The following is a 57671-nucleotide window of genomic DNA, read 5'->3' on the forward strand; positions in this document are numbered from 1 at the left end:
CCCCCACCCGCACCCGCACCCGCCCGACCCCTTAACACCTTCGGCACCAAAGCAGGACGCCTCCACAGACTGCCACCTGGCCGACCACCCACACAGCCGATCCCGACCCCACCACGGACACCATGACGACCGACGGGGGGACACGCCAGGGAATGGATCACTGTGATGACCTGTGACCTCGGCCTGGCTGAAACGTAGTGCCAGACTGCCCCCTGACTCAGCGCCACAGACCGAACCTTCACCACCCCGGCACCGGCATCATTGCCCGACGTTCCCCTCTCTCCAGAGGCCGCAGACCAGGTCGGCACGACGGTCGGTGAACAGCCCGAGCGCAATTCGGTACTCGATGAAAGTAGATCTCGCAGCAAAGACAAGCAGCAGAGGGCCAGGGGCTTCCAGAGCCCATCGCGGGTCTACCTGCTGGAGGCTATCGCCGCAGCCCCTCCCCTCCCCCTGGAAGCGCGGCGTCTTTTCACCGAATCGACAGGGCTCGATAGTGCGCGGGTCGACAGCTTCGCCGGGGGCGCCCTGCTGGCAGAAGCCATCAGGTTCGCTGTCGCGGTCGGGCAGCAGGAGGAAGAAGACCCGGCGTAGCTGGAGGCCGCTGTCGGGGTCGGCTTCGGCCTCGGGGGCCTGACCGCCTCTTACTCCCGCTGGTTCGGCCCGCAGGCCAGATCAGCCAGATCGACACGGCAGCGTCCGGCGCCCAGGACGTGTTGTTGGGGCTGTCAACAGCACGTCCTGCCCCGGAGGGGATGCTTCCTCGTCATCACTCACTGGCAACGGACGGACCGTGCCAGATCGTGTCCCTTGTCGTGGTGTAAGCGATCTACGAGTGGGAGTGCGCGGGCGTGTGCCCGGGGCGCACACCTGATGTGGGTTGCTGCTCCCTGACGACAAGGCGGGCCACCGTGTAACTCTCCCCTCTTTGTACTTGAGCTGTCGGAACCCGGGATGGCCACAGGGTTTGTTCTCGTGGCCGTGGCGCTGCCGCGAGCGGCGCTCCTGCTTCCTGCGGGAGTGCTGGTCGACCGCCTCGGTCCCTCCCGTGTCGCGTGTGGGGTCTTGAACATGGCGAAGACCTCCGGTGTGGTGGGAGCTGTCTAGGAACACACCGCACGGAGGTCTCCGTGTCCCACCGTAACGCCCGGCTGACCCTTCACGGCAGACGCCTGCTGGTTCAACGTGTCGATTCGGGCCGTCCCGTCGCGCACTTGGCCGCCGAAATGGGCATCTCGCGGGCCACCGGCCACAAGTGGGTGAACCAACGGCGGGCGGAGGGCGAGGAAGGGCTGCACGACCAGTCCGGCCGGCCCTGGACCACCCCCCGCGCCCTCGTGGATGCCCCTGGACATGCCACTGCCCGCCCCTGTCGAACGGGTTTCCATCGGCCGCGCAGGATCCCCACGGCGTACTCGACACGGCTGATGGAGCAGGCCGAGACCGGCGAATCGGCGGGGCGGGAGTCAGGGGTCGTGGCGCCGGGAACCGTTCTCTGCGGAGGATTCCTGTGAGGAGTGGTGAGTCGTCAGGGCGGCTACCAGGCGTCGGTTGGCCTCGTGGGGTGTCATGCCCCAGTCCCACTCGGTCTTGTGCAGGCGCAGGGAGACCACGCCGTGCCAGGCCGACCACAGCAAGAGCGCCGCGGCGAAGGGGGCCTGCGGGTCGACGCGACGGGCGAGTTCCACGATGCGCTGCTGCAGGCGGGGCCCGTGTTCGGCGCGGGTGGGGGGAAGCTCGTCGTCGCTCTCGAAGAGCAGCTGGTAGGCACCGGGGTGCTCCAGCGCCCAGGTGATGTAGGCGTCGCCTGCGACGACCAGCCGGTCGGTGTCGTCGGGTGCGCTGTCCAGCGCCGCTTCGACCGTGCTGATCAAGGAGGTGTACTCGGCGTCGAGTACGGCCGAGCGCAGGTCTGCTTCCGAAGGGAAGTGCCAGTAGACCGCGGACGGGGCGACCTGGCAGGCCCGCGCGATCGAGCGCAGGGACGGGACGGCGACGGGCTGCGGCTGCGCCAGCATCTTCACCGCGGCGGCGACGAGATCGCCGCGCAGGTCGCGGCGATATTTGGCGTTGGTTCCTTCTCGGGATCTGCTCACTCATCCATTGAACACCTGTTCATTGTAGGCTTCAATGAACAGGTGTTCAGGAAGGGATGCGGCGATGCTCACGCTCATGACAGTGATCCGCAAGCGGCCCGAGGTCTCCACGGAGGACTTCCGCCGCTTCATGGAGCACGAATACGGACCGACCTACGCGGCCCTGCCCCAGGTGAGGGAGTACGTGCAGTACTACCTCACCGACACGGTGAGCGACGGCGCGGAAGAACCCATCGACGCGATCGTGCGGATCAGCTTCGACTCGCAGTCGGCGATGCGCGAGGCGCTCGCGACGCCGGAGTACCAGCGGGCCCGCGAGCTGCGCGGGGCCTTCATGCGGGAGGCGTCCACCGGTATCCATTCGGCGGTCCTGGACCGGCAGGTGCAGCTGGTCTAACGGGAGATACCTCGATCACGCTGCGCTGGCGATCAGGTCCTGCGACAGGTCCCACAGGCGCCGCGCGCCCGCCGGGTCGAGCGCGTAGCGGGCGACGCCGTGCAGGGTGCCGGAGCGTCGGTCTACGATCTCGGTCTCGTTGCAGTCGACGAAGTAACGGCCGCCGATGCCTTCGAGCAGCGGCGAGGTGGCCAGGAGCGCTGACGTGGCGGCGCCCTGTTCCACGGTCTTGATCAGCTCGGCGGGGACGCGGCCACTGCCCCGGCCGCCGGTGTGCCGCTGCAGGTTCGTGTAGATGGCGCCCGGCATCAGGGCGTTGGCGGTGATGTTGTCGTCGGCCCAGCGTCGGGTCGCCTCCACCGCGAACAGGACGTTGGCCGTCTTGGACTGTCCGTACGCGAGCCACGGGTCGTAGGGGCGGAAGGCGAAGTTGACGTCGTCCCACACGACCGGTGACTGCTGGTGGCCGGTGGAACTCACCACGACGATACGGGCGTTGCCGTCGGCTGCCAGCGCGCTGTGCAGTCCGCTGGCGAGGGCGAAATGGCCCAGGTGGTTGGTGGCGAACTGCCATTCCCAGCCCTGCTCGGTGTACTGCTCGGGGCAGGCCATGACGCCCGCGTTGTTCACCAGAACGTGCAGCGGGCCATGCCAGGCGGCGGTGAAGGCCGTGATGGAAGCGGGGTCGGTCAAGTCGAGATGCACAGCCCGCACGTCCTGGTTGCCGGTCGATCCGGTGATGCCCTTGGCGACGCGTTCGCCCGCCGCCACGTCCCGCACGGCGAGGGTGACGGCCGCGCCGGTGGCCGCCAGGACGCGGGCCGTCTCCGCCCCGATGCCGGAGGAGGCGCCGGTGACGACGGCGCGGCGGCCGGAGAGATCGACACCTGACACGACCTCGCCGGCGGTGCTGACGAAACCGAACGGGGTGGTGAGGGCACTCATGAGGGGCTCCTTGCTGAAAAGGCTGGACGGTAAAGCGGCCAGGGGCGCTGCGGGCGGGCAAGAGCCGGTGCGGTCAGGGCACGAGCATCGCGTCCTGCTCGACCGGAGGCGTGCCGTCGTACCAGGGCAGGACCTTGCCGAAGCGCACCAACTCGCCGTAGAGCTCCGGGGCGACGTGCTCCGCGAAGACCAGATCGAGGACGGCCTCAGCGGCCCGGGCGGGCGACTGGGCCTGGCTGAAGTCGCTGAACCATGGGCGCGAGGTCGCCGTGTCGACCATGCCGGGGCAGACAGCGGCGACGAGCGTGCCGTCTGCCAGGTCCCGGGCGCGGCGTTCGGCGGCGACGGCGCGCACGGCGGCGACCTGGGCCACCTTCGAGGGCACGTTCAGCCACAGCGGCCAGCCGGCCTCCTGCGCGGTCTTGTGGTGGATGGCGCTGCGCCACGACTCCATGGCGTACTCGACCTGGTCCAGGCTCGCGCCGTCGAACAAGTGGTGCAGACGGCCGTCGAGGTGACCCAGCGTCCCCAGGCTGCTGGCCACGACGAGCAGGCGCCCACCGGGACGCAGCACCGGGCCGAAGGAGCGCAGCATCGCGTGCGTGGCGGTGTTGGAGACATCGATGAACTCATCGGCCAGCTCGGACTGCGACTCCTCGGGGAGCAATCGGGCGACCGCGTTGGAGATGACGATGTCCACCCCTCCGTGGCGGCCCCGCAGGTCCTCGGCGAGACGGGCGATGGCGTCGGTGTCCGTAACATCCAGGACCCGGCCCTCGACCCGGGCACGGGTGGCGGGCAGCTGCGCGACGTCCCGGGCGGCGTGCGCCACGCGCTGCTGACTGCGACCGGTGAGCAGGACCAGGTCCTGCGGATCCATGCGGGCCGCCAGCCCCTCTGCGAAGGCCCGACCGAGCCCCTGGTTGGCGCCCGTGACGAGGGCGATGCGTGAAGTGGTCATGCATCCACGCTAGGAACCCGTCATCCATGAGTCCAACGAGAGTTTGGAACAGCTAGCATGCGTAACCATCATGGACTTCACGGATGTGTCACTGACTGCGTTGCGCGTGCTGCGGGCCGTGGCCGAACAGGGAACCTTCACCGCAGCCGCGGCATCGCTCGGCTACACCCAGTCCGCGGTCTCCCGACAGATCGCCGCGATCGAGCGCGCGGCAGGCGCGGAACTGCTGGAGCGGCGGCGCGACGGGGCCCGGCTCACGCCCGCCGGTCGCGTCGTCATGCGCCGCGCAACGGTCGTGCTCGACGAGATCGCCGCGACCGCCAGGGAACTGTCGGGCCTGCCGGAGCAGACCGGAACGGTCCGGCTGGGGTGGGTGCCCAGCGCCGGTGCCGTGCTGGTACCCCGAGCCCTTGCCACACTGCGTGAAAGCGATCCCGCACTAGAGGTCGTCGGCCGCGAGGGCGGCACTCCGGCCCTGGTCCGCGCGCTACGGGCGGGCAGCCTGGACCTGGCCCTGCTCGCCTCGGCGCCACCGTTCCGCGCGCCGGACACCGAGTCGCCCCCACTGGCACTGCAGACACTCACCGAACGCCCGCTGCGTCTCGCGGTGCCCGCCACACACCCCCTCGCCCGCGGCACCTACGTAGACGTGACCGAACTGCGGGGACAGCGCTGGATCGCCGGCCCCTCATCAGGAGAGGACCGCCTGATGGGCGTGTGGCCGGGCCTGGACGAGCGCCCCGAGATCGCCCACACCGCCCGCGACTGGCTGGCCAAACTTCATCTCGTCGCCGCAGGGTGCGGACTGACCACCCTCCCCGCCTCGCTCGTCTCCGCAGTACCCCCCGGCGTGCGGGTCCTCCCCGTCCGCGGCGGCCCGCAAGAACAGCGGCGCCTACTCCTGGCCCGCCTGCCTCACCCGTCAACGCCGGCCGTGACACGGACGGTCGCCGTCCTTCGCGCGACGGCACTCGAGGTTCACACGCCCCATCCCACTGCTTGAGTACTGCCGTGCTGCGCCGGCCCGACGCGCACCACTCAGGACGTCTCGATCAGCTCCAGCAGATTCCCCTCCGGGTCGGCGACGTACGCGTAGCGCATGCCTTTACTGGCGCCGGGCGCAGGTTGGGAGACCGCAGCGGCCCCGCAGTCCTGCGTCAGGCGGGCGAACGCGTCGTCGAGATGCGGGACTTGAAGTGCCAGGTGAGTGAAGGTCTGCACGGCGGTGGCGGCAAAAGCATCGGTGTGCGAGACGGGGCGCGAACCGAACCGTTCGACGAACTCCACCCGCAGGCCCGCCGCATCACTCAGAACGACGGTACGGACTCCCGCTTCAGGTAGCTCCAGGCGCTCCTCCACCTGCGTGAGCCCGAACGCGTCGGCATACCAGGCTTCCTGCGCGGCAAGGTCCGCGACCGAGAGGCTGATGTGGTGAATGCGAGCAACGGACATAACGACCCGACCCCCATGGTTAATGGCATTTACCTGGTAAGCGATGTTAACCTATCGGGCATGGCCCCTCCAGTTACCCGACGTCCCGTCGGCCACCATCACGGCAACCTGCGTAACTCCCTTCTGCAGGCGTCCTTGGAGCTGGTCGGCGAGCGAGGTCCGCACGGCTTCACCCTGGCCGAGGCGAGCCGCCGGGCCGGAGTGAGTGTCGCGGCGCCGTACAAGCACTTCGCCGACCGGGACGCGCTGCTGGCTGAACTCGCCACACAGGGCTACCGCGAACAACGCCGTCGCTTCGCCGCGGCCGTGACGGGCATCGAAGACCCCGTCGAACAACTGGCGTCCTTCGCGGCGGCATATGTCAGATTCGCCGCCGAGGAACCCGCTCTGTTCGATGCGACCTTCAATGCCGGCCTCGACAAGTCCAGGTTCGCCGAACTGGCCGCGGCAGGCGACGAGGTAGCCCGCCTCCTACTGCCTGTGGCCCGACAGCTCATCTCAGACCCGGACGCCGCGTTCGACCTGCTGCTCAGGGTCGCCGCTGCCGCCCACGGCCTGGCCGTCTTCCTGCGGCAGGGCCTGTTCGGTGTGGGAAACGCCGCCCTCTTTGAGACCGAGGAGAAAGCCGCTCGCACGGCGCGGGCAATCGCGAGACAGGACGACCGCTCGTGATCGCCTGAAAGGTGAACCCTGGCGCGCAGCCTCAGGGCAAGGAGGGCAACGTTCGTGAGACCGACCCACCGGGACACGGAGCGCGACACAAGCTGAAGTCACAGGTCGCAGCATCGTCTTGGTACACGGCCCGTGAGATCCCACAACCGCCAGACTAAAACGGCGCGCTTGCCCCGGCACGCGCTGCGCCACTGCGTGAAGGCCCGAACCGTTGTGACTGAGCACTCGAAATGGCGGATGGCACTTGGTCTGGCGGATTGAGCATGCGGCGAGCGGGCCCTGCCGGCGGAGGGGCCGCGTACGAGCAAGGCGGGACGGGAGGGATCACCGTCCAGCTGGTCTCGCTCAGGCCCTGGTCGGGGCCCCGGCCTGGTGCATCGTCGCCTGTCTTGCCCTGAGTCTGAGCCTGGGAGCACTCCAGCTGCTCTTCCCGCAGGACTCGACCGACCGGCTGGCCTGGTGGCAAGACCGCCGCGCATACCTGCAGCAGCGCCGGATGCTGCGGGCCATCCCCCGCCGCGAGCCCGGTGAATGATCGCTGAGAGCGCCAGAGGCCGGTGGGTGCGGCTGCACGACATGAAGCCCCGGATCGGCTCCAGGCCTTCATATCGGCCCGGGCTCCCCGGGCCGACGGGGCTACCGGGCCGGGTGCTTGCACATCCGCCAGTAGCGGATGCCTGCCTCCGGGGACACGTGTATGCGGATCTGTGTGCGCCCCAGGTCGCTCAACGCGGTGTCCGCCGGGTTCGTGCTATCCGTCGCGGGCGGCTCGGCGGGCGAGCTCGGCGAGGTCAGGGGCCGTCCACTGCTGGCGGGCGCCCGCCCGGCGGGGAGGACGGGCCGGGAGCGCGGAGACGTCGGGCTGACTGGCGAGCCCTCATGGCGGGCCCTCAAAAGACCTACTGCCGCCGAGCTGAGCCGCGCAGACCCCCTGCTCAGATCCCTGTGTCGTCGGCGCTGGTCGGCAAGCGCCAAGTGGGGTCGGTGTGGATCTCCCATGACCGGTCCGTGACAGCACGGGTCAGCTCGGCGTCGTACTGATCGGCGTCGAAGTGGAAATCCAGCGGCAGCCGGTCTCGGTAGGGCCCCTCCCAGCCGCACCACACCACCACCCCTCCGCGGCGTTGCACCACTGCGGACAAATACCCGCAGCAGCCGCCGGTGCACTCGGGTTCGCCCAGCCTCAAGCGGCGGCCTGTGCGGGAAGTCGCGAGCGGACTGGGGCGGTCCGTCCGCAGCACGTCCCTCGCGAACGGCCCGCGCCCACCCTCGCCGACGGCCGCTTCCACTATGTCGCAGCCATCCACCCACAACCGCACCTGACAAGGCCACCGAGGCCCCGGCGACAACACGGTGATCCCGAACCGACTGAACACTCACTCACCCCCCAACCGATCAGCCTGACCTCGCGCGCCGCAGGCCCGCCACAGCGGGGCCCGCGAAGCAGCCCACGACCACACTTGCGACGATCACGCCGCCTACGCCGTAATGCGCGGCGGGCATATCAGGGCGGACTGCCTCCCTCAACGCCGCCGGTGTCGTTCGCATCGCGCTGTTCGACGCCCACCGCGACGACCCGGAGTTCGGCTACCGGTTCCTCGCCGATGAAGCCCGTGGTGCCGGGGCCGGGATGGCGGACCGGACCGCGTGGCGGATCTGCTGGGACGACCGCTGGTGGAGCGTGTTCGGGAAGAAGCGCGGCAGGAGCAAGAAGGCCGGCCCGCCGGTGCACGACGATCTCGTGAGCCGTGAATTCACCGCACCCGGCTCGAACCGGCTATGGCTCGCGGACATCATCGAACACGCCACCGGTGAAGGGGAGTTGTACCTCTGCGCGGTCAAGGACGTCTACAGCAACAGGATCGTGGGCTACTCCATCGACGCGCGGATGAAGTTCCGCTGGCCGTGACCGCTCTGGACAACGCCGTAGCCCGACGCGACCACGTCGACGGGTGCATTCTGCACAGCGATCGCGGATCGCGGTTCCGGTCCCGGAAGTTCGTCCAGGCCCTCGACCGTCACCGGATGACCGGCTCGATAGGGCGGGTCGGGGCGGCAGGCGACAACGCGGCCATGGAGTCTTTCTTCAGCCTGCTGCAGAAGAACGTCCTCGACCGCCGGGTGTGGGCCACCCGCGAGGAACTAGCGCCGACAGCCTGGTACTCCAGCCGTAGATCGCGATCTCGATGGTGAGGAGTGCCGAGGAGACAGGTGGCCGGCGTCGATCACCTGGAGGAGACCGACCACGCCATCGGGGGCGTCCCTTCCGCCTCGGCCTCCTATCGGACCTGCCGTGCAAGAACTGCTGGACCATCGCGTCGCGGTCGTTCGTTCCGCCCCCGGCCCCCGGCCCCCCTCAGGCGTGCTCGTCCGCATCCAGCTTCGCGAGGCCTTCCTCCCAGCGGTGCCGGCGTTCGTCACCCGTCTGCTCCCACCACCGAACGCCGCGTTCGCCCAGTGCAACCTTCGCCTGCTGCACATGAGCGCGTGCTGCCCGCTCCGCCCGCGCATCGCCGGAAGTCGTCGCGGATCGCACCGCGCGACGAGCCGCCATGAGGTGACGCCGAAGACGAGCAGCGACATCCGGAGGGATCAAGGGATCGGTCGCCCGCCATTTCCTGCCTCCGATCACGACGAAATGACTATCGGCAGTCGTCTCGGGCGGCTGATGCGCTTCCACCCCCACGATTCTGCTCCCACCACCGCCGAACTTCACGGCGCGGACGCGACACCCTTCGGCCGGTTCCCCTTCTCACGAGCCGCGAGCGTGTGCCCCCGCGGTGTCGGTTACGGTAGACGTATGTCTACGCCCCGAGTTTCCTAGCTGAGGACCCGCTTCCACGCCAGAAGTGTGTCCTTTTGCTTTCTCGGAGCGTTACCCCATGATCACTGTTCGCGATGTCGAGCTGCGCGCAGGCGCCCGCCTGCTGCTCTCGGACATTTCCTTCACCGTCTCCCCTGGTGACCGTATCGGCCTGGTCGGCCGCAACGGGGCGGGGAAGACCACCTTGATGACCGCCCTGGCCAGGCGTACCAGGCCCGCCACGGGGACGATCACGCACACCGGCCCGGTCGGGTTCCTCGCGCAGGACTCGCGCGCCGCCGCCCCCGCGACGACGGTCACCGACCGGATCCTGTCCGCTCGTGGCTTGGATACTGCGCTGTGCCGTCTGCGTACGGCCGGGGCCGCGATGGCCGAGGCCGTTGGCGACAACCAGCTGGAGCGGGCGATGCATGCCTACGCCGCGGCGGAGGCAGCCTTCCAGGCCGGCGGCGGGTACGCGGCCGAGGCCGAGGCTGCCCGCGTGGCGGCCGGGCTGGGGCTGCCCGAGCGGGTACTGGCCGAGCCGGTCGGCAACCTCTCGGGCGGGCAGCGGCGCCGGGTGGAGCTCGCGCGGATCCTGTTCGCCGGGCACGGCGGCGTACTGCTGCTGGACGAGCCGACCAACCACCTCGATGCCGATTCCCTCGCCTGGCTGCACACCTTCCTGCGGGAGTACCGGGGTGGTCTGGTGGTGATCAGCCATGACACCGCCCTGCTCGCCGCTGTGGTCAACCGCGTCTTCCACCTGGATGCCACCCGCGCGACGATCGACATCCACAACACCGGCTGGGAGGCCCACCTCGCCCAGCGTGAGGCGGACCGGCGCCGACGGGAGCGGGAGCGGTCCGCCGCCGAGCGCAAGGCCGCCGCCCTGCACGCGCAGGCGGACAAGATGAAGGCCCGCTCGGCCACCGCAGTCATGGCCCGCAGCATGGCCCGGCGCGCGGACCGCATGCTGGCGGGAGTGGAGCCGAGCCGCCGCACGGAGAGGACGGCCAGGATCCGGCTGCCCGAACCGCTGCCGTGCGGGCGGATGCCGCTGGGCGCGGTCAGCCTGGCCAAGTCCTACGGCAGCCACCGGGTGCTCGACCGTGTGGACCTGGCGGTGGACCGGGGCAGCCGGCTGGTCGTCCTCGGCCTGAACGGCGCGGGCAAGACCACCCTGCTGCGGCTGCTCGCCGGCGTGGAGCAGCCCGACGCCGGGCGGGTGGTTCACGGGCACGGGCTGCGGCTGGGCTACTTCGCCCAGGAGCACGACACCCTCGACCGCGGCCGCACGGTCCGCCAGCATCTGTCGGATGCCGCTCCGCATCTGACGGACGGCGAGGCCCGACGGGTCCTGGGCGCGTTCCTGTTCGGCGCGGACGACGTGGACAAGAACGCCGGCGTCCTGTCCGGCGGGGAGAAAACCCGGCTGGCCCTGGCCGGCCTGGTCCACTCCGGTGCGAACGTTCTGCTGCTGGACGAGCCGACCAACAACCTCGACCCGGCCTCACGCACCGAGGTCCTGGCGGCCGTCGGCGCCTACCCCGGCGCGATCGTGATGGTCACCCACGACGAGGGCGCCATCGACGCCCTCCGCCCCGACCGGGTCCTGCTCCTGCCGGACGCGGACGAGGACTTGTGGAGCGAGGACTACCGCGACCTGGTCGCCCTCGCCTGACCCGTTCCGTATCCACCGGTCGTTGGCCCGGTCCGGCGGACAGGCAGTGGAGCAGCTCCCGGCGAGAGGCTGCTCCACCTCCCCGCCCCCAGGCGGCCGTCGATCACCTTCGCCACCCGCACCGAGGCCCGGCTGAAGGTCGCCACGTGGATCTCCGGGTTCTACAGCACCCGTCGACTACACAGCGTGTGCGGGTACCGCAGCGCGATCGACTACGAACACGACCACCTGGCCGCCTCCGCTCTGGGGCTGGCCGCTTGGAAAATCTCCACAGCGCGGGCGGATTGACACCTGCGCGGCCACCTGCTGGCACGGCCGAACCTGATACCACTCCTGCACGGCCCGCAGGGGTTCGGACCCAGCGCCCGCCGCGGACGGGACCAGGCCCTCGGCGGCGAGAGGCCGCGAGTCGGTGGTACTCGGCACGTCTTGGACGCCCCGATGGGCCATGAGCACCAGGATCAGACCGTCGACGACAAAGCCGGGACGCGGCCGGCCGGCCTCCTGGGCACGGCGAGACAGCTCGGCCACCGCACGCAGGGCTGTCTCTCGGCCGGCGGCCGGGTCCATGGCTTCGGAGGGTGGAAGGAGAAGATCAACGCAGGGACCGGATCGCTGGGCTCGCGGCGACCAGGGCGGCGCACGCCAGGACGGCGCTCCCGCAGACCAGGAACAGCGCCGTCGTGCCGTACGGCAGCAGGACGCCGGCCAGCACGTAGGAGAACGGGTCGAACGCCACCGTGGCCAGCACGACGAGGCTCAGCACTCGGCCCAGCAGTTGCTTGGGCACCCGCTCCTGCAGCGTCGCCACGATGACCACCCCGAGGAAACCGGACCCCAGGCCGATGAGCGAGACGACCGCCGTCGCGGCAATCACATGGGCGACGGCGGCGAGTCCAGCCATGCCCGCCCCGATCGCGGCGACCCCGCCGACCACGGTCCAGCCGCGCCGGGCGGGCGGCCGCCACCCGGCGATCAGGGACCCGGCCAATGATCCGGCACCGAAACCGGAGAGCACGATGCCCAACGCCCCGGCCCCACCGAGGCGTTGATCGGCGAGCACCGCGCCGCCCACCAGCACCGGGCCCACGACCGTGATGTTGATCAGGGCGATCGCCGCCAGCATTCCCCGCACCAGCGGTTCATGCCAGGCGTATCGCAAACCCGCGCCGAGGGCACGTGCACTGCTGTGCTGCTCGCCGTCGATGACGTCAGGACCGGCATCGTCCCCGGCACCTTCGTCACGTCGCACCACGCGGATGAGCCTGCTGAGCGCGGCGGCAGCCAACGCGGCCAACGCGACGATCACACCGAGGGTCGCGTTGAAGCCCACTGCGGCGATGGCTCCGGCGGCCACCGCCGGGCCGACCAGATCGCCCCCCGACTCCGCTCCCTGCACCAGCGCGTTGACCCGGGAGAGCCGCTCGGTCGGCACGACGGCAGGCACCAACGCCAGGGCCGCCGGGAAGTACGCCGCGTCGGCGGCACCGAGCAGCCCGCCGAGCAGCGCGACCGCCATCACCGATGGCGAGTTCGAGGTGACCAGGACGCCGAGGACGAGCAGGACCGCGACCCGGAGCCAGGCGGCACTGGCCACGACACGTGCGGGACCGATCCGGTCGACCAGCACTCCCGCAGGAAGCAGCAGCGCTGCTCGCGGCAGCGCCACGGCCACGAGAACCAGCCCCGTGGCGATCCCGGGTTGTGACAGTTCGAGCACGAAGAGCGTGAGCCATATGAGGAACAGCGCATCGACCACGGCCGCCAGCCCTTCACCCACGACCAGGTGGCGTAGACGCGGATCGCCCAGCGGTTCACGCGGAAAAGCAGGGGCGGTCGGCTCCGTCGTCATCGCCGACCCCCCGGACTGCCGAGTGGACTGGCCCCGAGTGCAGGACTCCCCGGCTTCAACGCCGGACCGTGTAACGGGCCTGGCCTTCCCCACTGGGTCGGTGGCAGGCAAGTGCCGAAAACCAGACACGTACAAGTACCCACCGGTCGACACGAAAGGTCCAAGGCCGACACCCCGCCCGGCCCTGTGCCAAAGACCCACGCTTTGTCGCTGCCTGGGGCCGGAACGCCACCATGGTGGGCGACGTGCGCACCGCACCGATGTCCAGCCCCACCCGGTGGCTGCCCCCGCCACATCGCCTTCCGCAGCCCAACAAGTCTCCGTGTCCGCGCCCCGGCACAGGCACGGACGACCCCGTTGGGCAGCCGCGATGCTTGCCAACCCGAGCCCGGTGATGCGACGCGCGTCCGCAGCGCCCGTGAAATACCCTCGTCCTCGCTGCCGTTGAGGCGCGGCGCACACCGGCACGGCCCCTCGTCACCCATACCTCCATGCCCCGCGCTGTGTTCCTCCCGCAGACGGACGAGAACGACTTCACCACCGGGGACACCAGCCTGACGGCGGCATTGCGCGTGGCGAGGCACGCGTCCACGTCCATCTCGCGCGCCAGGCAAGGCCGACTGGCCTTCGTCTCGCCGGGAACAGCACCGGGCAGGCAACACCCTCAGGCCGGGCATGCGGTATCCAGGGCCGGACGTGGCCGACTCACCCGCACACTCACCCGCACACGCGGCACCTGCGGCGTCACCGCCGACGTGTTCGCGCCCGGTGGTGCCGAGACGGCCATCACCCTGCCGCTCACTGATCAACAATATGAACACATCCAGTCGCAGATTCCGGTGGTACGCGCTGCTCCGCCAGAGAGGATCGCGGCCGCGGAACGCTTCCTCTTCAGTGATCTCGCCGCACACGTCAGTCACAGGAGCTGTTGTGGCGCTGGTCGACGGGAGGCGGTTGATGGGACGTCAGCCGCCACCCGGTGGCGGCCCCTCAGCATGACCGGCGCGGTCCGCGCTGCGTGGCCCTATGCGATGTGCGTGCCCCCGTCGACCACCAGGGTGGTGCCGGTGACGTAGGACGCCGCGTCGGAGACGAGGAAGACCAAGGCCGCGGCAAGTTCCTCGGGTTGCCCAATGCGGCCCGAGAGCACCCGCGGCATCATCGCTTCAAGGTAGCCGTCGGCATAGCCGTCGGTCATCGGCGAGGTGAACAGGCCCGGCGCGAGGGCGTTCACACGGATGCCCTTGCTGGCGGTCCACTGCTGGGCGAGATCGCGGGTGAGCCCGAGGAGCCCGGCCTTCGACGCCGAGTAGGCAGCCTGCGGCAGACCGCCCGTGACCAGCGCCAGCACGCTCGACACATTGACGATGGCGCTACCGGGCGCCATCACCGCGCCCGCGGCCTGGGCCATCCAGTAGGAGCCGTTGAGATTGATGTCGATGACCTCGCGGAACTGCTCCGGTCTCTCCTCCTGCGCGGGTTGTTCGCTGCTGATCCCGGCGTTGTTGACCAGGATGTCCACCCGCCCGAGTGCCTGCACAGCTGCCTCGATCAGCGCACGGCAGTCCTCCGGCTTGGCAATGTCGGTACGCACGGCGACGGCCCGGCGGCCCAGCTTCTCGACGGCCCTGCCCACGGCCTCCAGCCTTTCGGTGCGCCGTGCCGCCAGCACGACATCAGCGCCGGCCTCGGCCAACGCAGCAGCGAAGGCGATACCCAGCCCGGAGGAGGCCCCGGTGACCACGGCGACGCGACCGTCGAGCCGGAAGCGATCGAGGACGCTCATGGCCGCCCGCCCCTATGCGGAACCATTCTGCGCACGGCGCATCCTCCCGAAGCGGTCTTGTTCGTATGGGAAACGGTCCGTGGGCTGATCGAGCACTCGTCGATCACATACGTACGGCAGGCACCGTGCTGCGCAGACGACCAGGACAGGTGACCGGCCAACGACAACCGGAGCGCGCCGAGCCGTGCGGCGGCTGGGTCGTCCGGCAGCGGTCACCGGTGGTTGGCGATGTAGCGCACCACGTCGCCGACCGTCCTCAACTCCGCGACCTGGCCGTCCGGGATCTTCACCTCGAACGCGTCCTCGACCACCACGGTGATCTCCACCATCGACAGGGAGTCGATGTCGAGGTCGTCGGTGAAGGACTTCTCGGCGGTCACTTCGGCGGAGTCGACGCCGGCGACCTCTTCGACAATCTTGGCAAGAGCGTTGAGCAGGTCGGTGTCGTTCACCAGTGGTTCCTCCTTCGTGGGATGGGGTCGGCGTGAGTCGGCCACCGCACGCCCTGGAGCGCCGGTGGGCCGACGCGACCGGTCGCGCCCGTCGATCATCGGTTCGCGCGGCGGGCCTCGGTGGGGACGTCAGAGTCCGAGGCGCCGTCGGTAGGTGAGGAGGGTGCGCAGGAAGCCGTCCATCTGCTCCTCGGTGTGGCCCGCGTGCGGGAACAGGCGCAGCAGCGCCTGGTTGCGTGCGACGGCCGGGTAGGAGAAGACGGGGACGAGGTAGCCGTCCTCGACGAACCACTCCCGCATCTGCAACGCGGCGGCGTCGTTCCCGATCGGCACCGAGAGCATGTACGACTTGGTCGGCGTCGTCGGCGTGCCGGCCTCGTGCATCTGTCGGCGAAGACGGGCGGCATGGGCCAAGTAGTCGTCGACGATCTTCGGATTGGCGGCGAGGGCGTCGATCGTGCGCGTGGCGGCGTAGGCGGTGGGGGGCTGGATAGCGGCCGTGAACATCGAGGTGCCGGAGAGCAGTTCGAAGGCGTCGATGGCCGCCGCCGGCCCGGCGATCGCGCCGCCTTCCAGACCGATGGCCTTCGACAGCGCCACCATGACGAAGTCGGCCCGCTCCCGGATCGCGGCCGCCTCCCGGGCGTACGGACGGTTCTCGGGTCCGTACACCATGAAGCCGTTCGCGTCGTCGATCATGCTGATGGCGCCGTGCCGATCGCACTCGTCGAAGATCTCCACGATCGGTCCCATGGTGCCGTCGGCCGAGTAGATGCTCTCGGCGATCACCACGGTCTTGCCGGGCCGGATCCGGCCCAGGATGCGTGCCAGGTCGGCGGCGTCGTTGTGCCGGAACGCGTGGACGTTGCGGCCGTAGCCGAGTCCTTCGACGCCCTTCCAGATGCTCCAGTGGACGTCACGGTCGACGACGAAGACGGTGTCATGGTTGCGGACCTCGATCCCCGTGTCGAAGTGCGCGGAACTGCTCATGGCGTGGACGAACCCGATGTTGGCCAGCAGTCCCGTGGCGAAGCTGATGGCTCGCTCTTTGCCGGTGTGGCGGGCGATCGTCTCCTCAAGGACTTGGTGCGGGCGGCAAATCCCTTGGGTCATCCTGGATCCGCTGGTGCTCAGGCCGTGCGCGAGCGCCCCCTCGGCGAAGTGACGTTGTACCGGGACGTGGCGTTCCAGGTCGAGGAAGCTGATGCTGGCGAAGTTCACCAACTGGCGGCCGTTGCGGATGATGGTCGGCCCGACGGGGCCGTCCACCACCGGTGGGCGGTAGGCGGTTTCGTGGGTGTTCGCCTCGACGAAGGCGGCGAAGGCCCACGGGGCCAGGCGGTCCACCGAGGTCGCGGGAGTGTGGTGCGCGGTCATGGTGAGGTTTCTCCTCCACGGTGGGCGCAGGGCAGTATGGGCTCCAGGGCTGCGGCGAGGTGGCCGAGCGAGGCCGTTCCGATCATTTCGTCCGACGCGATCCCGGTGAAGCCGGACTGGTGGAGTAGTGCCAGGAGACTGGGGATGGCGACCAGGGTGACGCCGTGGTCGGCGAGACTACGGTTCATGTCCACCGCGTTGGGGCCGTCGAACGAGCGGATCGCCGGACTGCGGGGTCCGACTGCGGCCACAGCGGTGGCGAGGGCCCATTCGGGCCCCGTCGTGGGCGGGCGCGACGGGACCCGCGGGGTTCCCCTGCTGGCATTGGCGGTGCGGGACCGATCAGACGGCCGACCGGCTTCGAGGCTGCTGGCCGGGATCAGGACATAGCGGCCGGGAGCCAGGACACCGGGCACTTCCCCGAGGTGGTCCAGGACGTAGCGGTGCAGGTCGGCGGCGGTGACGTAGGGGGCGGTGCGCGTGTGCGCGACGAGATGCGGTGGCTCGTCGCCTTCCCCCGGGGTGTCCCCGCTGGTGGCCACCGTCACGTCGAGCACTCCGGGGTGGCCGCGCAACACATCTTCGACCTTGGCCAGGCACACCCATCCCTGCGGGGCGCGCCACCATCCCGAGGCCGCAGGTGCGAGCGCGCGTGCCGGGACCGGGCACGCGCTACCGTCGGCGAGCGCGCGCAGGAGACCACACAGTCGGGCGGGCAGAGCTGCGGCCTGCCCGGCGTCGAGGAGGTGGTCCCCAACGGTGACATCGAGGGTGACCACTCCCCCATCGCGGCTGAAGTCGACGTACAGCGTCTCGCAGGGCTCGTCGGGCGCGCTGTTGATCCAGGTGGCGGACCCGTCCGGCGGAGTGTGCGGCACGGGAACAAGGTAATCGCGTGGCCACGCATAACAGTTGTACTCGATGGTCGGTACGCTCACGACGCCGCGGCGGCGGTCCATGCGGGCCTGGGCGGCGACCAGCTCTGCGGGCCGCCACTGACCGTGCCGGTAGGCGGCGACGCAGGCGTCGACGACGGAGGCGACCACCTCGCCGAACTCCGCGCCCGGCCGGAGATCGATCTGTACCGGAACTGTCAGGGCCCGCACCCCGATGCTGCTGCGCAGCGCGGCTCGGGTCCGGTTGGAGACCACGACGGAGGCGAGGAAGCGGTGTTCGCCGGTGCGGGTGGCGACGTCGTGGGCCAAGGCCGCGAGCACCACGGCCTCCGGGCTGGCCCGGTAGTGCCGGGCGACGCGGTCGAGGTCGTCGTACGCGGCCACCGAGCGGTGCTGGAGGCGGTGGCGCCCGTTGCCGTCGGCGGTCCCGCCGAATGGGGCCAGCACGCCGGTCGGGTTGGTCTCGAAACGCATGAGCCACTCGCGCTCCGCCGCACGGGCGCGTTCCAGGTTCTGGCCGGCGAGGGTGTCGAGCGGGTGCGTGGACGTCTCCGCCGGTGCGTGGTCGCCGCGCAGTTGAGCGTGCAGTTGGTTGATCAGTTCTGCCAGCCCCCAGCCGTCGATGAGCACGTGGTGGGCGGCCAACAGGACCGCACGGGGCCTTCCTGCCTCCAGCAGCACTCTGGCGCGCCAGGGCGAAGTTCGCTCGGGATCTATCGGGCAGGCGGCGAGCGCTGCCGTGGCGACCTCCAGGGTGGCGGCATCGACGGCGGGGATGTCGACGATGTCGACCGGCAGCGGGGCCCAGTCCGCGCGGTGGACGTGTTGGACCGGCCAGAGCGAGTCGATGGTCGTGCGCAGTGCCTCGTGGCGGACGGTGAGGGAGGCGAGCGCCGCGTGGACGTCGGCCAGGGTCGCGGTGGGCGGGACGTGGCAGTGGTCGGCGAGCGGTGTCGGGTTCACGCGCCGTGGTGCGGGAATGGTGCGCTCGAACCAGTGCCACTGCTGGATCCATGTCAGCGGCCCGCTGCGGGTGACGGAGGCGGGGGGCGGGGTCGGTTCCGGCAGATGGTGCACGGCCCGGGGCCTCATACGGCTCGGACCACGAGAGCGGCGTTGTGGCCGCCGAAACCGAACGAGTTACTGAGGGCTGTCCGTAGGCCCTCGTGGTGCTGCGTGTGGTGCGGTACGAAGTTGATGTCCGGGTCGATCGGCTCGTCGCAGTTGATGGTTGGCGGGACGTCACCCGTGCGCAGGGCCTGGATCGACGCCACGAGCTCGACTGCTCCGGCAGCCCCGATCATGTGCCCGGTCATGGACTTGGTGGAGCTGACCGGGATCCGGGTGACCCGGTCGCCAAGGGCCTTGTGCAGGACGGCTGTTTCGGTGGCATCGTTCAGGAGCGTTCCGGTGCCGTGCGCGTTGACGTAGTCCACGTCCTCCCCCGTGATCCCCGCGTCGCGCAGCGCTGCCTCGACGGCGAGGCACGCGCCCCGTCCCTGCGGATGCGGGGCGGTCCAGTGATGAGCGTCGGAACTCGCTCCGTAGCCCGTGAGTTCGGCCAGAGCCGTCGCCCCTCGCCTGTCGGCCACCTCTGCGGCCTCCAGCACCAGCACGGCGGCTCCCTCACTCATCACGAACCCGTCGCGGTGCGCGTCGAACGGCCGGCACGCCGCGGTCGGGTCGTCGTTGCGTCGGGACAGCGCGCGGGCGTTGCCGCTGCCCGCGAGGTCGACGGCGGTGACACACGCGTCTGCGCCGCCGACCAGGACGACGTCCGCCTCCCCATGGCTGATCATGCGCATCCCCGCGCCCACCGCGTCGGCGCCGCTGGCGCACGCCGTGCTCTGGGCACGGCTGGGCCCCTGAGTACCCAGTCGCATGCTGATCTCGCAGGCAGCGCTGTCCATAGCGGTCGTGACCTGCGCAAAGGGGCTGATGGCCCGTGGTCCTTTGTCACGCAGGGTGTTCGCGGCACGGTAGATCGACCCCACCGGGCCGTAGCCACTGCCGATGACTACCGCGACCCGCGGCGCCAGGCGGTCATCGACGACGAGCCCGGCGTGCTCGCACGCCTCCAGCGCCGCGGCCAGGGCATACTGCGCGTACGGGTCGGCGCGCCGACTGACCGTCGGGGGCATGTAGCGGCCGGGGGTGAAGCCGCGGACCTGGCCGCCGATGCGCACGTCGAGGTCGGTCACATCCACCGTCTCGACAGTGGCGATGGCGCTGCGCCCGGCCAGCATCGCCGTCCACGTCTCGTCGACGCTGTGGCCCAGCGGCGTCACCGCCCCGTACCCGGTGACCATCACCCTGCGCCGACCCCGGCTGCCCCTGGTGTCACCTGGCTCCCTTGCGTCTGTCACTGCGGAACCGCCTCGGCATCGCGCAGGGGCGGGCAGATGTCGTCGGGGGCGACCGGCACCATGAGCACGGCCGTGCCTCCCTGCGCGCAGAACCGTCGCGCGGCAAGAATCTCCTCGGTCAGCACGGACTTGTCGCGCAGCACTCGATAGTGATGGTCCGGCCCGTCCAGCGCAGGCGGCGGCGCGCCCGGGCGGATGAAGGGATGGCGTTCGCCATCGAGGCCGAGGCGGGCGCGTTGGGCGTCCAGCCAGCCGTAGCCGCCGTTGCACAGCACCACATACAGAACGCCGCCGTGGGCCGGAGCCGCGGCGGCGATATCCGCGCGGGCCGCGAGGAACGCTCCGTCCCCGATGAACGCGGTGACCTCGTGGTCCGGGGCGGCTCGTTTGACCCCAATGGCCGCGGCCGCTCCGAAGCCCAAGGGGGTCTGCTCCGACGGCACGATGGACCCGCCACCGGCGTGGAAGGGGAAGCAGTAGGACCACATGTCCTGCAGTCCGTTCTCCTGGACCAGCACACGGGGCTCACCGGCGGTGGCGTCGAGCGCGGCGAGCAGCTCAGCAACGCGGATCCCCGGCAGCGTCGCCGCGCGGGCCAATTCCGCTTCCACCTCAAGCGACATGACCTTACGGGCGACGTCGATCGCGATCGTCCACGCCTCGGCCGCGTCTGTGTGCTCGGCCGTGCGGTCTTCATCCAGCGCCTGCGACCAGCCCAGCACGGCATGCCGGGCGTCCCCGAGCACGCGCGGGCCCGAGAACTCGGCCGACAGCCCGCACGGATCGACGTTGACCTGCACCACCTTGGCCGAAGGCCATGGCGTTCCGCCTTCGACGACCGTCTCCTCGAGCCGCCCGGCGAGCGACACCACCAGGTCACACGATGACCACAGCTCACGGGCGGGGGCCGTGGCGTAGAGGCCAGCCACACCGCAGAACAGCCGGTGGTACTCGTCGACGGCACCGCGGCCGGACGCGGTGGTGAAGAGCGCCGCGCCGAGGCGTTCAGCGAAGCACTCGACCACACCGCCGTCGTTGCGGTGCCGCATTCCGCCGCCCACCAGCACCACCGGACGCCGACTCGCGCGGATCGCCGCCAGCGCCGGTCCCGGCGTCACGGGACCGGGCTCAAGGACCAGTGGTTCGGGCAGCGTTGGCTGGGGTCCGGAGAAAACGATCTCCGCCGTGCGGACGTCATCGGGCACCTCCAGGTACACGGGTCCCGGTGGCGGCCCGAATGCTCGGGTCAGCGCCGTCACCGTCGAGGGGACGACCCGGTCCGGATGTCCCACCCGGTGGGCCCATCGCACGAGGGGCGTTGTCACGGCGACCTGGTCGAGTTCCTGAAACCCGCCGCTGCCCCGGCGCCGTTCGGGCACGCCTGCGGCGAGCACGAGGACCGGTGCACCGGACTCTCGTGCCTCAAGAAGCCCGGTGGCCGCGTGCGTGACAGCCGGTCCTTTGCCCAGGGCGCAGACGGCGAGCCGGCCCGACTGGAGCGCGTAGCCGGTCGCCATGTACATCGCGTTGCGCTGGTCACGGCACGGTATGAGGGCCACTCCGGCGCGGTCGAGGGCGCGCAGCAACTCCAGGTCGTCCCCGGGCAGTCCGAAGCAGGTGTCGACGCCGTTCGCCACCAGCAGGTCGACGATCGCGGACCACGCGCCGGCGTACCGCTTGCCCACCTGTGTCACTTCCCGTCCACCGTGACCGGGGCGGTCATCGGCAGGTTCTGTGCCACGGCCTGCGACATGAGCAGTGGTTCGGCGTGCCGTTCGCCGCCGTAGGCGAGGTAGTTCGCCCTCATCCCGAATCCGCCGAACGGGCGGTTGCCGTCGTCGGCGTCGAGCAGTGTGTGGTTGACACAGGTCTGATGACGCTTGGCCAGCACCCGCACCGTCTCCGGATCGTTGCCGTAGACCATCGCCCCGAGAGCGCGTTCGCTGAAGTACGGGCTCGACAGCCGTTCCCGCAACCGCCTCGCACTGGGGTAGGCCACGATGTTGAAGACCGGGGCGAACATCTCGTCCAGCGGCATCTTGTCGTCGAAGTCCCACAGCAGCACGGTCGGCTCGATCCTGCGGGACAGCAGATCGATGCGCCCGCCGTGCCGGATACGACTCACATGGCGCGCCAGGTAGTCCGAGCAGCTCACCAGCGCCGAGCCATAGTAGATCGGACCGTAGTCGACAGCAGGGTCGCTGTTCCGGCCGAAACGCAGTGAGTTGAGTTCGGTGGACAACAGGTCGACGAATTCCTCGGTGCGACCCTGGGGCACGAACACGACGTCGGGGCCGAAACAGTCCTGGCCCGAGTTGAAGAGCCGGATGTTCGTGACGTCATGCACGGCGCGCGTCAGATCGGCATCGGGTGCAATCACGAAAGGGTTGATGCCACGGCCGAAGAAGAGGAAGAGCTGGTCTTCTGCCAGCCCTTCGCGGATGATCTCCGCATTGGAGTAACTGCCGGTGAAGACGATGAGGTCCGCCTCACGTGCGGGTCCCGTCACGAACTTGCGCTGGCTGAGCTCGAACAACTCGATGGGTAAGCCGTGAACCGGCGCCAGCAGGGCGTGCAAGCGCTGCATCTGACTCCTGATCTCAGAGGACGGCCGAAAGGTGATGCGGTCGCTGTAGAGGGACGCCACTAGCAGGTAAAGCGCGTACGAATAGAACGGGATGTTGGAGGGCATGAACACCGCGGCACACGGCACGCGGCTGGGCCGGACCCGGCAGATCTCCTCCTCCGCTCCATCAAGGGTGGCGAGGAACGAGCGAATCTCCGCCCGGGCGGTTCGGTGGGGCGAGATCTCGGTGAGGATGCTCATCACCGCGTCTTCGTTGTCGGCGACGTACCGGCGCACCGCGCGCAGCGCGTCGACACGGTCCGTGAAGGGGATGCGGTAGCCGGTCGGGCCGACGGCCGGGCCGGACGCGGTGGCGTCGGTGGTCGTGTGATGTAGAGCGGGCAGCGAGGTCATCGCGATCTTCTCCAGAACGGCCAGGTCGGGCTTTCCCGTGCTCGTGAGGGGCAACGCGGGGAGCACGACGATGTGGTCGGGCTGCTCGTAGCGGGCGAGCACCGGGCGCAGCATCCGTTGCCAGTGCGCGGGCTCGTGACCGTCCGGGTCCGCGATCACGAACACCAGACGAGAGCCCAGACGTTCGTCGGGGACAGCGACGACCTCCGTCTGCGCGCCGGCCGACTCGGCCCGCTCGGCGAGGTGGTCGGGGTAGAGGGTGTGGCCGTCGCGGTGCACGGCGTGCTTGCGTCCGATCGGGAAGACACGGCCGGCGTCGTCGAGGAGCCCGATGTCGCCGGTGCGGTGCACGGGTCCCGGAACCGGAACGATCTCACCGTCATCGCCCAGATAGCCGGTCATCAGGCCGTCACTGCGCACCACGATTTCGCCGAGCCGGCCGGCGGGAAGCAGCCTGCCGTGCTCGTCGTGCACTTCGACGACCACACCGGGCAGCGGTGTACCGCACCCGACCGGATCGGACGGGGCCGCCAGCGCGATGTTTCCCACCTCGGTCGCCCCGTAGCCGTCCAGCAGATGCCGTCCCGTGCGGGCGTGGAACCGGGCCGCCAGGTTGCGCCCCAGCGGCGCGCCGCCCACGCACCAGGCCCGTACCGTCGTCAGCGCGTTCACGAGAGCGGGGCGGCGTTCGAGCAGGTTGAGCAGGCTGTAGTACGACGATGGGGCCCCGTCCACGACGGAGAGGCCGTGGGCCACGCCGACCTCAAGTGCGCGGTCCAGGCGCGTGGTTGGCCCGTACACCATCAACGTGCCGCCGCTCAACCACCAGCAGAGGACCAGCGACAGACCATACTGGTGGGAGAACGGCAGAACGGGCAGGAAGACGTCGTCGGGCCGGTACCCCATGCGTTCCGCGCTCAGTGCGAGGTTGTCCAGGATCGAGCGGCCGGAGCGGACAATGCCCTTGGGGTTTCCCGTCGTACCCGACGACCACGAGATGGCGGCGTCCAGGCGCTGTGCCCAGGTTGCGACATCGGGCACGGCCGACGTGTTTAAGTGGGGTCGCGGTGTCACGGTGTTGCCGGTGCTGTCGCGGATTTCGAGCACCACGCGCGCCTGCGCGCGGATCTGCGATCGCTGTGACGGGGTGGCGCGATGATCGGCCAGGACCACCGAAGCGTCGAGATGAATAAGCGCGAGTAAATCCACAACCCATTCCCGCGAATTGGCCCCGCTCATCATCACCCGCGAACCGGGTTCGATGCCGCGATGGGCGAGAAGTTCGGCTGCAGCAAATACGCGGTCCACGATCTCGCCTGTCTCCCAGATACGCCCCCCAGGCGAGATCAAGCGCCTTAAAACGGGCAACTAGTACTCCTTGACGGTGCTTCGCGGATCTGCCCTGGGCGGCGCTCTTCAGCGTGACTGCGATCGGCCACGATACGGGGACGAAGGGCGTCGCAAATAGACCTCCTTGATGTCAGCGGGTACCTTCAGCTTCCTGCCGCGCACGCGGAAAAACCTACTCAACCCGCGATAGTTTCCACTCCTACTCAAGAAGATGCATCTAGCACGACTGTCTCACGCCCGCAAACTGGTGTCGAGATGGACTAGTTGGCCGCCGATGATTTCGAGCCGACACCCTTTGAGTTCAGACTTATTGACGGTGTGTGCGTTATCTGGTGAGAATAAGCGGACCCGGCCTCCGGATGCACCGGAGGCCACGCAGTGGCTCGCTGCGTCCGCGCTGGTCGAGGGCCGGAACCGACCGGAGACTCCTGCCTCGTGCGGGTGTCGGTCCGCTCTGCGGACAACGGGGGCCGAGCTGGCCTGGACTCACTGCTGCCCCGCCGCGGCGCCGACGAGCGGGTGATCAGGTCCTGTCCGAGGGCGAGCGAGCCGTCACCCGACAGGTCGTGCGGGCTTGCTTTCCCCTAGGCAGACGACCAGTACTCCCACCAGGCATCCGAACACGGTCGGACAGGCTGAGCAGGAACGTACGGACATCGAGCACCGTAAAGAGAACAGCGAAGAGCAGAACTCCAAGCGTGCCCAGCGACCACACCCCTGCCGAGGGAACCCCGGGGGTTCCCGACAGAGCCGCTCAGTGAACGCACGGGTCACCCAGCGAACGGACCGTCGTGGTGGCCGCCAGCGCGAACGACTACTGGTCTCACCTCCATGGCAACAGGCCGATCCGTCTCGCCGGACTCGGCCCGGAAACCATTGCGCCGTACGGGCTCGCCAGGTGTCGGGGCCCGTGGTGCGCGGTCAACCGCCCGGCGGCCCAGCTGACCGATGCGCCTGGAGACCCATCGCCGCGTTGCGGTGATCATTCAGCGCGGAGGAAGAAGTGGCAGCCCCTCACTGGACCAGGCTGGTGTGCGGGTGGCCTCCGTTCGCCGGGCAGGCGTACAACTGCAGGCGGTTGGCGTCCAGCACCGTGATCCCAGGCGGATTGAACCAGATGTCGTCGGGCGCGCCTGCGGGCTGGTCCTCGTACGGGATCCAACTCGTGGTGTTGCGCTCCCATTCGGACGAGGCGATGGTCAGCAGAGGCACCATCGCGGTCCCGCAGGCCACACAGAACCGCGGTACGGGGTCGGTCAGTCCCCAGCGGGACCAGCCACCGATCTTCCAGCCGGGGGCGTGGGACAGCGCGTCGTCATAAAGCTGCTGTGGGTTGGCCTCGTCGACCACGACGCCCGCTGCCTGCCAGAGCGCTGGGTCCTTGGTCTGCTCTCTCAGCTCCTCGGGGAGTTCCCCGTAATGGGGGTACTCGGTGATCTGTTCCGGCGCGAGTACGCAAGGCTTGGGTATGTAAAGGTACTCGTCCGCTTCGAACGGCTCGGGCGGCGCGGCCAGCGCGTCGGTGACATCCGCGGCGGTCCGCCAGGAGACCTCGACCGGAATACTTGAGTCGGGATCGTGCTCCGAGGGGCACCACAGGACCTGCAGCAGGTCGCTCCGCCCGGGCGGCCGCAGCAGGGGTATGTCCCGCGCGTACAGCTGGGCCACGGGCACCATGGGGTTACTCCATTCATGCCCGATGCGGCAGTACATCCACGGTTGCTGTGCGGGCCACAGCAAGGGCCCGCCGATCGAGCTGTCGTGCACCGTGGGAGAGCCGGGACGCGGGTGCAGCCGGACCGCCGGGCGGGCCAGCGGGGCCAGCGCGGGAAAGACCGCGCCGATATCAACCGGCCGTGGCGGGGTAGTACGTGTGCGATTCATGATGATGATCATGCCAACACCCACTGACAACCCAGCAGGACCGGCCGCGTCCTGTATGCGCGCGACGCCCTCTCTGCTCGCGCACGGTGCAAAGCGACACCACCCCCTGCCCTGGACCGCCATCTGGAACGAGAACCCACGGCCCTTCGCCTGGACGAAGACCGCCGACGAGATCCTCACCTCGCTCGCGGACTACCTCGCGAAAGTCACCCCGCCCGGCACCAAAACCACCTAGCCACTTACGCCTCAGATTTCCGGCGCATCACACTAGCCCGGCGAAGTATGGACACTGGTCAGCTGGCCGGGAGCCGGCCCCGCTGGACCGCGCGGACGCCTGCCGCGAATCGGCTCGCGGCAGGCGTTCCATGAGGTCGGCCGTGGTGCGGCGGGCGGTGCGCAGGGAGACTGCGGGGCGCTTGGCCACGGCCTCGTCGGTGAAGCCGCGCGCCAGGAGCCGCAGCACCCTCGGCCTCCGTTGGCGAGCGGACGGCCGCGCTCACCCGCTGGGGGTTCGATCGGCTCGGGTCGGCCGGGGCGCTGCCTCGGCTGTCTGGCCGCGCGGTCGGTCGGCTGTGGTGAAGAGGGCGTGGAGCAGGACGGCCGCGAGGGTTCCCGCGACGACTCCGGAGCCGAGCACCGTACGGCTCCAGGACGGGAAACCGCTGTAGAGGTTCGGGGTGACGATCGGGAGCAGTCCGACGGCCAGGGCGAGGGCGGCGGTCATCGACTGTCCCCGCTGCGCGAGGTCCGACCGCGCGAGCATCTGGACGCCCGTGACGACGATGACCGCGTAGACGACCAGCGCGGAGCCTCCCACCACCGCCGGGGGAAGACCGGCGACCGTTCGCGAGAGCGGGGAGAGCAGGCCCATGGCGATGAGGAGGCCGCCCGCCGCAGCTGTGACGGAACGGCTGCGCACACCGGTCATCCGGCTGATGCCGATGTTCTCGGAGCTGGTCACCATCAGGGACGTACCCCATGCCGCGGCGAGGATCGACGTCAGCGCGTCGGCACGGGCGACGTCGGGGACGTCCCGCCCCGCGTCGGCCTCGCGGCCCACGGTCTCGCTGTTGAGCACAGTCTGGCCGGTGATCTCGGCGAGGGTGGTGAGGCTGAAGACGAGCAGGGGCAGGGCCGCCACGATGTCGAACCGTGGTGTTCCGTAGGGGAAGAGGTCGGGGAAGGCGAAGCCGCTGCCCTGGGCCGGGCTGAAGGTCCCGAGCCCCGTCACCACTGCGACGGCCGTTCCGGCGGCCATGCCGATGAGGACCGCGCTCTGCCGCCAGACACCGCGCAGGACGAAGTACGCGGTCAAGGTGACCGCCACCGTCAGGGCCGCCAGGGCGACGGCTTTGGGCGCCGCGTTCCCGGTCGGCCCGGAGATGAGCTGCGCGGCGACGCGCACCATGGACACACCGATCAGCAGCACGGTGACGCCCATGACCAGCGGCGGGAAGAGACGCACTATCCGTGCGTACAGCGGTGTCACCGCAAGCAGCAGCCCGGCGGCGAGGAGGACCGAGCCGCTGGCGGTGGCCGGGCCGTGGTCCTTGGCGATCTCGACGAACAGCGCGGTGGCGGCGCCGCCCGGGAGCATGACGAACGGCAGGCGAGCCCCGAACTTCCAGACGCCGAGGGACTGGAGCAGCGATCCCGCCCCGGACAGTACGAGGACGGCGCTGAGCAACGACGCGGTGTCCGCGGAGGACAGCCGCAGGGCGCCCGCGGTCAGGAAGACCGTGGATATCGGGGCGGCGACCATCGCCAGGACGTGCTGGAGCGCCAGGAGTGCCAGCCGCTGTACGGGGACCCGCCCGTCCGGCGGCGTGGTCGTGGCGGTCGCTGTCACCCTCGGACCTTCAGCCAGGGCAGCTCTTCGGCCGCGTAACGGTAGGCCCGGAAGACGGCGTTCGGCTCGGCGGGGAAGAGGCTGCGGACCTCGGACTCCGCGTAGCCGCCGAAGTGCGGAACGATGTACTCCCACACCAGCTCCCCCCCGGCCGTGACCTCGAACAGGCGCCCTGCCGGGGAGTCGGTCACCAGTGTGTTGCCGTTCGGCAGGCGCTGCGCCGCCCCCATGAACGCGGCGAAGAAGGACTCCTTGGCGGGGTCGTGGTACTCCCACACGACCTTCCCCGCACGGTCGATCTCGATCACCCGCGAGTACGGCACGTCGTGCCCCGGGCGGAAGACGCCGTTGTCGAAGACGAGCAGGTTGCCGTTCTCCAGCTCGGTGGGGTGGTGCTGTTGGGAGACGGTGCCCGGCTCGGTGCGCCACAGGATCTCACCGGTTTCGCGGCTGATGACGACGACAGCCGAGACGCTGCGCAGGCTCGCCAGGATGTTCCCGTCCCGCAGCGGGGCGACGGAGTTGATCAGCGGCCAGTGTTCCCTCGCGTAGTCGGCATGCAGGGCGTACGACGCGCGGTCGAGGTGTTCGGACGCCCGCCAGGACCAGACCTCGTGCCCGTGGGCGTCGACCTGCTTGATCGTGTCCGCCCAGACGACCCCGTTCGCCTCGGAACCCGCCACACCTCCGAGGACGCCGTCCGCCGCCGCCCCGGTCAGGGGCTCAAGTGCGGTGTAGAGAATGCCCCCGTCGGCCAGGTGGTGCGCATCGTGGTGCTGGAGCGGGTCGCGGTGCTCGCGCAGCACCGTCCCGTCGGGCCCGTACACGCCGAGGACGCCGCCCCGGTACTTGTGCCACATCGGGAACAGTGCTTCCTGGCCTGGCAGCACCCCGTTGTAGGCGAGGTCTCCGCCGGGCAGGATCCGCGCGTGGCGGCCGGGGCGGTACGGGAGGTTCCAGGTGTGGACGTCCTCGCCGCGCAGGTTCACCAGGTGCACTGCCCCGCCGCCGGTGAGCGGGGCGTAGAGGGTGTAGCCCGCGAAGGCCGCTTCGGGGTCGAGGGCGATGAGACCGGTGCCGCGTCGGCGGCGCTGGTTCTGGTCGACAGTGGGCACAGCCGTTCCTCAAACTTTCTTTGATGCGATCGAATATGTTTGAAGGTAGAGAGGCTGTGTGTCAGCAATGTGACGGGCGTACGAAACATCCGGGGCCCGTGCGTAAGGTGGCCCGAAGACGAACCGCGATCATGGGGGCACACAAGGGTGAAGGACACACGGGAGGGGTCGGGGACACCGAGGAAGCCCGACGGGCCGCATCCCGGGCTCGGCAATGCCGTACGCCGCCGACGCCGGGCGCTCGACCTGACCCTGGCTGCGGTCGCGGAACGCAGCGGCCTGTCGGTGCCGTTCCTCAGCCAGATCGAGAACGAACGCGCCCGGCCGAGCATGCGCTCCCTGCAACACATCGCGGACGGCCTGCGCACCACCGCTGTGGAACTCCTGGCCGCCGCCCGCACCGAGGAGCGCGCCGTCCATGTCGTACGGGCCAAGGACGACGCGGGGCTCGAAGGCGACGCCGGGGTTCGCCCTCTCGTGCGCGGCAGGCACCAGATGCACGCCCTCGAATTCACCGGGGCCCAGCGCGCGGACCGCGAATTCCTGCACCACAACGACGAGTTGATGTACGTCGCGGACGGCAGTGCCGAGGTCGAGGCCGAGGGCCGCACCTACCGGCTCGACCGCGGGGACACCCTCTACCTCACCGGCGGAGTGCGGCACCGCTGGCGCGCGACGAGCCCCGACACCCGAGTCCTCCTGGTCTCCGTCTCGGACGACATCGCGGACCACTGACCCCACCCGCCCCGGTCCGGGCCGCCGCCCTCTTGCGGGCACCATGCTGTGCGTGGAGCGGCCCGTACCAGGGGCGTGACCTCCACGAGGTCCCGGCCCTCGCCCCCGTCGAACGAGCCGGCATACCCGGAAATCCTGATGGAGTCCCGCCCGGGGCCTCCATAGACGAGGTGGGAGACGTGCCCCGAAAGTCGCGGCCACATCATGAAGATCCGGGTGGACGACGAGTGGCAGCGCCAGGGCTACGGCACCCGCATGATGCTGCGCGCACTGCGCGGCTGTGAGTCGTACACCTGGACCACCACGCAGCAGTTCGAGGACGGGGAAGAGTTCTTCCCGGCGCTGGGCACAGCCCTGGGCACCGGCTTCCCGGCGGCCACGTCGTGTGGGCACAACACCACTGGCGGCGGGGGGTATGCCAAGCCACGGGTCGAAAAACGGCCCGCCGCTCCCTGACCACCGGTGAGCTGAGCGGCGCAGACGAAGAGGCCCATCCCAGGTGGGAATGGGCCTCTTCGTGCAGGTTCACGCGCCAACGTGGCCTGCGAAATCCGCGCACAGCCGTTGACGGCGACACAGACCTTGGCCCGGCGTGAGGCGCTGGCTCGCCCCTGCGATCCACTGACGTCCCTACCCCCACATATCCGAGGCGCCAACCGTGCGGCAGGTCGTCGCTTGGCTCGCCCGCACGGCCGCACCGGACAGCGCCGCGCCTCGGGGTCCCGGGTTCCCACACCCGGATCACCGACCTGCCACCCGGCCAGTGCATGCCGGCCCGGCGCAACCGAGCGACGAGGACCACGAAGGCGAACGTACGGCGCGCTGTCCGGCTCAGGATCCCAGCGCGGCGAGCAACTCGTCGCGGCCGCTCACTCCGGCCTTGCGGAAGACCGCCCGCACATGCGAGTTGACGGTGTGCACCGAGACATCCAGGGCACGAGCGATCCGCTTGGGCGGTTCGCCACGGTGCAGGTGTTGGACGATCTGCCGCTCGCGGGCAGTAAGGCCGTGCCATGCCGCGAACGTCCCCAGTACGAGCTCACCGGTCGCCTCTTGGAAGACCAGGGCCACATCCCCGATGCCGTCCGCGTCGAGGGGCTGGGCGTGCACGGCGATCCGTCTGCCGAGGAAGGTGGTCGGGCTGCATGCCAGTGGACTCGGGGCGGCGGGATCGATCCGATGCCGCCGCGCCGCGTACACGATTTCCCGCATCGACACCGCGGGCATCCACGACGGCGCCAGCCCGCGCGCGGGGTCGATCTCCTCCAGCCACGCCCGCCCTTCCGCGGTGATGGACCGTACGTCGCCGTCCGGGCCGACGATGACCACTCCGGGCGGCAGATACGGCCGCGTGGGGTGCGGCTCCCCTTCGGTGGCGTACGTGCGCAAGAGGCTGATCAGCGATGGCGAGAGCCGTGCGAGACGCTCGGCGTCCTGCCTGTCGAACGGTCTGCCGCCCTCGTCGCGCAGCAGGGCAAGCAGGCCCCACGGCCCGCGCGCGTCCCGCAGCAGCAACCGCAGCTCCGAGCCCGCGCCATGAGCGGCCAGTGTTCCGCGGGCACGCCGGTGGCCGGCTGTGTCCCGGCCCGACGCCAGCCGCCCGGTACCGCCGAGCAGCCCCACCGGGGAGGCCAGCCGGGTGACATCGACGGGGCTGAAAGGGTCGGCCCCCAGATAGGACTCGTACAGTTGCGCCTTGACGAGCTCGGGGCTGAAGCCGTGCAGGAATCCGAAAGAGACCGCACCCGTCGCCGGATTCATACCGGACAACCGCAGTCCGTCATGCGCCACGCAGGGATACAGAGCATGCGACACGTACTCTGCCAACTCGTCTTGGACGAAGGGCCCTTGCCCCGACGCCTCCAAGGTGCGCGCAGCCTGGTCCATACCCCCCCACCCGCTCTTCGCACCGCGTCGGACGCCGCTCGGCAGATGCCGCAGCCCACACCCGCTGGCGCGGATGCCGTCTCCGGGCACGGGGCGTGGCCCTCAAAGCCTCGGCTCACGCCCTGGCCCCTTGCGCGGAACGGCACGGGACGCGGACTGGGGTCAGCTTCCCGACACCGCCGCGAAAGGCGGCCACGGGCTGGGGCCGTCGAGGCTCTGCGGAACGGACAGCGGGAGCGGGCCAGGAACGTCGTGAGCCGTCGCCGGGACGAAGGGCGGTATCGGGCCCGGACCATCAAGGGTCCACGTCGCAGACAAGGGCGGAATCGGGCCGGGACTGACGGCATGTGCCGGCGTCGCACCCAGGACGATTCCACTCAAGATCACCGCTGCCGCCACCGCCTGCACCGGCCTGAGTGCACGCACCATTGGGGGTCCTCCTCACCGGAAAGCGGGCCCGAGCATGTGGGTCGGGCCCCCTCGCGCGTTGTGCTGCCCCGACGCTAGACCAGGACGGAGATGTTCCGCCGCCCCCGCTCCCGGTATGGCGCGCAACATGCGGTAGGTGACCGGGACTGCGCGGCGTCCCTTGGGGAGGGTGGTGTCACCTGGTGTCGGCGGTCGGTCGATACCGCTGTCCTCACCCAGCCGGACGAGCGCCAGGCAACGCGGACGGGAAGGTGAAGTGACGGCTATCCAGAGCCCCGCGCGGCAAGGGCCTCCATGCGATGCATGGCGAGTTCGAAGGCGGTGGGCTGGATCTTCAGTTCGCCGTCGAAGGGGTGGTTGAACTGATAGACGATCAACAGCATGACACCGACGGTGAGGGCCAGCGCGCAGACCGCGCCGGCGTGGATACGGAGGCTGCCGACCTCGAAGAGGTAGACGAACCCCACCGTCATCACCGCTCCCACCAGCAGCGCGGCCCACAGCAGGGCCGGGACCCCGGCCGTGGCGGCCTCGTTCACGCGCTCGCGCCGCGCGTCCCCGAGCTGGCCGACGGCGTCCAGGGCGGACTGGTAGCGGGTCTGGTCGGCGCCCGTCTCCGGCTGACGGACGTTGATGAAGTCACGCAGATCCGTGAAGAGCGCCCATGCGGTGGCACTGTCCTTGCCCTGGCCGAGCAGGGGCCATTCCTGATGGATGACGGTGGAGGTGTAGGACTCGGTGAGATGGACCAGCGTGGTGCGATCGGGCTGCGGCAGGGACCGGGCGTACCAGGAGATCTGCAGAAGGGCGTTGGTTTCGGTGTAGGTATTGGCGTGCTCGCGCGAGTGCGTTTCCCAGACGCCCACGACGACCATGGCTAGCACGACGGCGTAGATGACGCCGATCTCGGCGTACACGAATCCCAGGACGTCGTTGTGCCGTCTACGGGAGTCGGCAGGGATTATCCGGGTCACCACGAAGACCGCTGCGGTCGCTGCCGCAGCAGCACCGACCAGCAGCGCGAACCCGAGCACAGGCATGGCAACTCCCCTTCTCCGCCAGCCTGGTAGCGACCGGCCCCACCCATCTGAGGAAACGATCCCCCCTGCCACGGACGCGAGCGGGACGGCGCCCGGCGGACCGGAGCGTTCCGACGGCGCGGGGGAGCAGACAGCTCACTGCCTCGTGGCGGATCTTTACGGGTACGTGGGAGACCGCCGACCGCACGGACGCTGGACGGGCCGCCGCCGGACATGGCCGCCCTCGCCCAATTCGTGTCGCCGGATGATGCCGCGGTTCGGAGAGGTCATGCGCGAGTTCGGTGCGGGCCGGCAGGAACCGGATCCCGCCGCGGTCAGCTGGGCTGTCGCGCGGACGCCGGCTGTTCGCGTGGTACGTACGCCATCCAGTCCACGATCTGCACCGCCGCGCCGGCGGCCTCCGCGCCGCGGCAGTGAGCGTGGTGCCTGCGGGCGATGCCGTCCAGGTCGAGGTGCGAACCGAAGGCGGGGTGCGCCGCCAGCCGCCGGGCGTACGCCCACACGCGGGGGTGCTCCGTAATGCGGTGCACCGCCGCCGCGTCCAAGTGGTGGCGGTGCACGGTGTCCAGCTGCACCAGTGTCACCCACACCTTCACGTCCGCCAGGGTGGGTTCACCGCCCAGCACATGCTCCCGCGAGGCGAGCCGCCGCTCCAGCGCGTCCAGCGCACGCAGCAGGGCGGCCAGCCCGGTGGCGCGTGCCGCCGGGTCGCCGTCGAACTGCCCGGCGCTCTGAGCGGACGCGGCAATGCCCTGCTCGCAGAGTCGGCCGACGCTGTCGATGGCCTTCTCGGCACCGCGGGGGTGGAGATCGGGGCCGTGTCCTCCGAACCGCCAGGTCAGGTCCCGCAGGATGTCGGGCGTATGGGTACTGACGATCGTTCCGGTCCAGTTGTCGCTCAGGACCGGCGCCGCCGCCAGTCCCGGGTACAGGTGTGAACTGGCTTCGTACAGCGGACGCAGCGCCAGGTAGCCGCCGTCCGGGGCGTCCGGCAGGGAAGGCAGCAGCGTCACCGGGAGGGTGCCGTCGAGGCCGAGCAGGGTGTGCGTAACGGCGATCTCCAGGCAGGACGGACAGGACAGCGAGAGGTGGAGCCGGAAGCGCTGCGGCGCGGCGTAGTAGCCGCTGCGCGCGTCGCGGCCGATCCTGCTCCGGAAGGACGGCACGGCGGTCGGGGATATGGCGGACATGCTTCTCCCTGGGGTGCTCGGTCACAGGCATACGGGGATGACCGCTCGCGGCGGCTTCGGCACGGCCGAGAGGCGGTACGGGCGTGAGGGTCAGGCGCGGACGGGCGTGGAGCCGTCACCGAGCGAGGAACTCGCCGCGCTGCACACGCGCAGAAGGTCGATGTGGCGGCGGGACGTCAGCGGGGGCAGCGGCCGGACGGCGGGGCGGACAGCTCGGCGGCCGAGGTCCAGCACAGAGCAGTCCATCTTTCCCTACCACTTCACTAGGTTTTCCCGTATCGGAGTGTCCGGCCATAGGCGGGCCCCGTCAAGGCTGCACCCCCTGGCACCAGAACGTCTCACCACTTGAGAATGCCGCCGGGCATGCCCGTCGGGTCAGGCCGCGCAGGGCGGACGTGTGGGCCTGGGGTCGGCGTGAGCGATTCCAATCTCCTGGCAAATGACGGACAGAAAGGAGCAATTCACCCTCTATATCAAATTATGAGATGCCTATATCCAACATACGGACACCCTCTTGGGGTGCGTGCCGCCTTCTGCCACGATCCCTAGCGCCCAGATAGGAAAACTAGGGATCAGAGGGTGGCTGTGGGAGCGATCAGCTGCGCAGAGCGGGTTCTGCCCGTGCTGACTTCGCGTCGTCATATCGACTTCGGACGTTCGTCCAGCTCCATCTGTCGACCGGTCTGAGACCACAGCCTCGGTTCCCCACCTTCTTGATCGCCCCTTTTCCCTGGAGAGGACACCTCCGTGTCTGCCGCAAGACCACGCACCACCCTGCGCACTTTCGCCGCCGCCGCGACCCTCCCCCTGCTCGTCGGCGCCCTCGCCGCGTGCAGCTACGGCTCCGAGAAGAAGTCCGACGACAGCCAGAACGCCGGGGCCGCCTCCGACGCCAAGAAGCTGTCGGCGGACACCGTGAAGATCGGCTACTTCCCGAACCTCACCCACGCCACCGCGCTGGTCGGCGTCCAGGAGGGCCTGTTCCAGAAGGAACTGGGCGGCACCCAGGTGAAGACCTCCACCTTCAACGCGGGCCCCTCGGAGATCGAGGCGCTGAACGCCGGATCGATCGACATCGGCTGGATCGGCCCGTCCCCGTCGATCAACGGCTACACCAAGTCCAAGGGCCAGAACCTGCGCATCATCGGCGGCTCCGCCTCGGGCGGCGTGAAGCTGGTGGTCAACCCGGACAAGATCAAGTCCCTGGACGAGGTCAAGGGCAAGAAGATCGCCACCCCGCAGCTCGGCAACACCCAGGACGTGGCCTTCCTCAACTGGATCGCGGAGAAGGGCTGGAAGACCGACGCCCAGAGCGGCAAGGGCGACGTCTCCGTGGTCCGCACGGACAACAAGATCACCCCGGACGCCTACAAGTCCGGCTCCGTCGACGGCGCCTGGGTGCCGGAGCCGACCGCGTCCAAGCTGGTCGCGCAGGGCGCGAAGGTGCTCCTGGACGAGGCCGACCTGTGGGCCGACAAGGAGTTCGTGATCACGAACATCATCGTGTCGCAGAAGTTCCTCAAGGCGCACCCCGACGTCGTCGAGGCGGTGCTGCGCGGCTCGGTGAAGACCAACGACTGGATCAAGGCCAACCCGGACAAGGCCAAGGCCTCCGCTAACACCGCGCTGAAGACGCTCAGCGGCAAGGCGCTGCCCGCCAACGTCCTGGACCCGGCCTGGCAGTCGATCAAGACCACCGACGACCCGCTGGCCGCCACCCTCGGCATCGAGGCCGACCACGCCGTCAAGGCCGGTCTGCTGAAGAAGCCCGACCTGGACGGCATCTACGACCTGGCCCCGCTCAACAAGGTCCTCAAGGCCCTGGGCAAGCCCTCGGTCGCCGACGCCGGCTTCGGCGTCAAGTAACCCCGAATCCGCACCAGTTCCCAGGAGGTGACGACCATGGCTGCCACGCACGCCGAGGCAGCCATGGCGGCACGTTCGCGGGCGGCCCCGCAACCACCGCAGGTCGCTCAGGGATTCGTCCAGGCCTCGGGGTCCTCCGCGAGGCTCAACACCTCGTCGGGCAGCTTGGCCGCGGCCACCTGGGCCAGAGTGACCTCGCCAAGGATCTTGCGTACGTTGGCGCGTACGGCGATCCACAGCGGGAGCAGCGACTCCGCAGGACCGCAGTAGGAGAGCTCGGGCGGGCGCACTCCCCGCACCGACACCAGGGGGCCGTCCGCCAGGCGGATGACATCGGCGATGGCGATCGCCTCCGCCGGGCGGGCGAGCCGGTAGCCGCCCTTGCCGCCGCGCTGGCTGACCACGAGACCGCCCCTGCGCAGGTCGCCGAGGATGCCCTCCAGGAATTTGTGCGGGATGCCCTGTGCCGCGGCGATCGCTTCGGCCTTGAGTGAGACCTCGTCCCCTGCCGCGGCCAGCTCCAGTGCCGCCCGCACCGCATAATCCGCCCGCGCCGAGATCCGCATGCCGCGATTATCCATCATTGCCGTGCCCGCCCATCGCCGGCCGGGCCATCAGGCGGGGAGGGTGAAGGGCGGGTGCACGCCGTTGAGGAAGTAGTCCCCGATCTCGCGCAGCCGGTGGGCGACCGGCTCACGCAGGGTGTGTGTCCGGGCGTCGCGCCAGAAGCGGTCGAAGCCGTACCACACGGAGGCGGCGTCCACGCCGATCACGTCCAGGGCGCGGGTGGTGACATCCTGTGCGGCCCGGGAGGCGGCGGCCTCCGCCACGCTCGCCAGCACAGCGATCTCCGCGCCTTCCTCGTCGTCGAGGTCATTGCCCCGCGCCAGGCCGCGCACCAAGGCGTCCACCGCCTGGTCGGCGAGGGCGGAGGCCGCACGTGCGGCGACGGCGAGCTCGCCGTACACGGTCAGCTGGTACGGATCCTGCGGGAGGCCGCCCGTCCAGGGTTGGGGCGAGAAGGGCTGCCAGGGGGAGCGCACGGCCTTTCCGTGTTCGTGGACCTCGGCCAGCAGTCCCTCGGCGACACCGAGACAGTACTGGGTGGAGACCAGACGCACGGTCGGCACGGCCAGCGAGGCGAAGGGGGACAGGACTCCCTCGTCCGGCGAGAGGGAACCGAGCACGTCGTTCGCCGAGACCGGCACGGCGTCGCACTCCACGGCCCCACCGGCTGCCAGACGCTGACCGAAGGTGTCGCCACTGGCACCGCTCACGACACCGGGGCCGGTGGGATCGACGAGGACGGCCAACGGCTCACCGGTGCCGTACCTGGTGGCTCGGAGCACCAGCCTGTCGGCGATCCCCACTCCCGCGGCGAACTTCTGGTAGCCGTCCAGCAGATAGCCGTCCGCCGCGGGGGTCAGGATGAGGGGCGGTTCGTGCGAGGCGATACCGCCGCCCCAGCACCACTGCCTCGCCGTCGACTCCCGCTCGATGCGGGCCGCCTGGGTGGGGCCGGCGAAGAACCGGGCACTGGAGGACAGGAAGTAGTGGCTGCCCAGCAGGTGACCGATGGCCCCGTCGGCCGCTGCGACGGTCCTCACCGCCGCGTAGGCCGTGCGCCAGTCCGCGCCCCCTCCCCCGTACTCGGCCGGTGCCAGCAGGGTCAGCAGTCCCGACTCGCGCAGTTGGGCGACCTCGTCGAGCGGCGCCTTGCCGGCCTGTTCGCGCTCGACCGCGTCGGCGGCCAGATCGTCCGCCACCTCACGGGCTATGTGCAGCCAGTCGGCCTGCCCGGCGTGCGCGTCGGTCGCTTCGTCCACCGTCACCGTCATGTCCGCACCCGTTTCAGGCGACCGCGGCGCTCGCTACAGCTCAGTGCTGGGGTCATGACGTCTTCCTCCAGAGGACCGAGGACAACGCGATGCGCGGCGAGGCGGCATGGGGGTGCAGCGGTGCGCGGTGACGCGTCGGCTTCATCATCCTCACTCTCCTCTTCGACCACCGTCAACCTTTTCCTAGTAATTCGATAGGAAAACTAGGGATGATCGCGCGCTCTGGCCTAATCACCCCACTTGGATGGCGAGTTGGCAACGGCAGGCGCGGGGGCCGAGCGCCCGCCCGCCTGTCTTGACGTAGAGCCCGGCGGAGGCCACGATGCGCCAGGCGACCGCCGACGTCGAGGCCTTCAGCGTGTACGCGATGGTCGTCGCCCGCAGGCAGGGAGCAGCCGACACCGCCGCCGGGGCCGATCCCGATGCTGTGGCCCGTACGGCTTGCACCGCGATCACGACGTTGGCTGTGCCGGTTGCTCCAGGAAGCGCTGGTGGATGAGGCTGATGCGACTGGATCACCACAACGAGCATCAAAGCCGACGAGATCTGGGCCCGTGCCATCCGGAAGGGAAGGTTGACGTCGTCGCTGTCAGGCAGTGTGTGCAGCCCGCTGGCTGCGGGATCTCAACTCGCGGCGCATTGCTGCGATACGCAGGATGGCCAGCGCGAGGAATACGACGGCGAACGCGGCATGCTGCCATTCTCCGCTCCTGAACAACCAGTAGACGCTGGCCCCCCGAGGATGAGCGCGGCAGCCGTGAGGAGGGGTTCGCGGACCCAGAACGGCAGGACGCGGAGAATGAGGTTCAGCAGCATCGGGTCAGTGGATCAGTCACCGTGGCTGCGCGCAGTGACGGAAGCCACACCTCCTGTTTGCACGGGATGCCGTGGTGCATTCGGGACTTTTTGGCCCGGTGGCTTGGTGGCGCAACTACGCTGTGTAGGCGGCTTTCCCGTCCTCCCTGGCCGGTCGTGTCTCCGGCGGCTACGACAGACCCACCGCCGCCATAGGACTCGCATCCCGTAGGCCATCCCGCATTCCCCTTGCACTGGACGTATCGAGTGCGGCGTGGGCGAGCTCGCTGACCCGCAACGTCACCACCTGCCTGCCCAAGTCTGCACAGCCCGGGGCAACGAAGGCGATCCAGGAGATCTACACTGCCGTGCACCGCAGCCATGCCGAGAAGGCCATCGAGGCATTCGCAAAGACCTACGGTGCGAGGTTCCCGAAGGCCGTCGCCAAGACCACCGACGACGCAGAGGAACTGCTCACGTTCTACGACTCCCCCGCCGAGTACTGGATCCAGCTGCGGACCGCCCATCCCATCGAGTCGACGTTCTCGACCGTCAAGCTCCGCGCCAAGGTCACCGGCGGCGCGTGCAGCCCGGCGGCCGCGCTCACGATGGTGTTCAATCTGGTCGAGTCCGCTCGGGCGCGATGGCGCGCGATCACAGGTGCCCACCTGGTGTCCCTGGTCCGCGCTGGCGCGCGCTTCGAGAACGGCGTTCTGGTCGAGCGATCCGAGGTAGGGGCATGAACGACATGGTTGCGGCGCTCGCAGCGCTGACCGACCGCGATCCGAACCGTCGGGATGTCGCCGCCGACAGCCTCGGGGACCTCCTGCGCGGCACCGCACTCGACGCGGACACAGCCCGCCTGGCAGTCGGGCACCTGGTCAGCCTGGCCGTCAACGAACCGATGACCACGGTCCGCGAGTCCGCCCTGAACTCGATCAGCGAGGCGTTCAACCACCACCGCCTGCCCCTGGACCTCGTCGAACCACTGGCGGCCGCCATGCCGACCATGACGCGCGAGCTCCTCGAACACGCCCTCTACATCCTCGGTGCCACCCACGACTCGCAGGCCCGGCTGCTGATCGAGCACCGACCGCCCACGTCGAGGCCCTGCGCCGCCGTTCACACGGACGAGGGGCACGCCCGTCCCTCACACGGCGGCACACGTAACTCTCAGCCATAGAAGCGAGTTGCCCGGGCATGGATAGCAACCACGATGACGCCCTCCTCATCACCCATGAGGAGGCGCAGGACATCGTCGATGTCCTGCAGCACTTCGCGCAACACAGCCAGAACGCCGCCCAGCACGCCCCGCTGACGACCACCACGCGTGGTCATGGCAGGCCCAGAACCTGGCGCAGTCCCTCGCCCGGCGCCTGCCCAGCCCGCAAACGGCAGACGAGTAGCACCTGCTGCCCAATTGCCTGAGGCAGTCGACACGCATGCCGTGCTCACCGGGAGTTGGCAGGGGTGTCAGCCCCGAGCGCTGTGACACCTGGGCGTGCTCGCATGCCCGGGCGTAGGGACGATGACGTTCTCGCGGCCAAGGCAGTTGGCGACTGCGGCAGCGCCACCGATGCGCTCGAGGAAGAACACGTAGGCGAGGGGGACTCCATCTGCAGCTCTGTCAGGGACAGCTCGAAGCGGCCCGACGCCCTGTACCGGCCCGGCTCACCGCTTCGGCAGGGCCTCAGCAGGCACACGACACAGCCGAGCCGCAACCGCGCAGCGCCGCCATGTCCGCGACCGGCAGCGTCACCAGCCACAGACCGGGATCGAGGTCGGGGGCCGTGTGGCTGCTCTCGTAGATCCCCCGCCTGCGCGGGGACCAGGCGAACCGGATCATCGCCGCCAACGAGACCTGCTTCGCCCGCTGGGACAACTACCCAGCGACCCCCGGCCACGCCGAGATCGTCCCCAAGCGGCATGTTGAGTCGCTCTTCGACCTCACCCCATGGAGGTCGGCGACATGCATGAGCTTCTGGCCGCCACCCGCGCGATCATCGACGATCAGTACCAGCCGGAAGGGTAAACGATCGGCGTCAACGAGGGCCGTGCTGCTGGGCGGACCGTTGACCACGTGCACTTGCATGCCATCCCTCGGCTCCACGGCGACGTCGAGGATCCCCGCGGCGGGATACGGCGGATCCTCCCCGGGGTTGGCCGCCGAGAGCTGCCCTTCAAGGCTTCCCGGCTCTGCGTGCTCTGCGGAGACGACCACCGCTGGCACACCCAGCCTGAAGGCGAGAGCGACGACACCGACCTGACCGCATCCGACCGGGATGACGCCTTCCGGCTGCTCCGCCTCTGCCGCGCCCTGCGCATCAGCCCCAGCCGATGCGCCCAACTCAGCCCGGAGTAGCGCGGGCTGTTCGAAGCCGCCCTCGACGGGACGGGGGCGGCGCCGTGAGTACGGAGGACGACCTCCGCCATGGGGACCACGAGTACGGCCAGACGCTGGCAGTCACGTACGACGGGACCGGCAAGATCGCGGACGAGTGGAAATTCTGTGACGAGAGCGATGACCGTGGCGGACACTGCATCTGCCCCTGCCACTTCCGCGCCCACTGAGGAGCCCCCCATGGAGAAGATCCCGACTCTGTTCGTCCGCAACCCCGAGGACCGCCGCTACGTACTTGACCAGGTCCACGCTGATTGCACCTGGGTACTCGCCGGCGAAGGCGTCGCCACACGCAAGTACGACGGAACCTGCGTCATGTACGACGGCACCGCCTGGTGGGCCCGCCGTGAGGTGAAGCCCGGCAAGACCCCACCACCGGACTTCCAGGCCATCAGCACCGACGACATCACCGGGCGGACCGTGGGCTGGGAACCCGTCCAGCAGTCGGGCTTCGCCAAGTTCCACGCCGAGGCGCTCGCGAACAAAGCACAGTTCGCGGCGGAAGCCTTCAAGCCCGGTACCTACGAACTGATCGGCCCGAAGATCAACGGCAACCCTGAAGGCGAGCCCAGGCACTGGCTTATCGCCCACGCCGAGGCTGACGTCATCTCCCTGCCCGGCCGGACGTTCGGAGAGCTGCGGGCCACCGTGCTGCAGCTAGCGGACGTCGACCACGCCGAAGGGCTCGTCTTCCATCACCCCGACGGCCGCATGGCGAAGATCAAGGCCCGGGACTTTCCCGCCTAGAACGACGGGATCCGGCGGGCCAGCGTCTGCGCGAGGCTCTCGGCCTGCCACGGGACGGTCGCTGGCCGCCGGGAACAGCTATCGCGTGGGGGCGGCGTTCGGCCGATCGACAACTGTCAGATCGGGGTGTTCGCCGCCTACGCCACCACACGCGGGCGGGCTCTGGTGGACCGCGAACTCTATCAGGGGCTCGAGCCGGCCCCGCTGCTGACTTCTCGTCAGAGACTGCGCAGAAGGGGCCGGTCAGCTGGCCGCACTTCCAGGCCGCCAAGAACGAGTGCGGCCTGGACGAGGACTTTGGCCGCCTGGCACCGCTCACGGTCTGCCGTCCAGGACTTGGGCACGGTTGCACCAGCGGGTTCTCCAGCTCCTGGACGAGCAGGGCCTGGTGGATCTGTCCCGTGCGGTCCTCGACTCGGCTCACGTCCGCGCGAAAAAGGGGGCGAACTTGCAGGTCCGAGTCCCGTGGACCGGGGTAAGCCCGGTTCCAAGATGCACATCCTGTCCGATGCGGACGGCCTGCCCCTCCGGGTCGGACTCTCCGCGGCCAACACCCACGACAGCCTCGCCCTGAAGCCGATGCTGTCCCATTTCCACATGGGACACGAAACCCACGCAGCCGATTCCAAACCCACACGGCTGCACGCAGACAAGGCGTACGACATCCCCCACCTGCGACGATGGCTCTGGGGCAAGCACATCGGTGTCCGCATCGCCCGCAGCGGAGAACGCCGCCCAGGCAGCCGACGACGCAGCGGATCACGCCGGCGAGGGCTACCGGGCAGCAACCCAGGCCGAATCCCACACGAAGGCCGCCACCGACGCCGCCAACGAAGCGACCTCCGCAGTCGCCAAGGCACAAGCCGCCCACGATCGGGCACTCCAGATCGGCGCTGAGGGTCTGGCCGCCCGGACCAATGCCGCCATCGAACGCGCACGCGACCTCAAGGCCAAGGAGCAGAAGAACCAGGCCAAGAAGGCCGCGGACGCCCAGCGGGTCAAGGACCTCGACACCGAGCTGGAACGTCTCGCCACGGACGCCGCCCAGCCCGGCGCCGACCTCGAGGCTCTCGCCGCCAAGGGGCGCAAGGCCGCCCTGGTGGCGGTCCAGGTCCGCGGCTCCTGGGGTGTGGCCGCAGCCGAAGCGGCGCTCTCCGGTACGGATGACGACGTCGTCGACTACGTGCGCACCGGCTGGAAGGACGCGGTCGCCCAGGAACAGCGCGACCAGGCCGAAGACCTGGCCAGCGGAAGCTCTCTTCAAAAGGTGCGTGACGCGGCCGAGAAGGCGCTCCAGGGCGACGACGCAGCCGTTAGCACGTTCCTGTCCGCCGGCCAGTTCAAGGCCCAGCAGAAGGACGAGCTCGCAGCCACCCACGTCGCTCAGGTTGAACAGCTGATCGCGGACGCCGCGAGTATCGCTGCCACGGCCCAGGAGAACGCCGCCAACGCCCGCCAATTCGCTGCGGACGCCCGCAAGTTCTCAGGCGAGGCGGCGAAGGCGGCTAAGGAAGCCGAGGCTTCCAAGCAAAAGGCAAAGGAGTACTCCGACCAGGCGGACGCCTCGGCCAGGCAGGCCGAAACCTCTGCCGCTGCCGCTGCCGCCTCCGCGAAGGTCGCGCGGAACGCGGCCGCCGACGCCACGCAGGCAGCCAGCCGGGCGACGGAGTCCGCAGCTGAAGCCCAGGTATCTGTCCAAGGGGCACGTACCGCTGTCGCTGCCGCATGGAATGCGGCCAGCGAGGCACGTGCTTCGGCCACCGCTGCCGGCAAGAGCGCGAAGGAGGCTCTCGCTGCGGCCAAGGACGCGCTGAAGACCGCGCAAACCAAGCTGAGGGCCGAGGGAGGAGGCCCGGCGCAACGACCCGGGCGAGCAGGCCCGCGAGCGCTACCGGTGCGGCATTTTCGGCTGCGAGGCACAGGAGAACCCTGGCCGCTGGTGCCAGCACCACGAGGCCTACTGCGATGTCCTCGCACGCGGCCCGGCCTTCGAACAGGTCACCAAGCAGCTGTTGCAGGTAGGAAAGGACGTCCTCGGCGTCGGGCAGGTCGAAGGCTGCCTTCACGACTACGACCTGGACGCCTGCACCGAACTCATGAAGGACCAAATCCTTCGCCAGAAGCTCAAGCTCCTGGGCAAGGTCGCCGATGGCCTGAGCGACATCGCCTCGCCATGCACCCGATGCTTCCTGCCCGGGACCAAGGTCCTCCTGGGCGACCGCACCACCAAGAGCATCGAGGACATCCAGGCAGGCGACGAGGTCCTCGCGACGGACCCGCTCACGGGCGAAACGGGCCGCCGCAAGGTCACTCAGCTGATCGCCACCGAGGACGACAAGCACTTCAACGAGCTGACTCTCAAAACCCACAAGGGCCTTGAGAAGATTACCGCCACCTATGAGCACCCGTTCTGGAGCCCCTCGGCCCATAAGTGGCTCAACGCGAGCGCACTTGAGCCCGGCGACACGCTGCTCAGCGCAGACGGCACCACCGTCCAGGTCGAAGCCAACCGCGCCTTCAACCAGCACGCGCGTACCTACACCCTCACCATCGACGACCTGCACAGCTTCTACGTCCTGGCAGGGACGACCCCGGTCCTCGTACACAACTCTGAGTGCAAGAACCCCATCGGCACACTCGGCGTCCCCGGCCAGGCCAGCTACTCACGCATCAAGGCCGCCATGGGACGCGCGGCCAACATGAAGCCGGATCAATTCCGCGTGTTCCTGAGGGACGGAGAGCTGCGGAAGGCCAAGGAAAAGCCTGGATTGATGCGGCTGTTCTACGGGACTGCCGTGGAGAGGGCCATCGCTGAAGATGCACAGGTCTTGGGTGACACTAACGTCACACACATGGGTAATTCCCAGCCTGGGCAGGGGGTAACGGACTTCCGTATCACCGTGAACGGAAAGGCATTCGACGTGGACATCACCGGACCTAGCCGAAGTTCTTGGGATGATCACATGCGCTGGCCTTACATAACCAGTGGCTACCAGGTATTCACCTACCCGAGCCCGTCGAACGAGTTCCTGGCGAAGCTCTTCCAGTTGGGAAGCTAGAATGATGGCGACTCGCAAGGAGGCAGGGAACGTTGGTAGCTCGTATTGAAGGACAAACGATCGAGGGAGTGAAGATCCTCGGTTCGGGGCGCACATTCTCGGACATTGAACTGGCAGGAAATACGCTCCGTTCATGCGTACTCGCCCAGTTCGATGACCCGGAGTTCGGGCTCGAAGTCCGCAACGTTGTCGTTGACCGATGCGCAGTGGAACGCGTGTCCGTCCAAGGTGTCTACTTCGACAACGTGACCGTCAACGAGCTCAAGACCAAGCAGAGTCCGAGTCTCTATGGCTGCGTACTCAGTCGCGTAGTCCTCAAGGGGAAAATCGGTCCGATCATGGTAGGGCCCCCGACCCCGACCCTCCCGAACAGGGACCGACACGTCACTGGAATGGTTGAGAAATATCACCAGGTGGAATGGGCGCTCGATATTTCAGAGGCCAGTTTCACCGACGCGTCATTCTTTGGGGTTCCTGGCGAGCTGGTGCGATATGATCCGGAAACGCAGGTTCTCCTGAAGCGTGAAAAATTTCAAGGAATCCAACCAGAGGATCTCCCTGGATTCGCGGGAATCTGGGCCAGCCGATTCACGCTGACCCCCTTTGACTCGTTCGTAGCGGTGGCCCCGAAGCGGTCAAAGAAATTCCCAGAATATATGCGAGACATTGAATGGCTCCATGATCAGGGAATGATCGGATAGTCTCCTGTCGGCGGGTGTACCGGGGAATGAATCCCGGTGCACCCGCCTCCTTTTGCAGCAGATGCCGCGGGAGACTGCAGGTGTGAATCTGGGTGAGGGTGTCACTGGCCTGTGCGTGGTGCCGCTGGCGCTGGCCTCGGACGAGGACGAGAGTGACTTCTGGGGCTTTGCTCACGGGGCTGAGGGGTTTTTCACGCCAGTGCCGGGTGAGGATGGCGCACGCCGAGTGCGCCTTGAAGGGTGCCTGCCGCAGGGTGGCCTGCTGAAGAGCGTCGGTCATATCGGTCGTCGTCGTGCCATGGCGGGGAACGCCTGGTTAGATCTCCTCAACGGTGACGGTGCTGCCATGGGGTCCTACTTCGTTGGCGAGGTCACCGTCATCGGCGTCACGCCCTCGGCCCAAGCGCAGCCGGACTCGTCGACCTCACGGTGACGCTCTGGTGTGAGAACGCCTTGCCCGGAGCGGAACGCGTGTGGGACCTGCTGCGCACCGGTCAGCTGAACCGCACCGGTATCTGGCACGACCTCGCACCGCAGGACAGGCGCGCGTGGCTGTCGGTGGCCCTGTGGTCCCGGGGGTACCGGCGCCAGTCGAAGCCCGATGCGCCTGGGGCCGGGTGTTCACCGTGGACGGCCGGCACATTGGTGACGAAGACAGTTTCTACTGTGCGATCGGTGAGGCCATCAACGGCCCCGGCGGGTACTTCGGCTGGAACCTTGACGCTCTGGACGACTGCCTTCGCGGCGGCTGGGGCGCCACCACCCCCTTCACCCTGCACTGGGATTCCTCGGCCCAGGCCCGGGCACGACTGACAGAACGCATACCCGTCGGCGACCGCGAGATCGCCCTGTTCGACCTGCTCCTGGAAATCTTCGAGGAACGGGGCGTGAACGTCATCCTCCAGTGACAGCCGGACGCTTCCCGACATAGTTCCGGGGAAAGTCATCCGGACTCGCGCGGACGGCGGCGTGAGGCGATGCCGAGGCGGACAGTTGGTCGCTCGCTCGGCGTTGGGGGCTCGTCGCGCTCGGCGCGGAGAAAAGTGAAGATCAGGTCGATGCGATCTATCTTGCCGATCCAGCCCTCGGCTTCGGACTGCGTCCGGCGGTGCAACCCCATCTTGGCCGAGGAAGCCAACCGCTGGCTGACGATCGTCGAGTCCCCGCTGCGCCTGCACGGCAACCCGGAACTGACCACCACCGTCGGGCCGGTGCCGGACCCTGACGCCGTCCTGTGCCGCTCCAATGCCGGAGCGATCCACGAAGTCCTCGAATTGCTGTCCGAGGGGAAGCGCGTGGCCATGGTGGGCGGCGGGGAGGCCCTGGAGAAGCTCGCCCGAGCAGCCGGGCAGCTCAAGGAGGGGCGCCGTACTAACCACCCGGAGCTGGTGCTCTTCACCACCTGGGAAGAGCTGCACGAGTACGTCACCTGCGATCCTTCCGGGGGCGACCTGCTGCTCCTGGTCGAAATCATCGAGGACCACGGCGTTGGCGTCGTCCTCAAGGCCGTGCAACGCCTGTGCCCCGAGGACGAGGCACAGGTAGTGGTCTCCACCGCCCACAAGTCCAAGGGCAGAGAGTGGCACGCCGTGCGGATCGCGGCCGACTTCGCGCCCAGGGACGGCAGCAAGACGCTCTCCACAGAGACGGATGACGAGGACGTGCTGCCGGACATCAATCTGGAGGAAGCACGACTGGCCTACGTTGCCGTCACCCGTGCCCGTCAGCCGCTCGACCTGGGCGGGCTGTCCTGGATCAACCGCTGCCCGTCATTCGGCAAGACCAGCGCAGGCCCTGTCGCCGCGTTGATCTCCTCCTCGCCCTGGGACCGGCTGGGCCCCGCTGCGATGAGCTCCCCCTCACCCTGGGACCGGCTGGGCCCCCACCCCGCTAGGCCCTGAGCCGGCGCCATCTCCGCGATCCGGTCAGTACGCCACAGGACGATCTGCTGCGTGTGGAAGTTGTACCAGCCAGGGCCCGCGACCATCCGCAGCCGTGGGTCTGCCGAGGACCACCAGTCCAGGCGCGCGGTCGTCGTTATCGATGCTGTAGGGAGCGGTGGTGAGAGCGGCGGGCTCGCGGTCCTTCAGCCAGCCGATTGTCTGATCCAGCCAGTGCTGGTCCTCTCCCGTCGCGTAGTGGGTGCGCTCTCCCTCTGAGCCCCAGCGGCATCGGCGGCTTGCGTTCTTCGCGAGCCACCGCGGGCAGTAGGCGGAATCGTTTGCCTTGAGCCCGTATTGCTCAGCCCAGGCAACCGTGATCTCTTGCTTGGCGCGCTGCTCGGCGCGGTGTTGCTCAAAGCTTGGGGGGTCCGCGCGGCGCTCGGGGTTGGCCATTCCGTAGGGCCAGGCCACTCGTCCGCCTGCGGCATAGCCGAAAACGGCTACGGCTCTGTTGTAGAAGCTGGTCACACCCATCTCCGCCTCGGCCTGCGAAGTCCACCGCCGAAATGTGTGGTCAGCGAAGAGAGGAACGACCAGTCGCCCCGAAACGCACGGAGATCGGGCTAAAAGATCGTGCAGGCCCCCGCTCCACAGCTCGCCTCATTCTTCCCAGACTTCGCGGATCGGGCAGCTGATGAGGTTCCGCAGCGCGGGCCACTGCTGGATGAGCAGCTCGCAGTCGAGGAAGGTGACCAGATCCTGGCGCAGCCCTTCGGCGAGCACCGTGCGGTACAGGCTCATCCTCAGTCGGGCACGGTCTAGCTAGCAACTGGGGCGAGCCCATTGAGGCCGCCACGATTGAGCGCCGTCGCAATCGGCGAGTGCTACACCGCTCACACTCTGGCGGCCTTCAACCTCATGGAGGCCGACTCGGACAGTGAAATGGCCCAGTTGGTGCTCGGCTGGATCCGGCGGACCAAGGCGACCAGCTTTAAGGCAATGAACTTGTTAGGGCGCGCCGCCGTGCTTTCCCCACCGTGAGCGCCACGGCCCCGGCGCTCAGACTCCTCGGGGAGCATGGCTACCTGAGGGGCATCCAGTCGGCTCGGAGTAGCTCACGCGACAAACTGCCTGCGGTTACTTACCGCGTACATCCTTCACTTTTGATTGATGGTCCACTTGTGGGCCGAGATGTGGGGAAGTGAAGGTATCCCGGAAATGAGGCTGGCCCGCCGGTGGGTCCGGCGGGCCAGCAGTGTTACCCCTGTGGGACTTTCATCGACTCCCTTAGGAAGTCGCACTTGCTGCCTGGGCAGGCGATTACGTACACGTTCCTAATTCGAGGCGTTCCAGTTTTGACCCGAGTGGACTCGGGTCAAACCTGGCCACGTTCTCTTAAGGATCAAATACGGAGGTTCATTCTCCTGGCACGTTAGCCACGGTCAGCAAACCGAAGAAGGAAAAATCCACCACAAGGCGACTCTCGGCATTATAGATGAGGAATTCTGGCATCGCTTCGACGATTCCCGGAATGCAATCTGCCGCAATCTCTGCCTTCATCGCGACCGCAGGGATTGCTAGACTTCCCCAGAGGAAGGTGAGGTAGCCCGTCGGCACGTATTGCCGCACAATTGCGCGCGGTTCCACATCATCCATCGACCCTGACGCCAGGATGAATCGTTTATCGACATCTGTCCAGGCGATAGATCCATCTGAGTCCCGTGGAAATTTTCCCAGGCTCTCACGCTCGGACTGAAGGAAAGCTTCCAAGCCTAGAAGTTCCACCCCAGGTCGGGCAACCCACGAGATCGCCCCCTTGCCCTGGCCGCTCGCGCGGCCGACCTCGACCAGTGGCCTGGGGAGGAGATCTGGCCTTGTCCCGTACACAGACTCTAGCGTCATGAGTTTCCACCGAGCATCTTTGCGAACTCCTCTTCCGTGCCATTCCAAGGAACAGCCCGCTTGCGCGCAGTGTCCCCCTTGCCGACTTCCACGTTGATGTGGGGTCCCTTGACAGGATCATAGTCCATACGGAACCTCTTGAACTCTCCGTTCACTCGGGTAGTGAACCCGATAACCTTGCCATACGTTGTTGGGGCTGATTCAAGGCGGCCAACATAGGGCTGTCGGGTTGACTGATCGATCTTGCCCAGGAGCTCCAATGCCTTGTTGCGGGCCTGTTCAAACGAATCGACTTTGGGGAGGACTAGCTCCTTACATGGCCCTGAATTGTGAACCAAGACGGGAGTTTCTCCCGCTAGCACATAGTACGTGTGAAGGTCGACAACCGTCAGGTTGTAAGTTCGGGCACTCTTACTGAAAGAGTGGTTTTCTTGGACCGTAGGTGTGCTTCCATCGACGGCCCTCAGGGTCATCCCCTGGTGGAGGTCTGCAGCCTTGACCCAGGCATGCTGCGAGGGGGACCAGAAAGGATGTTCATACGTTGCCGTGAGATGTTCAGAGCCACGGCGGGTGGCGAGGGTGAGCTCGTGTTCGAAGGGGCAGGCACAGCTGCGGGAGTTGGGGGTGCGGTGCACGACGAGTGCGCCTCGGCTGGCGTTGTGGGGCGGCAGTGGGCCGGTCACGGTGTTCGCGACCTACTCCTCGCTTGAGCCTCGCGGCGAGGGCGCGGATGCGGTGCCGGGGCCGCTGGAGGAGGCCATGGCAGGGGTGTTCGGGCAGCGGCTGGCCCGGTTCGACCTGGCGATCTTGGATGAGGCGCACCGTACGTCCGGGGCGGTGGGGAAGCCGTGGGCTGTCGTCCATGACAACACGCGGATCTTGGCGGACCGTCGGTTGTACATGACGGCGACGCCTCGGCTGTGGGAGATCCCGAGTCCCGCACAGGGCAGGGCTGGTTCGGCGTCCGAGGGGGAAGGGCTGGGTGGGCAGCTTGTCGCTTCCATGGACGATGAGGAGATCTACGGCCGGCACATCGGTTTTGGGCTGCTGGAGGCGATTGAGCGGGGCATCCTTGCCCGGTTCGAGATCGACGTGCTGGAGATTCGTGATCCGGCCGCCGAGGAGGAGTTGGCGAAGGAGCAGGCGCGGGAGCGGCGGGTGGCGGCTCTGCAGGCCGCGCTGCTGGCGCACTGGAAGGAGAGCGGGCTGCGGTCCGTGATCACTTTTCACCATCGGACCCGGGATGCGATGAAGTTCGCCCGGGGTCTGTTGTCGGTCGCCTGCGATCTGTACGAGAGCGATCCTGGGCGTTATCCGGACCCCGCCCGGATCGCGGCGGAGTGGCTGTCCAGCGAGCATTCGATGGGGGATCGTCGTCGGGTGGCAGGGCAGTTCGCCGACGGTGTCGACGACGACGGCGCCGAGACGCTGATGTGCTTCCTGGCCGTGTGCAGGCTCCTGGGGGAAGGCGCGGACCTCACCGGCAAGCGCGGTGTCGACGCGGTCGCTTTCGCGGACACCCGTGGCAGCGTCGTCGATGTCGTGCAGAACACCGGGCGTGCTCTGCGCCAGCAGCCCGGCGAGGGAAAAATCGCAAGAATCCTCGTGCCGATCTTCCTCAGAGCCGATGAGGACCCGCGCGACATGATGTCCTCCCCCAGCTACCGGCCACTGGTAGCGATCTTGCAGGCTTTGCGCGCCCACGACGAGCAGATCATCGAGAAGCTCGTCCTGCGCCAGGACCACAGCGGCCGCGGGACGGCCGAGGAGGTTCTCGTCGACGACCCGCAGTACATCCGCGACGCCGTCACCGGCAGGGAGCAGCAGAGCGCCGAGGTGGACGCGGGTTCGGCCGGGGGCGAGGGGATGCCAAAGGACGCGGCGCTGCTGCGGTTCTTCGCCCCGCGCGACGCCCTCACGGTCGCACGGTTCCTCCGCACCCGTGTGCTGCAGCCCCAGTCCGAGATCTGGCTGACCGGCTACAACCTGCTGTGCCGGTGGGTAGCCGAGCACGGACATGCCCGCGTGCCCCTGCAAGAGCGCGTCCTGCTCAGCCCCCAGGCCAAGGCGCAGCCCGACGCGGGGCAGGAGCGCGACGAGCTCGGGCAGGAGCTGGCCTACGCGCTGGGGCAGTGGTGCGCCGAGCAGCGGCGGGCCCACCGGGACGGGACGCTGCGGGCCTGGCGGTTCAAGCTCCTCGACGAGCTCGGGGTCCAGTGGGAGGGAGCCGATGCCCGGTTCGCGGCGAAAATCGCTCTCTTCCGCCGCTACTACGAGGAACACGGCACCCTCGCCGCCCCGCTGGCAGCCGTCTTCGAAGGACAGCCCATCGGGCGGGACCTGTCCAACCTGCGCAAACCTCACGGGCTGGGGAAGAAGCCGGAGCGGGCTCAGCGGCGGCGTGCGCAGCTCGAGGCGATCGACCTCTACTGGAATCCCGAGTGGCCGTTGGTGTGGCAGCGGCACTGGGCGAAGGTGAAATGGTGCCTGACCGGCGGGGCACAGCTGGCCCACCTCTCCCCCGGCCTCATGGTCGGCGGCGACGACATCGGCACCTGGCTCGTCGAACAGCGCCACTCCTGGCAGAGCCTGAACGCAGGGCAGCGCGCGCGGCTGGCCGAGATCGGCGTCCAGGTACCCGCCGCCGAACTCGAAACCGCAACCCGCCCCGCCCTCGAGACCGGCCCGGTCGTGCTGCCCGCCACCGCGACCACATGGGAGCGGGGCATCGCCGCGCTACGCCAATACGCGGCACGGGAAGGGCATGTACGGGTCCCACGTGCCCACCAGGAAACCATCCGCATCGACCACGCAGGCGAAGGGCTCCGCGACGAGCAGGTACGCCTCGGCATCTGGCGCAGCAACACCCGCAACCGCCGCAACCGCCTCACTCCCGGCCAGCTTCGGGAAGCCGAACACCTCGGCCTCCTCACCTGAAGGCTCGGGTGTGTCCAGTAAACGGCTGATCTTGGTTGTTGAGGTTCAGTGGCTGGTGGTGGGGGTGAGGCGGCCTTCGAAGGCGATCTGGAAGGCGTTGAGCGGGGCCTTCCATCGCATCGTCCAGCGGCGCCGGCCCTTGCCGGTCGGGTCCAGGCTCATCAGCGCCATGTAGACGCACTTCAACGCGGCGGCCTCCGAGGGGAAGTGGCCGCGGGCCCGGACGGCCTTGCGGATGCGGGCGTTCACGCTCTCGATCGCGTTCGTTGAACAGATCACCTTGCGGATCTCGACGTCGAAGGACAAGAAGGGCACCATCTCGGCCCAGGCATCGGACCACAGCTTGATCACGGCCGGATACTTGGTGCCCCATTTTTCGGAGAACTCCAGGAACCGCTCAGTGGCGGCGGCCTCGCTCGGCGCGGTGTAGACGGGCTTCAGATCCTTCGCGAGCTTGTCCCAGTCCTGGCGGGCACGGTAGCGGATGCTGTTGCGAATCAAGTGAAGAACGATGCACGTCTGGACGACAGTGCGGGGCCAGACCGTCTCGACCGCGTCCGGCAGTCCCTTCAAGCCATCGCAGACGAGCATGAGGACATCTTCAATCCCGCGATTTTTCAGCTCGGCGAAGACCTGGAGCCAGTGCTTGGCGCCCTCGCCGCCGTCACCGGCCCAGATCCCGAGGATGTCGCGGGTGCCTTCGACGGTGACGGCCATCGCGACGTAGACAGGACGGTTGGCGACCTTGCCATCGCGAACCTTGACGTTGATGGCGTCCACGAAGACGACTGGGTAGACGCGGTCCAGCGGGCGGGCCTGCCATTCGGCCATGCCCTCCATCACCGCGTCGGTGATCGTGGTGATGGTCTGCTTGGACACGCTCGCGCCGTATACCTCAGCCAGATGAGCCGATATCTCGCCGTGCGTCAGTCCCTTCGCGGACAGCGACAGCACCATCTCATCCACGCCGGTCAGCCGACGCTGCCGCTTCTTCACGAGCTGCGGCTCGAAGGTGCCGGCGGTGTCACGGGGCACCCTCACCTCGACCGGGCCGACGTCGGTCAGCACCGTCTTGGAACGGGTGCCGTTGCGGCTGTTGCCGCTGTTCCTGCCCGCCGCGTCGTGCTTGTCATAGCCGACGTGATCGGTGATCTCGCCCTCCAGGGCGGACTCCAGCACCCGCTTCGTCAACTGCTGCAGCAGCCCGCCCTCCCCGGTCAGCTGCAGACCGTCAGAGCGGGCACGGCCGACCAGCATCGCGATCAACTGCTCGTCCGACACCCCCTCCGCGGCCGACTCGACCACCGGCTCCTCCACAGCCCCGTGCTCAGTGATGGTCTCGCTCATCAGGCATCTCCTTGATCATCGGATCCGCCGTCTATTGGACACTCCCGAGTGCCGGGCCCGGGGGACCGCATCCTGACTGAGGCGACGCAGCGCAGGGGCTCTCATGTACTCGCCGATCGCTGTGAGGTGGATCTTCTCGCGAACGGGCATTCGATGTAGGGTTCACGGGTCTTTGCGATCTCGCCCTGACCAGGCTGGATGGTGGACCCACGTCCGGGCATGGTCTGCCGTGTTGTAGCCAGGTGCCCTTGAGGGATGCGCGGCGGTGAGGGGTCCATCTTGATCAGAATTTCTGAATTCCTTTGGGGGGAATTGTGTCCTTTGCGCGCGTACGGGGCAGGCGCCTGGCTGCGTGCACGGCCTTGGCGGCGGCGGCCGGGCTACTGCTGGCAGGCTCTGCGTCCGCCGACGGCGGCGCTGCACGGGTGAAGGTCCCGCTGAAGCCGGCTATACGCAAGGCGGTGGTGCCGTCGGCGCAACTGCCTGCGGAGCGACAGCGCCGGATGGCGGCGGCGCGCCGTGCGGGGGCTGCGGCTGCGCCGATGACGCCTCGGTTCGACGTAGACCGGGATGGTGTCAGCGATCTGCTGGTGCGGACGCTGGACGACAGTCTGTATTTGAAGGGGTGGAAGCAGGAGAAGAGCACCCTGTATGTCACCCCTGACGGAGGGTTCAAGGATCTCATCGAGCCCGGCGACGTTGATGGTGACGGGCATCCGGAACTGTTGATCCTCTCCCCGTCGGGAACGCTCACGCTGGAGTCGAACCTGACCGCGACAGGTTGGGGAACCTTCGGTGTGGTGCCGTGGTCGGAGAACGGCTGGAACATCTACAACAAGCTCTTCGTGCCAGGGGATGTCACAGGAGACGGCAGGAACGACCTGCTGGCGCGGACCCCGTCCGGGGACTTGTACCTGTACACGGGCACCGGGAATGTGGCGTCTCCTTACGCGTCCCGGGTGAAGGTCGGTACCGGCTGGGGCATGTTCGACCAACTGGTCGGTGTGGGGGATGTGAACGGTGACGGCAGGGGCGACGTGGTGGGCCGGACCCCGTCCGGGGATCTGTACTTCTACGCCGGTACGGGGGCGGCAGCGGATCCGCTGAAGGCACGCGTCAAGGTCGCCTCTGGTTGGTACGGTTACAACCAGCTCCTGGCGATGGACGACAGCACCGGCCACATCGACCTGCTTGCGCGCGATGTCTCCGGGGTGCTGTGGGCCTACCCCTTCGAGGCCCAGGGTGTCCTGGGCGCCCGAGTGCGGCTGGGAGAGAACTGGCAGGGCACAGTCCTTGCCAATGCCGGCGGCAACCCCTTCCTCGGCAAGAACGAGCTGATCGGCCGGGACGGTGCGGGACAGCTGAACTACTACCTGCCCAAGGGCGACGGACAGTTCGACGCGCGCCTGCCCATGGACGGGGACGTGTCGGCGGTGCCGCTGGAGAAGCTGTCCTCCGCTTCCTCGTTGGACATCACCTCGCGCTGGTCGACGCTGACACAGGTGGGCTCCGACGGACACCTCGCCATCGGGAATCAGGACAACGGGGGCGGCTGGAATGTGATGTCTGCCTTCGCGGGCATCGGTGACCTCACCGGCGAGGGCAACGGCGACCTGCTGGCCCGTGACTCCGGCGGACACCTGTGGCTGTACCCGGGTAACGGCAAAAGCTTGCTGGGTGACCGGATCGACATCGGCGGCGGCTGGAACGCCTACAACCAGCTCGTGGGTGCCGGAGACATCAGCGGTGACGGCATCCCCGATTTGCTGGCCCGCGACAGCAGCGGGCACCTGTGGCTGTACCCGGGCAATGGTCGCAACAACTTCGGTGACCGGATCGACATCGGCGGCGGCTGGAATGCGTACAGCATGCTGGCGGTCCCCGGCGACCTGACCGGCGATGGCCGGGCCGACCTGATCGGTGTCGATTCCTCCGGTACCGCCTGGCGCTACGACGCCAACGGCACCGGCAACTTCAAGGGCCGCGTCGCCATGGGCGGCGGCTGGAACACCTACAAGGCCCTGTACTAAAGCGACACACAAAGACCCTCCGCCCGGCACACAGCCAGGCGGAGGAAGGCGCTGACGGTAGCGGCCAGCACAGCATGGCAGCCAAGACGGCTGGTCCCCGGAAGCAGCGGGCCGCGTGCCAGTCCCGCGTGCCGCTGCCTGCGAGCTCGGCAGTGGGCAAGGGCCAGAACCGATGGGGACGCGACTGCAGGCCGGGTCCACCGACAGGCGCCAGCTTGCGTCGGTTCCGGCCACACACCAGGCTATTTCGAGTAAAAGTTCGATTTGGGCCTTTCGTGGTTGTAGCCGCCACGTAAGGATCGGGGGCCTCCGGGGGGAGGGCCGGGCGTGTTTCTGCTGCGCCCGCATGGGAGCAGGCCGTTCGCGGTCCATCTGGCACACGTCAACTGCCGCCCCTCCCCCGCGGCATGAACTATCACCAAGGGGAGGAATATCGTGAAACGAAGAGCGCTATGGGCGCGGCCTGCACAACGCGCTGGCCGCGCGCGAGGGATCAGCGGCACGGCGGCGCTGACGGCTGCAGCAGTTCTCAGCGGGATCATGGGAGCGATGCCGGCCCGCGCCGACGACATAAGCCGGGGTGAGGACAACCCCCAGGATCCCTACCAGAGGTCGCTGCGGATGAGCCTGGGCGAGACAGCCCGCGCCGACAGGTGCCGACTGGGCAACATCCTGCACTACACCGGGCCGACGCTCAGAACGGTGGTCAGCGCCAAGCTCGCGGGGCCGGACTCCGCAATCCACGAGGCACTCACCAGCAACAGCGGCTGGGGAGGCGAGGAGCTTTACACAGCGCAGTCCAAGGACGACGAGACTGGCTACAACTACAAAACCACCTTCTACCGGCGCCAGGACAAGCTCAACCAGGACAACAAGCCCTACGCCTCGACGAACTCCTCGGCCGGGCGGCCCTGGAACGCCCCGGCGTTCGGGGCCGACATCGTCGCCTTCACGGAACTGGGGCGAGGCTGGTCCGTCCCCCACCTCTGGGACAACCCCACGCCGCGGCCCGGTGCTGCGGCGATGGCGAAGGCCAAGGAGGTCTACGACGCCTTCGACACCAAGGGCGACGATTGGGCCACGAAGTACAAGGAGCGGGCCGGCAGCGGCGAGATGGACGGCCTCGGGACCACGGCTGGCAATCCGGGTTCGGCCAACGACATCGCCACATTCCTGCGATTCGGCGGCTTCGCGACCAAGGCGCCCGAGCCGGACTCGCCCGAGTTCCGCACCGAGGTGGAGTTCCTCAAGGCGGCCTGGGCTTCCTGTGACAGCCAGAACCCCATCGATCACTACCGGGTCCTGACCGGCGTCACCACCCAGGCCTACACCGAATGGGAAGCGGAATACGCCTCCCAGGCCACCCAGCGCAACGAGATCGTTACCGCCGAAGCCGCCGCCTCCAAGGAGGCACGCACCAACGCCGATCTGATGATCGAGGCGATCCGCCAGTCCTGGCAGGCGGACCAGATCCTGTTCTGGCAGCAGTGGTTCCGCGACCATCCCGACGCCTGGAACAAGCCCTCCCTGACCGACCAGAAGAACGCCTCGCGCCGTCTGGTGACCGCCCGGGAGACGACCGCCCAGCTGGTCAAGGACGCGGACGCCGCCGTCGCCCGCGCCAAGACGGCCTCCGAGCAGGCAGCCGCCTCGCAGCAGGCGGCGTATGCGATCGCGGACCAGAACAAGGTGCCGCGCGGCCGGGGCCTGCTGTACGCGCAGCAGGCCGCGCAGGTCGCCAAGGCCTCCTACGCCGCGGCCCAGGCGGCAGCCAAGACCGTGCTGACCGCCTCCAAGGCCACCCAGGCCAACATGGCCGACAGCCAGGCCCTCTACGCCCTGACCCAGACGCAGTCGCACGCGCTGAACACCGAGTTCCGCAAGGCCGCCGCCCTGGAAGCGGCAGCCCAGGCCAAGGCGGCCGCCGACTCCGCGGAGAAGCTGGCCAAGGAAGCCGCAGGCAACGC

The 57671-nt window shown here is 68.6% G+C and carries 53 protein-coding genes and 8 pseudogenes (2 of these 61 cut by a window edge); 28 read left to right on the top strand and 33 right to left on the bottom strand.

Going from position 1 to position 57671, the window contains the following annotated elements; genetic code table 11:
* A protein-coding gene (locus BX283_RS01020) for a hypothetical protein (RefSeq protein ID WP_143676326.1) crosses the window boundary here: on the top strand, positions 1-35 show its 3' end. It extends 466 nt beyond the left edge of the window; the window shows 35 of its 501 coding nt (coding positions 467-501); its start codon lies beyond the left edge, outside the window; its stop codon occupies positions 33-35.
* A 418-nt stretch (positions 36-453) separates the two neighbouring features.
* Here the strand turns inward: BX283_RS01020 and BX283_RS41220 are convergent.
* A pseudogene (locus BX283_RS41220) lies at positions 454-624 on the bottom strand (DUF6009 family protein); the annotation flags it as partial.
* 506 nt (positions 625-1130) lie between these two features.
* On the opposite strand from BX283_RS41220, the pseudogene BX283_RS01030 reads away from it, so the two are divergent.
* Positions 1131-1328, top strand: a pseudogene (locus BX283_RS01030) (helix-turn-helix domain-containing protein); the annotation flags it as partial.
* A gap of 138 nt (positions 1329-1466) precedes the next feature.
* Here the strand turns inward: BX283_RS01030 and BX283_RS01035 are convergent.
* Complete coding sequence (locus BX283_RS01035) at positions 1467-2096, bottom strand: TetR/AcrR family transcriptional regulator (RefSeq protein WP_101385802.1); 630 nt, start codon at positions 2094-2096, stop codon at positions 1467-1469.
* Between the two features lie 76 nt (positions 2097-2172).
* On the opposite strand from BX283_RS01035, the gene BX283_RS01040 reads away from it, so the two are divergent.
* Entirely contained in the window at positions 2173-2493 is a 321-nt protein-coding gene (locus BX283_RS01040; protein ID WP_257581655.1) for an EthD domain-containing protein, read from the top strand.
* 15 nt (positions 2494-2508) lie between these two features.
* Here BX283_RS01040 and BX283_RS01045 read toward each other — a convergent pair whose 3' ends face one another.
* Together BX283_RS01045 and BX283_RS01050 are read right to left on the bottom strand one after the other, a co-directional pair.
* Positions 2509-3438, bottom strand: a complete 930-nt coding sequence (locus BX283_RS01045; RefSeq protein WP_101385804.1) for an SDR family NAD(P)-dependent oxidoreductase — start codon at positions 3436-3438, stop codon at positions 2509-2511.
* Between the two features lie 73 nt (positions 3439-3511).
* Positions 3512-4399, bottom strand: coding sequence for an SDR family oxidoreductase (locus BX283_RS01050; protein WP_101385805.1), 888 nt, complete (start codon positions 4397-4399; stop codon positions 3512-3514).
* Between the two features lie 70 nt (positions 4400-4469).
* Here BX283_RS01050 and BX283_RS01055 point away from each other — a divergent pair, with 70 nt between their 5' ends.
* A complete protein-coding gene (locus BX283_RS01055) occupies positions 4470-5402 on the top strand; it encodes a LysR family transcriptional regulator (protein ID WP_101385806.1) in 933 nt (310 codons plus the stop codon).
* A gap of 35 nt (positions 5403-5437) precedes the next feature.
* On the opposite strand, the gene BX283_RS01060 is transcribed toward BX283_RS01055, so the two are convergent.
* Positions 5438-5851 (bottom strand): VOC family protein, encoded by a 414-nt coding sequence (locus BX283_RS01060; RefSeq protein ID WP_101385807.1) that lies wholly within the window; start codon positions 5849-5851, stop codon positions 5438-5440.
* A 60-nt stretch (positions 5852-5911) separates the two neighbouring features.
* Here BX283_RS01060 and BX283_RS01065 point away from each other — a divergent pair, with 60 nt between their 5' ends.
* Positions 5912-6523, top strand: coding sequence for a TetR/AcrR family transcriptional regulator (locus BX283_RS01065; RefSeq protein ID WP_101385808.1), 612 nt, complete (start codon positions 5912-5914; stop codon positions 6521-6523).
* Positions 6524-7458: 935 nt separating this feature from the next.
* On the opposite strand, the gene BX283_RS41225 is transcribed toward BX283_RS01065, so the two are convergent.
* The gene (locus BX283_RS41225) at positions 7459-7656 is read right to left on the bottom strand and encodes a hypothetical protein (RefSeq protein WP_257581657.1); all 198 of its coding nucleotides are present in this window, start codon (positions 7654-7656) and stop codon (positions 7459-7461) included.
* A 416-nt stretch (positions 7657-8072) separates the two neighbouring features.
* Here BX283_RS41225 and BX283_RS41230 point away from each other — a divergent pair.
* Positions 8073-8716, top strand: a pseudogene (locus tag BX283_RS41230) (IS3 family transposase); the annotation flags it as partial.
* Positions 8717-8879: 163 nt separating this feature from the next.
* Here BX283_RS41230 and BX283_RS01080 read toward each other — a convergent pair.
* The gene (locus tag BX283_RS01080; RefSeq protein ID WP_101392065.1) at positions 8880-9203 is read right to left on the bottom strand and encodes a hypothetical protein; all 324 of its coding nucleotides are present in this window, start codon (positions 9201-9203) and stop codon (positions 8880-8882) included.
* Between the two features lie 202 nt (positions 9204-9405).
* On the opposite strand from BX283_RS01080, the gene BX283_RS01085 reads away from it, so the two are divergent.
* Positions 9406-11010: an ABC-F family ATP-binding cassette domain-containing protein gene (locus BX283_RS01085; protein ID WP_180356991.1), complete on the top strand. Its 1605-nt coding sequence runs from the start codon at positions 9406-9408 to the stop codon at positions 11008-11010.
* A 595-nt stretch (positions 11011-11605) separates the two neighbouring features.
* Here BX283_RS01085 and BX283_RS01100 read toward each other — a convergent pair.
* Positions 11606-12862 (bottom strand): MFS transporter, encoded by a 1257-nt coding sequence (locus BX283_RS01100; protein WP_101385810.1) that lies wholly within the window; start codon positions 12860-12862, stop codon positions 11606-11608.
* A 491-nt stretch (positions 12863-13353) separates the two neighbouring features.
* On the opposite strand from BX283_RS01100, the gene BX283_RS42340 reads away from it, so the two are divergent.
* Positions 13354-13938 carry an SDR family oxidoreductase gene (locus tag BX283_RS42340; RefSeq protein ID WP_101385811.1) on the top strand — a complete coding sequence of 195 codons (585 nt, stop codon included), beginning with the start codon at positions 13354-13356 and terminating at the stop codon, positions 13936-13938.
* Here the strand turns inward: BX283_RS42340 and BX283_RS01110 are convergent.
* The 8 genes from BX283_RS01110 to BX283_RS01145 all read right to left on the bottom strand — a co-directional run bounded on the left by BX283_RS01110 (position 13887) and on the right by BX283_RS01145 (position 25953).
* Positions 13887-14648, bottom strand: a complete 762-nt coding sequence (locus BX283_RS01110; protein WP_101385812.1) for an SDR family NAD(P)-dependent oxidoreductase — start codon at positions 14646-14648, stop codon at positions 13887-13889. The genes BX283_RS42340 and BX283_RS01110 overlap by 52 nt on opposite strands.
* A 212-nt stretch (positions 14649-14860) precedes the next feature.
* On the bottom strand, positions 14861-15103 hold the full coding sequence (locus BX283_RS01115) for an acyl carrier protein (protein ID WP_101392068.1): 243 nt from the start codon (positions 15101-15103) through the stop codon (positions 14861-14863).
* A 126-nt stretch (positions 15104-15229) separates the two neighbouring features.
* Positions 15230-16477, bottom strand: coding sequence for an aminotransferase class I/II-fold pyridoxal phosphate-dependent enzyme (locus BX283_RS01120; RefSeq protein WP_101385813.1), 1248 nt, complete (start codon positions 16475-16477; stop codon positions 15230-15232).
* On the bottom strand, positions 16474-18450 hold the full coding sequence (locus tag BX283_RS01125) for a condensation domain-containing protein (RefSeq protein WP_218976492.1): 1977 nt from the start codon (positions 18448-18450) through the stop codon (positions 16474-16476). The genes BX283_RS01120 and BX283_RS01125 overlap by 4 nt, the downstream gene beginning before the upstream one ends.
* Positions 18451-18461: 11 nt before the next feature.
* Positions 18462-19682 (bottom strand): beta-ketoacyl-ACP synthase II, encoded by a 1221-nt coding sequence (gene fabF, locus BX283_RS01130; RefSeq protein WP_101385815.1) that lies wholly within the window; start codon positions 19680-19682, stop codon positions 18462-18464.
* A gap of 53 nt (positions 19683-19735) precedes the next feature.
* Positions 19736-21424, bottom strand: coding sequence for a thiamine pyrophosphate-binding protein (locus BX283_RS01135; RefSeq protein WP_101385816.1), 1689 nt, complete (start codon positions 21422-21424; stop codon positions 19736-19738).
* A gap of 5 nt (positions 21425-21429) precedes the next feature.
* A complete protein-coding gene (locus BX283_RS01140; RefSeq protein WP_257581660.1) occupies positions 21430-24027 on the bottom strand; it encodes an aldehyde dehydrogenase family protein in 2598 nt (865 codons plus the stop codon).
* A 1056-nt stretch (positions 24028-25083) separates the two neighbouring features.
* Positions 25084-25953, bottom strand: a complete 870-nt coding sequence (locus BX283_RS01145; protein ID WP_101392069.1) for a hypothetical protein — start codon at positions 25951-25953, stop codon at positions 25084-25086.
* Positions 25954-25963: 10 nt separating this feature from the next.
* On the opposite strand from BX283_RS01145, the gene BX283_RS01150 reads away from it, so the two are divergent.
* Positions 25964-26188 (top strand): hypothetical protein, encoded by a 225-nt coding sequence (locus BX283_RS01150; protein WP_143676327.1) that lies wholly within the window; start codon positions 25964-25966, stop codon positions 26186-26188.
* Positions 26189-26246: 58 nt separating this feature from the next.
* Here the strand turns inward: BX283_RS01150 and BX283_RS42345 are convergent.
* The 3 genes and pseudogenes from BX283_RS42345 to BX283_RS01165 all read right to left on the bottom strand — a co-directional run.
* Positions 26247-26416: pseudogene (locus BX283_RS42345) on the bottom strand (helix-turn-helix transcriptional regulator); the annotation flags it as partial.
* Between the two features lie 33 nt (positions 26417-26449).
* A complete protein-coding gene (locus tag BX283_RS01160) occupies positions 26450-27802 on the bottom strand; it encodes a uracil-xanthine permease family protein (RefSeq protein ID WP_101385819.1) in 1353 nt (450 codons plus the stop codon).
* Positions 27799-28917, bottom strand: coding sequence for an arylsulfotransferase family protein (locus BX283_RS01165; RefSeq protein ID WP_101385820.1), 1119 nt, complete (start codon positions 28915-28917; stop codon positions 27799-27801). Before BX283_RS01165 ends, BX283_RS01160 begins: the two co-directional genes overlap by 4 nt.
* Before the next feature lie 147 nt (positions 28918-29064).
* Between BX283_RS01165 and BX283_RS01170 the strand changes: the two genes are divergently transcribed.
* Both BX283_RS01170 and BX283_RS01175 read left to right on the top strand, forming a co-directional pair.
* Positions 29065-29652 carry a helix-turn-helix domain-containing protein gene (locus BX283_RS01170; protein WP_101385821.1) on the top strand — a complete coding sequence of 196 codons (588 nt, stop codon included), beginning with the start codon at positions 29065-29067 and terminating at the stop codon, positions 29650-29652.
* A 195-nt stretch (positions 29653-29847) separates the two neighbouring features.
* Positions 29848-30108: pseudogene (locus BX283_RS01175) on the top strand (hypothetical protein); the annotation flags it as partial.
* A gap of 375 nt (positions 30109-30483) precedes the next feature.
* Here BX283_RS01175 and BX283_RS01180 read toward each other — a convergent pair.
* From BX283_RS01180 to BX283_RS40325, 4 genes are all read right to left on the bottom strand, one after another.
* Positions 30484-31413, bottom strand: coding sequence for a helix-turn-helix transcriptional regulator (locus BX283_RS01180; protein ID WP_180356992.1), 930 nt, complete (start codon positions 31411-31413; stop codon positions 30484-30486).
* A gap of 818 nt (positions 31414-32231) precedes the next feature.
* Complete coding sequence (locus BX283_RS01185) at positions 32232-33008, bottom strand: DUF4239 domain-containing protein (RefSeq protein WP_101385824.1); 777 nt, start codon at positions 33006-33008, stop codon at positions 32232-32234.
* A gap of 314 nt (positions 33009-33322) precedes the next feature.
* Positions 33323-34198 (bottom strand): glutathione S-transferase C-terminal domain-containing protein, encoded by an 876-nt coding sequence (locus BX283_RS01190; protein ID WP_101385825.1) that lies wholly within the window; start codon positions 34196-34198, stop codon positions 33323-33325.
* Positions 34199-34288: 90 nt separating this feature from the next.
* On the bottom strand, positions 34289-34444 hold the full coding sequence (locus BX283_RS40325; protein WP_180356993.1) for a hypothetical protein: 156 nt from the start codon (positions 34442-34444) through the stop codon (positions 34289-34291).
* Between the two features lie 501 nt (positions 34445-34945).
* Between BX283_RS40325 and BX283_RS01195 the strand changes: the two genes are divergently transcribed.
* Positions 34946-36064, top strand: a complete 1119-nt coding sequence (locus BX283_RS01195) for an aliphatic sulfonate ABC transporter substrate-binding protein (RefSeq protein ID WP_101385826.1) — start codon at positions 34946-34948, stop codon at positions 36062-36064.
* Positions 36065-36171: 107 nt separating this feature from the next.
* Here BX283_RS01195 and BX283_RS01200 read toward each other — a convergent pair whose 3' ends face one another.
* From BX283_RS01200 to BX283_RS39905, 3 genes are all read right to left on the bottom strand, one after another.
* The gene (locus tag BX283_RS01200; protein WP_101385827.1) at positions 36172-36630 is read right to left on the bottom strand and encodes an Rrf2 family transcriptional regulator; all 459 of its coding nucleotides are present in this window, start codon (positions 36628-36630) and stop codon (positions 36172-36174) included.
* Positions 36631-36678: 48 nt separating this feature from the next.
* A complete protein-coding gene (locus tag BX283_RS01205) occupies positions 36679-37902 on the bottom strand; it encodes an acyl-CoA dehydrogenase family protein (RefSeq protein ID WP_101385828.1) in 1224 nt (407 codons plus the stop codon).
* 231 nt (positions 37903-38133) lie between these two features.
* Entirely contained in the window at positions 38134-38358 is a 225-nt protein-coding gene (locus BX283_RS39905; RefSeq protein WP_143676328.1) for a hypothetical protein, read from the bottom strand.
* Positions 38359-38984: 626 nt separating this feature from the next.
* On the opposite strand from BX283_RS39905, the gene BX283_RS01210 reads away from it, so the two are divergent.
* Positions 38985-39440 (top strand): transposase, encoded by a 456-nt coding sequence (locus BX283_RS01210; protein WP_373979519.1) that lies wholly within the window; start codon positions 38985-38987, stop codon positions 39438-39440.
* Complete coding sequence (locus tag BX283_RS01215; RefSeq protein WP_257581666.1) at positions 39437-39880, top strand: hypothetical protein; 444 nt, start codon at positions 39437-39439, stop codon at positions 39878-39880. Before BX283_RS01210 ends, BX283_RS01215 begins: the two co-directional genes overlap by 4 nt.
* On the opposite strand, the gene BX283_RS40330 is transcribed toward BX283_RS01215, so the two are convergent.
* Together BX283_RS40330 and BX283_RS01220 are read right to left on the bottom strand one after the other, a co-directional pair.
* Positions 39871-40035 carry a hypothetical protein gene (locus BX283_RS40330; RefSeq protein WP_180356994.1) on the bottom strand — a complete coding sequence of 55 codons (165 nt, stop codon included), beginning with the start codon at positions 40033-40035 and terminating at the stop codon, positions 39871-39873. The genes BX283_RS01215 and BX283_RS40330 overlap by 10 nt on opposite strands.
* Before the next feature lie 352 nt (positions 40036-40387).
* Complete coding sequence (locus tag BX283_RS01220; protein WP_101385829.1) at positions 40388-40579, bottom strand: hypothetical protein; 192 nt, start codon at positions 40577-40579, stop codon at positions 40388-40390.
* Between the two features lie 153 nt (positions 40580-40732).
* On the opposite strand from BX283_RS01220, the gene BX283_RS41245 reads away from it, so the two are divergent.
* The 11 genes and pseudogenes from BX283_RS41245 to BX283_RS01260 all read left to right on the top strand — a co-directional run bounded on the left by BX283_RS41245 (position 40733) and on the right by BX283_RS01260 (position 47506).
* Positions 40733-41059, top strand: a complete 327-nt coding sequence (locus BX283_RS41245) for a hypothetical protein (RefSeq protein ID WP_373979520.1) — start codon at positions 40733-40735, stop codon at positions 41057-41059.
* Between the two features lie 44 nt (positions 41060-41103).
* Complete coding sequence (locus BX283_RS40335; protein ID WP_180356995.1) at positions 41104-41268, top strand: hypothetical protein; 165 nt, start codon at positions 41104-41106, stop codon at positions 41266-41268.
* A 10-nt stretch (positions 41269-41278) separates the two neighbouring features.
* Positions 41279-41845: a hypothetical protein gene (locus BX283_RS01230; protein ID WP_101385830.1), complete on the top strand. Its 567-nt coding sequence runs from the start codon at positions 41279-41281 to the stop codon at positions 41843-41845.
* 60 nt (positions 41846-41905) lie between these two features.
* A pseudogene (locus BX283_RS42350) lies at positions 41906-42028 on the top strand (IS701 family transposase); the annotation flags it as partial.
* 154 nt (positions 42029-42182) lie between these two features.
* A pseudogene (locus BX283_RS41250) lies at positions 42183-42613 on the top strand (transposase); the annotation flags it as partial.
* Positions 42549-43181, top strand: a pseudogene (locus BX283_RS42355) (hypothetical protein); the annotation flags it as partial. The pseudogenes BX283_RS41250 and BX283_RS42355, both read left to right, overlap by 65 nt.
* Positions 43182-43857: 676 nt before the next feature.
* Positions 43858-44904, top strand: a complete 1047-nt coding sequence (locus tag BX283_RS42080) for a polymorphic toxin-type HINT domain-containing protein (RefSeq protein ID WP_306822766.1) — start codon at positions 43858-43860, stop codon at positions 44902-44904.
* Between the two features lie 68 nt (positions 44905-44972).
* The gene (locus tag BX283_RS39915) at positions 44973-45605 is read left to right on the top strand and encodes a hypothetical protein (RefSeq protein WP_143676330.1); all 633 of its coding nucleotides are present in this window, start codon (positions 44973-44975) and stop codon (positions 45603-45605) included.
* A gap of 82 nt (positions 45606-45687) precedes the next feature.
* The gene (locus BX283_RS41260; RefSeq protein WP_257581671.1) at positions 45688-46038 is read left to right on the top strand and encodes a hypothetical protein; all 351 of its coding nucleotides are present in this window, start codon (positions 45688-45690) and stop codon (positions 46036-46038) included.
* Positions 46039-46222: 184 nt separating this feature from the next.
* Positions 46223-46513, top strand: coding sequence for a barstar family protein (locus tag BX283_RS41265; protein ID WP_257581673.1), 291 nt, complete (start codon positions 46223-46225; stop codon positions 46511-46513).
* A 213-nt stretch (positions 46514-46726) separates the two neighbouring features.
* Positions 46727-47506, top strand: a complete 780-nt coding sequence (locus BX283_RS01260; RefSeq protein WP_257581674.1) for a 3'-5' exonuclease — start codon at positions 46727-46729, stop codon at positions 47504-47506.
* A gap of 24 nt (positions 47507-47530) precedes the next feature.
* Here the strand turns inward: BX283_RS01260 and BX283_RS39920 are convergent, their stop codons facing one another.
* The 4 genes from BX283_RS39920 to BX283_RS01270 form a co-directional block, all read right to left on the bottom strand.
* On the bottom strand, positions 47531-48016 hold the full coding sequence (locus tag BX283_RS39920) for a hypothetical protein (protein WP_143676331.1): 486 nt from the start codon (positions 48014-48016) through the stop codon (positions 47531-47533).
* A 132-nt stretch (positions 48017-48148) separates the two neighbouring features.
* The gene (locus BX283_RS42085) at positions 48149-48289 is read right to left on the bottom strand and encodes a hypothetical protein (RefSeq protein ID WP_180356996.1); all 141 of its coding nucleotides are present in this window, start codon (positions 48287-48289) and stop codon (positions 48149-48151) included.
* 615 nt (positions 48290-48904) lie between these two features.
* Positions 48905-49258, bottom strand: coding sequence for a hypothetical protein (locus BX283_RS39925; RefSeq protein WP_180356997.1), 354 nt, complete (start codon positions 49256-49258; stop codon positions 48905-48907).
* 128 nt (positions 49259-49386) lie between these two features.
* Positions 49387-50073, bottom strand: coding sequence for a polymorphic toxin-type HINT domain-containing protein (locus tag BX283_RS01270; RefSeq protein WP_101385834.1), 687 nt, complete (start codon positions 50071-50073; stop codon positions 49387-49389).
* Between the two features lies 1 nt (position 50074).
* Here BX283_RS01270 and BX283_RS01275 point away from each other — a divergent pair, with 1 nt between their 5' ends.
* A complete protein-coding gene (locus BX283_RS01275) occupies positions 50075-52327 on the top strand; it encodes a helicase associated domain-containing protein (RefSeq protein ID WP_143676333.1) in 2253 nt (750 codons plus the stop codon).
* Between the two features lie 45 nt (positions 52328-52372).
* Here the strand turns inward: BX283_RS01275 and BX283_RS01280 are convergent, their stop codons facing one another.
* Positions 52373-53584 (bottom strand): IS256 family transposase, encoded by a 1212-nt coding sequence (locus BX283_RS01280; RefSeq protein WP_257584212.1) that lies wholly within the window; start codon positions 53582-53584, stop codon positions 52373-52375.
* Between the two features lie 515 nt (positions 53585-54099).
* On the opposite strand from BX283_RS01280, the gene BX283_RS01285 reads away from it, so the two are divergent.
* Both BX283_RS01285 and BX283_RS01290 read left to right on the top strand, forming a co-directional pair.
* Positions 54100-55704, top strand: a complete 1605-nt coding sequence (locus BX283_RS01285) for a VCBS repeat-containing protein (protein ID WP_143676334.1) — start codon at positions 54100-54102, stop codon at positions 55702-55704.
* 549 nt (positions 55705-56253) lie between these two features.
* Positions 56254-57671: the start of a polymorphic toxin-type HINT domain-containing protein gene (locus BX283_RS01290; RefSeq protein ID WP_101385838.1), read on the top strand. Its footprint extends 2941 nt past the window's final position; the window shows 1418 of its 4359 coding nt (coding positions 1-1418); it begins with the start codon at positions 56254-56256; its stop codon lies beyond the right edge, outside the window.

Origin of the sequence: Streptomyces sp. TLI_146 (assembly GCF_002846415.1) — a bacterium.
Lineage (GTDB): Bacteria > Actinomycetota > Actinomycetes > Streptomycetales > Streptomycetaceae > Streptomyces.

Coding starts and splice junctions, on each gene's coding strand:
- BX283_RS40325 (WP_180356993.1), bottom strand. CDS start 34,444: ATGGACTGCTCTGTGCTGGACCTCGGCCGCCGAGCTGTCCGCCCCGCC.
- BX283_RS01055 (WP_101385806.1), top strand. CDS start 4,470: ATGGACTTCACGGATGTGTCACTGACTGCGTTGCGCGTGCTGCGGGCC.
- BX283_RS01100 (WP_101385810.1), bottom strand. CDS start 12,862: ATGACGACGGAGCCGACCGCCCCTGCTTTTCCGCGTGAACCGCTGGGC.
- BX283_RS01145 (WP_101392069.1), bottom strand. CDS start 25,953: ATGAATCGCACACGTACTACCCCGCCACGGCCGGTTGATATCGGCGCG.
- BX283_RS01200 (WP_101385827.1), bottom strand. CDS start 36,630: ATGCGGATCTCGGCGCGGGCGGATTATGCGGTGCGGGCGGCACTGGAG.
- BX283_RS01280 (WP_257584212.1), bottom strand. CDS start 53,584: ATGCTGGTCGGCCGTGCCCGCTCTGACGGTCTGCAGCTGACCGGGGAG.
- BX283_RS01120 (WP_101385813.1), bottom strand. CDS start 16,477: ATGACCGCGCACCACACTCCCGCGACCTCGGTGGACCGCCTGGCCCCG.
- fabF (WP_101385815.1), bottom strand. CDS start 19,682: ATGGTCACCGGGTACGGGGCGGTGACGCCGCTGGGCCACAGCGTCGAC.
- BX283_RS01190 (WP_101385825.1), bottom strand. CDS start 34,198: ATGTCCGCCATATCCCCGACCGCCGTGCCGTCCTTCCGGAGCAGGATC.
- BX283_RS01050 (WP_101385805.1), bottom strand. CDS start 4,399: ATGACCACTTCACGCATCGCCCTCGTCACGGGCGCCAACCAGGGGCTC.
- BX283_RS01205 (WP_101385828.1), bottom strand. CDS start 37,902: ATGACGGTGACGGTGGACGAAGCGACCGACGCGCACGCCGGGCAGGCC.
- BX283_RS42340 (WP_101385811.1), top strand. CDS start 13,354: ATGCCCCGCGCTGTGTTCCTCCCGCAGACGGACGAGAACGACTTCACC.
- BX283_RS01180 (WP_180356992.1), bottom strand. CDS start 31,413: ATGAATCCGGCGACGGGTGCGGTCTCTTTCGGATTCCTGCACGGCTTC.
- BX283_RS42085 (WP_180356996.1), bottom strand. CDS start 48,289: ATGAGCCTGTACCGCACGGTGCTCGCCGAAGGGCTGCGCCAGGATCTG.
- BX283_RS01230 (WP_101385830.1), top strand. CDS start 41,279: ATGGAGAAGATCCCGACTCTGTTCGTCCGCAACCCCGAGGACCGCCGC.
- BX283_RS01065 (WP_101385808.1), top strand. CDS start 5,912: ATGGCCCCTCCAGTTACCCGACGTCCCGTCGGCCACCATCACGGCAAC.
- BX283_RS01045 (WP_101385804.1), bottom strand. CDS start 3,438: ATGAGTGCCCTCACCACCCCGTTCGGTTTCGTCAGCACCGCCGGCGAG.
- BX283_RS01060 (WP_101385807.1), bottom strand. CDS start 5,851: ATGTCCGTTGCTCGCATTCACCACATCAGCCTCTCGGTCGCGGACCTT.
- BX283_RS01215 (WP_257581666.1), top strand. CDS start 39,437: ATGAACGACATGGTTGCGGCGCTCGCAGCGCTGACCGACCGCGATCCG.
- BX283_RS01040 (WP_257581655.1), top strand. CDS start 2,173: ATGACAGTGATCCGCAAGCGGCCCGAGGTCTCCACGGAGGACTTCCGC.
- BX283_RS01150 (WP_143676327.1), top strand. CDS start 25,964: ATGCCAACACCCACTGACAACCCAGCAGGACCGGCCGCGTCCTGTATG.
- BX283_RS01085 (WP_180356991.1), top strand. CDS start 9,406: ATGATCACTGTTCGCGATGTCGAGCTGCGCGCAGGCGCCCGCCTGCTG.
- BX283_RS01110 (WP_101385812.1), bottom strand. CDS start 14,648: ATGAGCGTCCTCGATCGCTTCCGGCTCGACGGTCGCGTCGCCGTGGTC.
- BX283_RS01185 (WP_101385824.1), bottom strand. CDS start 33,008: ATGCCTGTGCTCGGGTTCGCGCTGCTGGTCGGTGCTGCTGCGGCAGCG.
- BX283_RS40330 (WP_180356994.1), bottom strand. CDS start 40,035: ATGACCACGCGTGGTGGTCGTCAGCGGGGCGTGCTGGGCGGCGTTCTG.